This window comes from Paenirhodobacter sp. (assembly GCF_041916475.1).
Lineage (GTDB): Bacteria > Pseudomonadota > Alphaproteobacteria > Rhodobacterales > Rhodobacteraceae > Rhodobacter.
Genome location: NZ_JAYRZN010000009.1, coordinates 54,662 through 102,418, shown reverse-complemented (window position 1 = coordinate 102,418; position 47,757 = coordinate 54,662). Strand labels below are relative to the sequence as shown.

The window sequence follows — 47,757 nt, the reverse complement described above, 5'->3', positions numbered from 1 at the left end:
CTGCCGGTGCTGTGGTTCATCCTGCGCGCCGTGCCGCCCGCCCCGCCCGTCTTTGCCGATGCAGGCACGCTGGCGCAGGGCCTCGCGGGGCTGCTGCCCGCGGCCTGGGAGCCGGGCGCGCCGGATCTGCAAAAGCTGCCGGAGGGCCGGTTCGATACGCTGTGGCTCTCCGATGGGCTGGATCGCCCCGGGCGGGCGGATCTGCTGGCGGCATTGCAGGGGCGCGGCGCGGTGAAGGTCTGGCAGCCGGGCCTGCCGGTGGTGGCCCTGGGCACAGCCGAGATCCGCGATGGCGCCGTGCGGGTGCCGCTGCACACATCCGTCCCGGTCAGCGCGGAGTATGATGTGACGGCCCTTGGCCCGGACCCGACCGGGGCGGAGCGGGAGCTGGCGCGGGTCACCGTGGGGCTGACCAATGCCAGCGCCGGGGAGGCGGAGTTCGAGCTGCCGCCCGAGCTGCGCAACCGGGTGAACCGGTTCGAGGTGGCGGGGCTGCGCAGTGCCGGTGCCGTGGCGCTGACGGACGATTCCGTGAAGCGGCGCAAGGTCGCGCTGATTTCCGGCGCCTCCGCCCGCGAGGGGCTGGAGCTGCTGGTGCCCACCCACTATTTGCGCCAGGCGCTGGCGCCCACCGCGGACCTGATCGACGGCACGCTCGAAGATGCGCTGAGCGCCAACCCCGATGTGATCATTCTGGCGGATGTGGCCAATCCGGCGGAGCCGGAGCGCCTGCGTCAATGGCTGGATAAGGGCGGGCTTCTGGTGCGTTTCGCCGGGCCGCGGATGGCTGCGGAGACGGGGGAGGACCCGTTCCTGCCGGTGCGGCTGCGCGCGGGCGGCCGCTCGGTCGGGGGCACAATGAGCTGGGGCGAGCCGCGCAGCCTCGCGCCTTTCGCCGAGGGCTCGCCCTTTGCGGGCCTCACCGTGCCCGCCGATGTCTCGGTGCGCGAGCAGGTGATGGCCGAGCCCGGCCCGGAGCTCGCCGCGCGCACCATCGCGGGGCTGGCCGATGGCACGCCGCTCGTTACCCGCGCTGCCGAAGGCGCGGGCGAGATCGTGCTGTTCCACGTCACCGCGAATGCGGACTGGTCCACGCTGCCGCTCTCGGGGCTGTTCCCGCAGATGCTGGAGCGGCTGGCCGTTTCGGCGCGCAGCGCGGCGCCGGAAGCGGCCGATCTGGCCGGGCAGACCTGGGTTCCGGCGAAGCTGATCGACGGGTTCGGGCGCCTTGCCCCGGCCGAAGCGGCGCCCGGCGTTGCAGGCGAGGTGCTGGCCGCGGGCCCGCCGGGGCCGGATCTGCCGCCCGGGGTCTATACCGCGGCGGAGCGCTCCGTCGCGCTCAATGCGCTCGCGCGGGGGCGCGTGCTGGCTCCGGCCAGCTGGCCGCTCGATGTGCCGGTCGAGGGCGCGGCGGCGGAGCGGGCGATGCCGCTGAAGGGGATGCTGCTTGCGGCGGCGCTGGTGGTGCTGATGGCGGATGCGCTCGCCTCGTTGGCGGTCTCGGGGCGGCTGCGGGGGCCGCGGGTGGCGGCGGTGCTCCTGTGCGCGCTGATGCTGGCGCCGCGCGCCGAGGCGCAGGAGATGGCGCCCGACCGCGCCATCGCTGCGGCGTCGAATGTGGTGCTGGCCTACATCGCCTCCGGCGATCCGCAGGTGGACCGGGTGTCGATGGCGGGGCTGAAGGGGCTGAGCCAGATCCTCGCCCGGCGCACCACGGTCGAGCCCTCCGAGCCGATGCAGCTCGATCTCAAGACCGACGATCTGGCGCTGTTCACGCTGATCTACTGGCCGGTCACGGCCGAAAGCCCGATGCCCGCCCCCGATGAATATGCCCGGCTCAATCGCTATCTGCGCGGCGGTGGCATGATCCTGTTCGATACCCGCGACGCCGATCTGGCCGCGATGGGCATCACCGATGCCGGGCGCCGGCTGCAGGCGCTTGCCGCGCCGCTGGAGATCCCGCCGCTGGCGCCGATCCCGCCCGACCATGTGCTCACCCGCACCTTTTACCTGCTGCAGGGCTTCCCCGGCCGCTATGATGGCCCGGTCTGGGTGGAGGCCGCGCCCCCCGATGCCGAACAGGCCGAGGGTATGCCGTTTCGCAACCTCAACGACGGGGTGACGCCGGTGGTCATTGGCGGCAACGACTGGGCGGCGGCCTGGGCGGTGGACGATACCGGCCAGGCGATGCTGCCGGTGGGGCGCGGTTCGGGCGGCGAACGGCAGCGCGAGGTGGCGCTGCGCTTCGGGGTGAACCTGGTGATGCATGTGCTCACCGGCAATTACAAATCCGATCAGGTGCATGTGCCGGCCCTGCTGGAAAGGCTGGGGCAATGAGTGTGATCTTCGCGCCGCTGCTGCCCTGGGGGCTGATCTGGGCCGGTGCCGCGCTGGCGGTTCTGGTGCTGGGCTTTGCGCTCTGGCGCGGGCTGAAGGGCTGGGCGCTCCGGGCGCTGGCGGCGCTGGTGCTGCTTCTCGCGGTGGCGCAGCCCTCGCTGCAGCAGGAGGAGAAGCGGCCGCTGTCGGATATCGTGATCCTGCTCGATGACCGCAGCGCCTCGCAGGGCCTGTCGGATCGTGGCGCGCAGACGGATGCGGCGGTGGCGCGGCTTGCGGCCGCGGTGCAGGCGCTGCCCAATACGGAGCTGCGCCGGGTCACCGTGCACGACGCGCCGAAGGATGGCGGCACGCAGATTGGCGCGGCCCTTGCGGAGGCGCTGGCGGCGGAGCCGCGCGCGCGGGTCGCGGGCGTTCTGGTGGTGAGCGATGGGCAGGTGCACGACCCGGGGCTGGTGCCGGGCCTGCCCGCGCCGTTGCAGCTCCTGCTGACCGGGCAGCGCAGCGACTGGGACCGGCGGCTGGTGATCGAGACCGCGCCCGCCTATGGCATCATCGGCGAGGAGACCCGGATCCGGCTGAAGATCGAGGATGAGGGCGCAGTGCCTGCCGCGGCGGGCACCTCGGCGGAGCTGAGCATCGCCATCGACGGCGGTGCTGCGCAGAGCTACCGGGTGCAGGTGGGCCAGGACCTGGAGCTGCCGCTGACGCTGGAACATGGCGGGCAGAACGTGGTGCAGTTCACCGTGACCCCGGCAGCCGGAGAGCTGACAGAGCGCAACAACGCGGCCGTGGTGCAGATCAACGGCGTGCGCGACCGGCTGCGGGTGCTCCTGGTATCGGGGGAGCCGCATGCCGGTGAGCGCACTTGGCGCAACCTGCTGAAATCCGACGCAGGCGTGGACCTCGTGCATTTCACCATCCTGCGCCCGCCGGAGAAGCAGGACGGCGTGCCGGTGAGCGAGCTCTCGCTGATCGCTTTCCCGACGCAGGAGCTGTTCATCGACAAGATCGACCAGTTCGACCTTATCATCTTCGACCGCTATGGCGAGCGCGGCATCCTGCCCGCGAGCTACTTCCGCAACATCCGCGACTATGTGGAGCGCGGCGGCGCGATCCTGATCTCCGCCGGGCCGGAATTCGCCACGGTGGAAAGCCTGTGGCAGACGCCTCTGGGCGAGGTGATGCCCGCGCGGCCCACGGGCCGGGTGATCTCCGAAGCCTTCCTGCCGCGCCCCACAGAGCTTGGCCTGCGCCATCCGGTGACGGCGGGGCTGGAGGGCGCGCCGCCGCCCAGCGGCGAGCCGGAGGGCAAGCACTGGGGCCGCTGGCTGCGCCAGATCGAGCTCACCAGCCCGACCGGCGAGGTGGTGATGCAGGGCGCGAACGGGGCGCCGCTCTTGGTACTTTCGCGCGCCGGAAAGGGGCGGGTGGCGCTGCTGGCCTCCGATCACCCCTGGCTGTGGGACCGCGGCTATGAGGGCGGCGGGCCGCAGCTGGAGCTGCTGCGCCGGATCGCGCATTGGGAAATGAAGGAGCCGGAGCTGGAGGAGGAGGCGCTGCAGGCCACGGTGGAGCCCGGCAGCCTCGCGCTCAACATCACCCGGCGCACGATGAAGGACAGCGTCGGGCCGCTGAGCCTGACCCTGCCCGATGGCACCACGCAGGAGCTGGCCCTGCCGCCTGCGGGCCCGGGCCGGTTCGCGCTGCAATGGCAGGCGCCGGGCGAGGGGTTGTACCGGCTCCGGCAGGACGATCTGGAACGGGTGGTGGCGCTCGGCCCGGCCAGCCCGAAGGAATTCGAGCGCACCATCGCGAGCCCGGAGCCGCTCGATGCGGCAGTGAAGGCTTCGGGCGGCGGGGTCAGCCGGCTGTGGAACGGGGTGCCGGTACTGCGCCAGGTCGCCGCCGGGCGGATGAGCGCGGGGCCGGGCTGGATCGGCATCACCCCGCGCGAGGCGGCGGCGGTGACGGGCATCCGGGTGACGCCGGTGCTGCCGGCCTGGGGCTGGCTGCTGCTCGCGGCGGGGCTGACGGTGGCTGCCTGGCTGCTGGAGGGGCGCCGCCGCGCGGCTTAGTGTGGCGGATTTTCCAGCAGGGCGCGGCGGGCGCTGGAGGCGAATTCGCGCCGCCAGAGCATGCCGGCGGTGAACAGCGCGGCCGCCAGCAGCACCCAGGGCCCGAGCAGCCAGGCGAGCGAAGCCAGCGCGAAATAGACCGAGCGCAGCCCGCGGTTGAAGTTCTTCGCGGCGTTGATGTTCAGCCGCGCGGCCTGTTCGGCGCGGGCATAGACCTGCGGATCGCCAGGGTCGTTCGGTACGGCGGCCATGGCGATGGAGGCATAGCTGAACAGCCGGTGCGACCAGACGAATTTCAGGAAGGCATTGGCGCCGAACAGCACCGCGGTGAGGATCCGGGTTTCCCACAGCAGCCGCGGCCCGGAGGCCAGCGCGAATTCCTGCGCGAGGTTGGTCAGCTGCTCGGGGTTTCCGATCAGCGCGAGCCCGCCGCCGATGGCGATCAGCGCGGTGGAGGCGAAGAAAGTGCTCGACTGGCGCAGCCCGTCCACCATCTGGCCATCGAACAGCCGCGGGCTGCGGGTGACGAACTGGCGCATCCATTCGCGCCGGTAGCCCTCCATCAGCTTGCCCACGGAGGGGCGGTGCGCAGGCGGGTGCTCCGTCAGCCAGCCGATCCACAGCCAGGCAAGGACCAGAACGATGAGGGCGCTGAGATCGGCGGGCCCGAGCGGGCCGAGGGTCGGGACAGGGAAGGGCATGGCGGGTCCGGGGGGCGGTGAGGGGTGGCGCATGATACCGGGCGCGGCAGGCGCATTCCAGCCCTCCCGGGGGGCTTGAAAGCGGCCGGGGGCCTTCCCAGATTCCTCGGTACCGGGGCGCCATCACGGGCTCCGGCCAGACCGCCCGGCCCCCTGTGGGAGGGCATGACCGACATCGCTCAAGAGAGGATGCTACCATGCGTACCTTTGATTTTTCGCCGCTTTACCGTGCCACCGTCGGCTTCGACCGCGTTGCCGACCTGATGGACCGGGTGCTTGCCGCCGATGTGGCGCAGCCGAGCTATCCGCCCTACAACATCGAGAAGCTCGGCGATGATGCCTACCGCATCTCCATCGCCGTTGCGGGCTTCGGCTCGGATGAGCTTTCGGTCGATGTGCGCGATGGCGCGCTGATCGTCGCGGGCCGCAAGGCCGAGGAAGCGGGCGAGCGGAGCTATCTGCACCGCGGCATCGCCACCCGTGCCTTCGAGCGCCGCTTCGCGCTGGCGGACCATATGCGCGTGACCGGCGCCTCGCATGAAGACGGCATGCTGAACATCGACCTCGTGCGCGAAGTGCCCGAAGCGCTGAAGCCGCGCCGGATCGAGATTGCCGGGGGCCGCACCGTGGAGGCGACACCGGTGGCGCACGCGAACGCCTGAGGCCACCATCTGAGACACCGAGCCGCGGACATCCCGTCCGCGGCTTTTCTTTGTCAGCCCTGAGACAGATCGGCGGGGCTGACCGCGACGGATTTCAGCACCGCATGGCAGGGCACGCCGGGCGCGAGGCCGAGCGCCCTGACGGAGCGCGCGGTGATCCGGGCAAGCAGGCTCTCGCCGCCGATATCGAGCCGGACGAAGGCGCGGCCATCCGCCTCGGCGCTGATCTCCTGCACCACGCCCTGCAGGATATTGAGCGCCGAAAGCCCCTGCGGCCGCTCCCGTGCGAGGATCACGTCCGAGGCATGGATGCGCAGCCGCAGCCGCCCGCCCGGTACCTCGGGCGCCGCCACCAGCCACACCGGGCCGCCCGTGGTTTCTGCCCGCACGAGCCCGTCCGTATCTCTGCCCGAAACCCGAGCCGCGATGACCGAGCCCGCCTCCGTGCCGCCCAGCCGGGGTGCAAGCCGGGGATCGGAGAGGAGCCCGGCCACCGGACCCGCCGCCAGCACCCGGCCTTCGTCAAGCAGGACGAGGGTCGCGGCGAGGCGGGCGACCTCGGCGATGGCATGGCTGACGAGGAGAACGGGCAGGCCCGCGTCGCGCAGCCGCTCGAGGAACGGCAGGATTTCATCGCTCCTGGCGGCATCGAGGGCCGCGAGCGGCTCATCGAGCAGCAGGAACCGGGGCTTCGAGAGCAGCGCACGCCCGATGGATACCCGCGCCTTCTCGCCGCCCGAAAGCGCGCCGGGGCGGCGCTTCAGCAGCGCGCCGATGCCCAGCATCTCCACCACCGCGGCGAACTCGGGCCCCTGCGCGCCGCGCGGGGCGAAGCGCGCGCCATACAGAAGGTTCGCCCGCACCGACAGATGCGGGAACAGCCGCGGCTCCTGAAACACATAGCCGACGCGGCGCCGGGGCGGGGGCAGGGAGATACCCCGCGCGGTATCCAGCAGCACCGTATCGCCGATCGCCACGCGCCCGCGCTGTGGCGTAAACAGCCCCGCCACGGTATTGACGACCGTCGTCTTGCCCGCGCCCGAGGCGCCGAACAGCGCCGTTACGCCGGGCGGCGCGGTGAAGGCCACATCCACCGAAAACCCGCCGAAATCATGCGCGAGGGAGACATCCAGCATCACGCGCCCCCGATCCGCCGGGCCACGCGCCGCGCCACGACTTCCGAGACGACCAGCGCCCCCACCGCCACCGCGACCGAAATCGCCGCGAGCCGCGCGGCCTGCATATCCGCGCCCGGCACCTGCAGAAAGGCATAGATCGCCGAGGGCAGGGTCTGCGTCCGCCCCGGGATATTGGCGACGAAGGTGATGGTGGCGCCGAATTCGCCCATGGCTTTTGCAAAGGCGAGGATCAGCCCGGCGATGACCCCGGGCAGGATCAGCGGCAGCGTCACCGTGAGGAACACCCACAGCCGCGAGGCGCCGAGCGTGGAGGCCGCCTGCTCCAGCTTCGGATCCACCGCCTCCACCGCGAGGCGGATCGCGCGCACCATCAGCGGGAAGCTCATCACCGCCGCGGCCAGCACCGCGCCCGTCCATTGAAAGGCGAAGGTGAGGCCGAGGTAGCGCTCCAGCAGCGCGCCCACCGGCCCCTTGCGCCCGAAGGTGAGCAGCAGCGCATAGCCGGTCACCACCGGCGGCAGGATCAGCGGCAGGTGCACCAGCGCATTGAGGAGCCACAGCCCGGGCATGCGCGCGCGCGCCAGCACCACCGCCACCCAGATCCCCAACGGCAAGGAGGTCCCCACCGCGATGATGGAGACCTTCAGCGACAGCAGCAGCGCCGTCCATTCCTCGGGGCTGAGCAGCGCCGCCACCGGCCTATTTCGCCAGGATCTCGAAGCCTTGGGCCTTCAGCAGCTCCGTGGCCTTCGGGGTGGAGAGATAGTCGTAGAACTTCTGCGCGCCGGCGGCATCGGGGCCCTCGGTCAGCAGCGCGATCGGATAGGTGATCGCCGGGTAGCTGCCCTCCGGGAAGGTCGCGGCGACATGGACCTTGGGCTCGGCCACGGCATCGGTCTTGTAGACGATGCCGAAGGGCGCCTCGCCCGATGCCACCAGCGCCAGCGCCGCGCGCACGTTCTGCGCCTGGGCCACCTGCGGCTCCAGCTTGTCCCACAGGCCCAGATGGCTGAGCGCGGCCTTGCCGTATTGCCCGGCCGGAACAGAATCCAGCAGCCCCATCGCCAGATGCTCCTGCCCGAGCGCTGCGGGCAGCGATGCGATTTCCACCGCATCGGCCTTGTCGGAGATCAGCACCAGCGTATTGCCGAGGTAGTCCTTGCGCGAACCCGCCAGGACATGGCCGCCCTGATCGACCTTGTCCATCCAGTCGGTCGCGGCGGAAATGAACATGTCGGCTGGGGCATCGGCCAGGATCTGTTTGGCGAGCGCGCCGGAGCCATCATAGGAAATCAGCGGCTTGACCCCGGTCTCGGCAGTGAAATCGGTGGCGATCTGATCGAGCGCGGTTTTCAGCGAGGCTGCGGCAAACACCACCGGATCGGCGAGGGCCGGGGCGGCGGCGGCCAGCATCAGGCCGAAGGACAGGGAAAGCATGCGCATGGGAAACTCCGGGCCGGTATGTCCGCGCGAACATAACCAGCACGGCCAGAGGGCGGCAAGTGTTATTTCCTGCCGGATATATCGGCGGCAATGCGGGCATTTATCGCGCCGATTTCGGCCGCCCCGTCCCGCTGCAGCCGCGCCACCAGCGCGCGGTAATCGGCCAGCACCGCCGTGCCCGCCGCGGTCAGATGCGCGCCGCCGCCATGCGCGCCGCCCCGCGCCCGTGCCACCAGCGGCTCGGTGAAGGCGGCGTTCATCTCCTCCACCAGGCTCCAGGCGCGCTTGTAGCTCATGCCCATGCGCCGCCCGGCGGCGGAGATGGACCCCTCCTCGGAGATTGCCTGCAGCAGGTCGGCCTTACCCGGCCCGAAGACCAGATCGCCGAAATAAAGCCGCAGCGTCATGCGTGTCAGGGCCATGGGCACCTCCTGTCGGGCCATCCTGCCCCGCGGCGCGGGGGCAGGCAAGGTGGCCCTTGCGCCGCCTCCCCCGAACGGGCAGCTTGGCCGGGCCTGGAGGAGGAGCCATGCGCCTGACAATCATATTTCTGCTGGCGGCCTATGTGCTGAGCCAGTTCTACCGCGTTTTCCTCGCGGTGCTCACGCCTGTGCTGAGCGCGGATCTGGGCATGACGGCCGAACAGCTCGCGCTTGCATTGGGGCTGTGGTTTGCGGCCTTCGCGGGGATGCAGATCCCGGTCGGCAACGCGCTCGACCGCTACGGGCCGCGCTGGACGACGGCGCTCCTGCTTGGGCTCGGTGGCGCGGGGGGCGCTGCGGCCTTCGCGCTGGCGCAGACGCCGGGCCATGTCTATCTCGCGATGGGGCTTTTGGGCTTCGGCTGCTCGCCGGTGCTGATGGCGGGCTATTACGTCGTGGCCCATGCCTTCCGGCCGCAGATGTTTTCGATCCTCGCGGCGGCGCTGCTGGGCGGCGGCAGCCTGGGCAACATTCTGGGCGCCGCGCCCATGGCCGCCGCGGTGGAGGCCTGGGGCTGGCGCGCGGCGATGTGGGCGCTGGCGGGGCTGACGGTCGTGATCGCGGCGGGCCTCTGGGCCTTCGCCCGCGATCCGGTGCGCGCGCCCGCGCCCGCCAGTGCGGCGAAGGGCTCCGTTCTCGATGTGCTGCGCAACCCGGGCTTCCTGCTGATCCTGCCGATCGCCTTTACCGGCCAGGCCGCTGCCGCCGGGATCCGGGGCGCATGGGCGGGGCTCTGGGCGGATCAGGTGCATGGCGCAAACAGCCTGCTGATCGGCCATGTGACGCTGGCGATGAGCCTTGCGATGGTGGTGGGCACCTTCGCCTATGGCCCGGCGGACCGGGTGCTGGGCAGCCACAAGCGGGTGGTGCTCTGGGGCAATATCTGCTTGTGCCTGGCGCTGGCGGCGCTGGTGGCCTGGCCCGGGCTGTCGCTGATGTGGGGGGCGGTGGCGCTGGCGGCCATCGGCGCCTTCGGCAGCTCCTATCCGGTGATCATGGCGCATGGGCGCGCCTATTTCGCGCCGCATATGGTCGGGCGCGGGATGACGGTGCTGAACCTGATGTCGATCGGCGGGGTGGCGGTGGCGCAGTTCGGCTCGGCGCCGCTGTTTCGCGCGGTCTCCGCAGGGGGCGATACGCTGTTCACCTACCGGATGCTGTTTCTGTTCTTCCTGCTGCCGGTCGTGGTCTCGCTGATCTTTTATCTGTTCTCCGCAGACAAGCCGGTCGCGGAAGGGTAGACAGTCCGCATGGACCAGATCGACGTCATCGCCCCGAACCTGAAGCGCCGCCTGTCGGGCGTCACTGCCACCATCGTGCGGCTGGTGCCGGTGCAGGCGCGGATGATCGGCATCGTCACCACGGGGCCGGGCCTGCCGGCCAGCCTGCCGCATGTGGGGCTGTGGCGGCTGCGCTTCCTGCCGCGACGGCTCCGGGTGTGGCATGCGCGGCGCAATACGGAAATGCTGCTGGGCCTCGTCTTGCGCGCGACCGGCATGCCGCTGAAGCTGCTGTTCACCTCCGCGAGCCAGCGCCGGCACACGGGCTATACCAAATGGCTGATCTCGCAGATGGACGATGTGGTCTCCACCTCGGCCAAAACTGCGGGCTATCTGGAGCGGCCCTCGCATGTGATCCACCACGGCATCGATACGGAGGGCTTCAGCCCGCCTGCGGACCGTGCGGCGCTGCGCGCGCGGCTGGGGCTGCCGGAGGGGGTGCTGGTTGGCTGCTATGGCCGGATCCGGGCGCAAAAGGGCACAGATGCCTTTGTCGAGGCGATGATCGCGCTCCTGCCTGCGCGCCCCGGTGTCACCGCGCTGGTGATGGGGCGGGCGACGGAGGGGCAGGGCGAGTTCCTCGCCGGGCTGAAGGCGAAGGTGGCGGCGGCGGGGCTCGCGGAGCGGATCCTGTTCCCGCCCGAGGTCACAGTGGATGCGATGGCGGACTGGTACCGGGTGCTGGATCTGTACGTCGCGCCGCAGCGGTGGGAGGGCTTCGGGCTCACGCCGCTGGAGGCGATGGCCTGCGCCGTGCCGGTGGTGGCCACGCGCGTCGGCGCCTTTGAGGAGATTGTGACGCCCGAAACCGGCGCGCTGGTGGCGCCGGGCGATATTCCGGCGCTGGCTGCGGCCTGCGCGCCCTTCCTCGACGATGCAGGGCGGCGCGCGGCCGCCGCGGCCGCCGCCCGGGCGCGGGTGGAGGCACAGTTCCGCATCGAGGACGAGGCCGCCGCTCTGGTGCGGATCTACCGGGCCCTGCTGGCATGAGCCGGCTCGGGTTCTATCTGGCGCGGACGCTGCGGCAGGAGGCGCCATTGGCCGCGCTCTCGGTGCCGCAGGCGGATCTGCTGGCGGCGCTGGCGGGGCGGCGGGTGGCGCTGGTGGGCAATGCCCGCGCGCTGAGCGAAAGCACCCATGGGGCCGCGATCGACGCGCATGACCTGGTGGTGCGGATCAACCGCGCGCCGATGCCTGCCCCCGCGAGCCACGGCACCCGCACGGACTGGCTCGGGCTGGCGGTGCGGCTGCCAGCGGCGGACCGCGCGCGCCTGCGCCCCGCGCGCCTGCTGTGGATGAGCCACAAGCGCAAGCGGCTGGATTGGGAGACCGCCACCAGCCCCGGCTTCTACCTGCATCCCCAGGCGGATTACGCCCGGCTGATGGCCGAGGTCGGCGCCCAGCCGACCACCGGCGCGATGCTGATCGAGCTGATCGCGCGCTCCGCCATGGCCGGGCTGACGCTCTATGGCTTCGATTTCTTCGCCTCGCTGTCGCTTTCGGGCAGCCGCACGGCGGCGCAGGTGCCGCATGACTTCGCAGGCGAGGCCGCCTGGGTGGGCGCGCTGATGGCGCGCGATCCGCGCATTTCGCGCGTTATCTGACGGGAATCCCTTTCCAAACCGCCCGGTTTCCGATATGGCCTGCCTGCTTTTGAGCATGGAGGTCCCTGATGGGCTATAAAGTCGTCGTCGCGGGCGCCACGGGCAATGTGGGCCGCGAAATGCTGAATATTCTCGCCGAGCGCGAGTTTCCTGCCGATGAGGTTGTTGCTCTGGCTTCGCGCCGGAGCCTTGGCACTGAGGTCAGCTACGGCGATAAAACCCTGAAGACTAAAGACATCGAGGGCTTCGACTTCACCGGCTACGACATCGCGCTGTTCGCGATCGGCTCGGAGCCGACGAAGAAATATGCGCCGATCGCCGCCGCGCAGGGCTGCGTGGTGATCGATAACTCGTCGCTCTACCGCTACGATCCGCAGATCCCGCTGGTGGTGCCGGAAGTGAACCCGGAGGCGGTCGAGGGCTACAAGGCGAAGAACATCATCGCCAACCCGAACTGCTCCACCGCGCAGCTGGTGGTGGCGCTGAAGCCGCTGCACGACCGCGCGAAGATCAAGAGGGTGGTGGTCTCGACCTACCAGTCTGTGTCCGGCGCGGGCAAAGACGGCATGGACGAGCTCTGGGAACAGACCAAATCCGTGTACAACCCGACTTCCGAGGTGCCGCCGAAGAAGTTCTCCAAGGAGATCGCCTTCAACGTGATCCCGCATATCGACGTTTTCCTGGACGATGGCTCGACCAAGGAAGAATGGAAGATGACCGCGGAGACGAAGAAGATCCTCGACAAGAACATCAAGCTGACCGCGACCTGCGTGCGCGTGCCGGTTTTCGTCGGGCATTCCGAGGCGGTGAACATCGAGTTCGAGGAATTCCTCGACGAGGACGAAGCGCGCGACATCCTGCGCGAGGCGCCGGGCATCATGGTGGTGGATAAGCGCGAACCGGGCGGCTACATCACGCCGAAGGAATGCGTGGGCGATTATGCCACCTTCATCAGCCGGATCCGTCAGGACAGCACCATCGAGAACGGGCTGAACCTGTGGTGCGTGTCGGATAACCTGCGCAAGGGCGCCGCCCTGAACGCGGTGCAGATTGCCGAAACGCTCGGGAACCGCTGTCTGAAGAAGGGCTGATCCCGCCTGTCTCTGCGAAGCCCCGGCCCCCGCGGCCGGGGCTTTTGCTTGCGCCCCGCGTGGCCTGCCCGCCGGGCTCTCGTCTGCCTGACCGGAACGTGACGCGCGCGTGAGCGCCCCGGCCCTTGCCTTTGCGCCCCATCCCGGCGACCCTTCGGCGAAACCCGGAGGAGTGCCATGCGCCTTGTTCTTGCTTCCCTGATGCTCTCTGCGGCGCCGCTTGCGGTGCTGGCCGCGCCTGCGGAAATCCCCGCGACAGTGAGCGCGGTGACGCTGTTCCCGACGGGCGCGCAGGTGACCCGCGTGCTGGAGGTGCCGGGCGGCGAGGTTCTGGTGCCGAACCTTCCCGACGGCACCGATATCACCGGGCTGCGGGTCACGGGCGAGGGCGTGCAGATCGGCGCGACGACGCTGATCGGGGCGCGTGCGCCCGCCTCCGACATGGCGCCCACACCCGCGGTGACGGAAGCGCGCGCGCGGGTGGAGGCGCTGGAACAGGCGCTGGCCGCGAAGCGCGACGCCATCGCCCAGAGCCGCGCCGCCGCGGTGGCTGCGCGCGCGCAGGCGGATGTGCTGCGCCATGCCTCCACGCAGAACACCGCGATCGAGGATCTGCCGCGGCTCGCGCAGGCGGTGGGCACGGGCGTGCTGGAGGCCACCCGGGAGGCGCTGAGGGTCGAGGCGGAGGTGCGCCAGGCCGAGGCCGGGCTGAAGCCCGACCGCGAGGCGCTGGAGCGCGCGCGGCGGGAGCTAGCGGCGCTGGAGCATCCCGATGCCGGGGCGGATGCGCTGCTGATCTCTACCGAGGGCGCGGGCAGGGTGACCATCACCACCTTCGTGCCCGATGCGGGCTGGGCGCCGGCCTATGATCTCGCGCTCGACAGTGCGGCGGGGCGGCTGGATATCGCGCGCTTCGTCTCCATTCACCAAGCCTCGGGCGAGGACTGGCGCGGGGTGGCGCTCACGCTGTCCACGGCGCGGCCCGCGGGGCAAGCGGATCCGTCCGAGCTCTGGCCGGAGCTGGTGCGCGCGGGCCCGCCCGGTCAGCCGCGCCCGATGGCCTCCGAAGCGATGCGCAAGGCCGATGTGGTCATGGCCGCGGCCCCGGAGCCGGGCTACGTTCTGCCCGAAATGCTGGGCCAGACGCTGACCTACCGCTATCCGGCTGCGGTGGATATCCGCGACGGGGTGGAGGGCCTGCGGCTGAAGCTCGATGCGCTGGAGCAGCCGGTGCAGGAGATCGCCGAGGCGGTGCCGCTGCTGGACGAGACCGCCTACCGGGTCGTGGAGGGCACGAATGGGGCCGAGCCGCTGCTGCCGGGGCCTGCGGCGCTCTATGTGGACGGGGCGATGGTGGGCGCGGTCACGCTGCCCTTCATTGCGGGCGGCGACAAGCTGCGCCTCGGCATGGGGCCGATCGACGGGCTCAGGCTGAAACGGGTGGTGCCGGAGGCCTCCTCGGGCGGGCGCGGCGTGATCCTGACCTCGAATGCGCGCCAGGAACGGGCGGAGATCACGGTGGAGAACCTGTCCGGCCGGGACTGGCCGGTGCGGCTGATCGACCGGGTGCCCTATTCGGAGCAGGATGAGTTGAAAGTGAGCTTCAAGGCCGAGCCGCAGCCCGCCGCGACCGACTGGAACGACATGCGCGGGCTGCTCGCCTGGGAATTCAGCCTGCCCCAAGGCAAGAGCCAGAAGATCACGCTGGAAACCAGCCTCTCCTGGCCCTCGGGGCAGGTGCTGCAGTAATCAGACCTGATCGAAGGCGCCGGTGGCGGGGTCGAACTGCTCGAGCCCGCCGCTGCCGATATCGTGCCACAGGCCGTGGAGCGTCATGTCTCCGGCCTCGACTGCGGCCTTCACGAAGGGGAAGGTCATCAGGTTCTCGAGGCTGATCAGAACGGCCTCCTTTTCCAGCGCGCGGACCTGACCCTCTTCGGACTGCTCCTTGATCCGCTCGAAGCCCGGGCGCAGCAGGTTGAGCCAGGTGCCGACGAAGGAGGTCTTCTCCTCCAACTCCGGCGCATGGCCCGTGCACATCGCATGGCAGCCGGCGACGCCGCCGCATTGCGAATGGCCGAGCACGATCAGATGCGCGACCTTGAGCGACTTCACCGCATATTCCACCGCCGCCGAGGTACCGTGGTGATCGCCGTCCGGATTGAACGGGGGCACCAGGTTGGCGATGTTGCGGTGGCTGAAGAATTCGCCCGAATCCGCGCCGAAGATCGAGGTCACATGGACCCGCGAGTCGCAGCAGGAGATGATCATCGCACGCGGGCGCTGGCCTTCATCGGCGAGGCGGCGATACCAGCTCTTGTTTTCGGAATAGGTGGTGGCTTTCCAGCCGTGATACCTGTTCACCAGATACGATGGCAGAGGCCGAACGTGATCCGTCATCCTGTCCCCCTTGGCTTTTGCAACGTGATAGGCTGACTTCGCGCGGAGTGCGAGAGTTTTTTGCATCTGCGGAATATGTTGGCGCAAGCAGCGGGGGTTGCGGGTGCCGCCGGGCGCGCTAGGCTGCGGCACAGCTCCCGAACAGCCGGAGACAGAGATGACCGAGCTTCCTCCCGATACACCTTCCCTGCGTTTCGCGCCCGGCCCCGGACGGCCGCTTTATCCGGTGGAGGCGGGCGCGGGCCTGCCTGCGGCGCTGAGCCCGGCGCAGCGGGCCTTTGCGGCGGCGCAGGGGTTCACCGGCGCGCTGGGCAGCCTGTGCCTGCTGCCGGGGGAGGCGGGGATTGCGGGGGCGCTTATCGGCCTCGGCACGGAGGCGAAGCGGCGGCGCGGCCGGTTCCATCTGGCGGCTGCGGCGGCGCAGCTGCCCGAGGGCGCCTGGGAAATCATGGGGGAATGCCCGGAGCCGGAGGCTTTGGGCTGGCTGCTGGAGGGCTACCGTTACGGCCGCTATGCTGCGGCGGCGGTGCCGGGGGCGCGGCTGGTCTGCCCGGCGGGGCTCGATGCGGCGCGGATCGAGGCCATGGCCGCGGCCGAGGCGCTGACCCGCGACCTGATCAACACGCCGCCCAACGACATGGGGCCTGAGGAGCTGGAGGCCGCCACCCGCGCGCTGGCCGCCCGGCATGGCGCGACGGTAACAGCGGTGGTGGGCGACGCGCTTCTGGCGCAGGGCTATCCGCTGATCCATGCCGTCGGGCGCGCGAGCCCGCGGGCGCCGCGGCTGCTCGATCTGCGCTGGGGCGCGGAGGGGCCGGAGGTGACGCTGGTCGGCAAGGGGGTCTGTTTCGATACCGGCGGGCTGGACCTGAAGCCCGCGGCCTCCATGGGCCTGATGAAGAAAGACATGGGCGGCGCCGCGACGGTGCTGGGGATCGCGCATATGGTGATGGCGCTGCGGCTGCCGCTGCGGCTGCGGGTGCTGATCCCGGCGGTGGAGAATGCCGTTGCGGGCGATGCCTTCCGCCCGCAAGACATCTATACCGCGCGCAAGGGCCTGACGGTGGAGATCAACAACACCGATGCCGAGGGGCGGCTGGTGCTGGCCGATGCGCTGGCCGCGGCCGATGAGGAGGCCCCCGACCTGATCCTGTGCATGGCGACGCTCACCGGCGCCGCGCGGGTGGCGCTCGGGCCGGATCTGCCGCCGTTCTATACCGATGACGATGCGCTGGCCGATGCCCTGCTGCGCGGCGGCGCGGATCTTGCCGATCCGCTCTGGCGGATGCCGTTCTGGGAGCCCTATGAGGCGCTGATCGAGCCGGGCATCGCCGATCTGGACAATGCGCCCTCGGGGGGGATGGCCGGGTCGATCACCGCGGCCCTGTTCCTGCGCCGCTTCGTGACGGAAACCGCGAGTTTCGCGCATTTCGACATCTACGGCTGGCAGCCCGCCGCGAAGCCCGGGCGGCCGAAAGGGGGCGCCGGGCAGGGCGCGCGGGCGGTGCTGCGCGCGCTGGAGGAGCTTTGCGATGTCTGACCGGCGGCTGACCCCATTCTCGGGCCGGGTCGCGCTCGAAAGCCTGCGCGGGGCGGTTGCGGCCGAATTCACGGCAGGCACGCCCGCGCGGCTGATCCGGCCGGTGGCCGATCTGTGCCCGGAGCCGGGCGCCCCGCGCGACCGGCAGCTGCTCTTTGGCGCGGAGCTCATCGTGGTGGAGCTGCGCGGCGATCATGCCTTCGTGCAGGCCCGCGCCGATGGCTATTGCGGCTGGGTCGCGGCGGCGGCGCTCGGGGTGCCGGGGGCGGCTTCGCATGTTGTAAGCGCGCCGGCGACGCATGTGTACCGCGAGGCCTCGATCAAGCGCGGCGAGGTGATGCGGCTCAGCCTTGGGGCGCGGGTTTCGGTCATCGGGGCGGAGGGGATCTTCGCCATCACCCCCGAAGGCCATATCCCCGCGGGCCACTTGCGCCCGCTGGCGCAGCCGGAGGCGGATCCGGTCACCGTGGCCGAGCGGCTTCTGGGCACGCCCTATCTCTGGGGCGGGAATTCGCGCGACGGGATCGATTGTTCGGGGCTGGTGCAGCTGGCGCATGCGCTCTGCGGGCGGTCCTGCGCCGCCGACAGCGACCTGCAGCGCGCGGAGTTCGGGGATTTCCTGCCCGAAGGCACGGCGCCGCAGCGGGGCGATCTGTTCTTCTGGAAGGGACACGTCGCCATGGCCTGCGATGCGGAGCGGATGATCCATGCCAATGGCCATACGATGAGCGTGGCCTATGAACCCATTGCCGCGGCGCTGGCGCGGATCGCGGCGGCGGGCGAGGGCGCGTATTTCGGCATGAAGCGGCCCTGAGCGGCGGGCCTTTGTGGGCCGGGCCCCTGCGCGGATGCAGGCTGTGCGAAAGCTGATTTGCACGCAAGCAAGGCCTGTGAGGGCCGCCCGTTCAATCGACCGGGCGGATCAGCTTGCGCTCCAGCACCCGCAGCACCGTGGGCAGGTCCTGCCCGCGCTTCAGCACCTGGCCATCCATGCCGATCACGGCATACATGCCCTGGCGGTTGCGCAGGGCCGGGCGTTTCTCGATCCGGTAAAGCGGGTTCTCCGCCGCGCGGCGGAACACCGAGAACACCGCCACCTCGCGCAGGAAGCTCATCGCATAGTCGCGCCATTCGCCCGCGGCGACCATCCGCCCATAGAGTGTAAGGATCACCCCGAGCTCATGACGGTCGAAGGCCACCTGATCGGGGCTCGAGGGGCCGGAGACGGGCGTGGGCGACTGGATCGTCATGACGGAATGGTGACATTCCGCCGCCCGCAAATCAACCCCGCAGGCTGGCCGTCACTTGAAGTTCCGGCTTTCCTTGATCTGGTCCCAGGCCCAGACGACCTCCTGCAGCATCTCCTCCTGCGAGCGGTCGCCGCCGTTCATATCGGGGTGCAGCACCTTGATCAGCGCCTTGTACTGGGCGCGGATCTCGGTCTTGGTCATGGAATCGCGCGCGTCCAGAATATCGAGCGCGCGGCGCTCGGTGGGCGGCAGCTTGCGCCCGAGCGACTTGCCGGGGTTCTGCGTCGCGTTCTGGCCAAGCATCTCGTGCGGGTCGGCGATACCATGCCGGGCCCAGCCCATCTCTTCCTTGGTCTTGCCGAAGGGCTTCGTCGGGCGCTCCCAGACGGTGGCATTGTCCAGGAAGCGCTGGAACTCTTCCTCGGACTGGCCCTGGAAATAATTCCAGTTCAGGTTGTATTCGCGCACATGGTCCTTGCAGAACCAGAAGTAGTCGTCCAGCACCTTCGGGCTTTTCGGCGCCCGGTACTGGCCCGGCTCCTGGCAGCCGGCATGGTCGCATTTCCGCGTCGATGTCTCGAAAGCGCCCGACATGCCGCGCTTGCCTTTCGTGCGCCGCTTCTTGTCAGCTGCGGCCGAGAGGTTGAAGCCGAAGGGATCACCCGTGGTCATTGCTGCCTCGTGTTCTGTCGTCGTTTCTGTCCGGTTGCGTGTCCGAACAATGCGTTCGGAGCGCTGCCCCGACTCGGGCAAGGCAGTCTAGAGGAATTGGCGCGACATGGAAGGGGGGCAGCGCGCGGCGCCGCCCCGTCGCTCAGGCGTGGCTCTCTTCGGCCGGGCCGAGGCGCGGCGCCTTGCCTTCGGGCGCAAATACCGACAGCCCGCGCGCGCGGCCCTCGGTCTGCAGCTCGTGCACCGTGGCCGGAACGGTTCCGGCCGCCAGCGGGCGGCGGAACACCAGAAGGTTGTGGAACACCGTGGTCTTGGAGGTGAGCCCGGTGCGTTCCTCGGCGGGCAGGGTTTCCGCGCGCCAGTATTCCCAGCCCTCGCGGGCCATTTCGTTCATCAGGGTGCTCAGCGCGAAGGCGAACCGCTCGACCCCGGTTTTCAATCCGCGTTCCTTTTCGCCGCGTGCCGGCGCCGGAACCACCTTGTATTCATACGACTGCATCGCATACCCCATTTTTCGCGCGCTTATGAGCGTATCGGCGGCAGCGGTCAAGAAACGATCCGGTGAACCCTGCCTTGCTGCCTGTGCAGGGGCGAAGCCCGGTTGACGCATGGCGCGGCGCGCCGCATAACGGCGCTGTGCGGGTGTGGCGAAATGGTAGACGCAGCGGCTTTAGGTGCCGCCGCCGCAAGGCGTGGGGGTTCGAGTCCCTTCACCCGCACCAGTCCTCCCGCTCTCAATGCTTCGCGATGCGCCGGGGTCATTCCATTCCGGAATGACCTGGTGGCAAAACCGAACTGGCTTTCGCCACGGCGGCGCGGCAGGGTGGCGCCGCGAGGCAGGCTTTGGGGGCTGGGATGCGGGATCATTATGACGTGGTGATCGTGGGGGGCGCGGTGATGGGCTCCTGCACGGCCTATTGGCTCGCGGCGAACCCGGATTTCTGCGGGACGGTGCTGCTCGTGGAGCGCGATCCGAGCTATGCCACCGCCTCCACCGCGCTGTCGGCCTCCGGCATCCGGGTGCAGTTCTCGAACCGGGCCAATGTGGAAATCGGCCTCTTCGGCAATGAATTCATTCGTGATTTTCCGGATCTGATGGAGGTGGAGGGCGACCGGCCGAGCCTCGGCTTCCATCCCGGCGGCTACCTGTTCCTGGCTAATACCGAGGAGCAGGTGCGGATCCTGCGCGAGAACCACGCCGTGCAGCGCGCGGCCGGCGCCGAGGTGGAGCTTTGGGAGGCAGACCGGCTGCGCGAGGCCTTCCCGCATCTGCGCACCGAGGACATCCTCCTCGCCTCCTATGGCCTGAAGGGCGAGGGCTGGTTCGACAACACCGGGATCATGGCGGGCGCCCGGCGCAAGGCGCGCGCGCTCGGCGTGGATGTGGTGGCGGATGAGGTTGTCGCGATCTCGCGCGCGGGCGGCCGGGTCACCGGGGTCACGCTGAAATCGGGCGCCGTGGTGGGGGCGGGCACGGTGGTGAACGCGGCCGGGCCGCGTGGCGGGCAGGTGGCGGCGCTGGCAGGGCTCGCGCTGCCGGTGGAGCCGCGCAAGCGCACGCTGTTCGTCTTCGATGCCGCCGATACGCCGGAGGGCAGCGCGCGCGTGAATGGCGGGCGGCTGCCGCTGATGATCGACCCCTCGGGGGTGTGGTGCCGGCCGGAGGGGCGGTTCTTCATCGCGGGCGGGGTGCCCGAGGACGACGCACCGCCGCCCTACGATGATTTCGCCCCCGATCACCCGGAATGGGAGGGCCAGATCTGGCCCGCGCTGGCCGAGCGCGCGCCGCAGTTCGAGGCGCTGAAGCTGGTGCGCTACTGGGCCGGGCATTACGATTACAACACCTTCGATCAGAACGGCATCGTCGGGCGCCATCCGGAGGTGACGAATTTCATCTTCCAGAACGGGTTCTCGGGGCATGGGCTGCAGCAGGGCCCGGCGGTCGGGCGCGCGGTGATGGAGCTGATCACCTATGGCGGCTACCGCAGCATAGACCTGACCGACATGCGCTACGAACGCATCGCGGAGAACCGGCCTTTCCTGGAGCAGGCGATCGTCTGACCGGCGCTGCACAGGACCTGGTGTGCGCGTGGGGCGGGGGGCGGTGCCGCTATGTGGTCTGGTGGCGCGGCGCAATCTCCGGGCTGTTGCACGGCGAATTTCCCCGCGTCGGCGCGGAGGGAGCCCCCGCCGTTGGCCGGGTAGAGCACGGAGGGGGCCATGGCTTCGGCCGGGAAACGCCAGGAAGGGGGCGCGCGGGGCCGTGCTCCTCAGGCGGGCGGATCGCGGCGGGCCTCGAAGGCGCGGGCCTCGGCCAGAAGCCAGTCGCGAAACAGCGCAAGCGGCGGATAGTCGCGCTGCTCGCGCGGCCAGCACAGGTGATAGCTCTCCTCCGAGCGCATCGGCGCCTCCCAGGCGCGCACCAGGCGGCCGCTCGCGATCTCCTCCTCGATCAGGAAGGTCGGCAGCAGCGCCACACCAAGCCCCACCGCCGCGGCCTGCGCGGCCGTGGCGAACTGATCGAACAGCATGCCGTGCACGTTCTCGTCATCGACGCCATGCCTGCGGAAATAGCGCTCCCAGGCATCGGGGCGCGAGGTCAGGTGCAGAAGCGGCGCCCGGCGCAGATCGGCCACGCTGGCAATGCCGATCTCGGCGCGCAGGGACGGCGCGCAGGCCGGAACGACGTCTTCGCCCATCAGCTGCAGGCATTCGGCGCCGGGCCAGTCGGCATGGCCGAAATGGATCGCGGCATCGGCAGCCTCCGCAGCGAAATCGAACTGGGCGAGCTTCGTCACCAGGTTCAGCGTGATGCCGGGATGGGCGGAGAGGAAGGCGGGCAGGCGCGGCGCCAGCCAGCGGGTGCCAAAGGTGGGCAGGATCGCGAGCGAGAGCGTGCCCCCGCGCGGATTGGCGCGCAGGTTCAGCGAGGCCTGCGAGATCTTGCGCAGCGCGTCGCGCACCTCGCGCGCGTAGGCCGCGCCGCCCAGGGTGAGCCGGATCGTCTGCTTCTCGCGCAGGAACAGGGGCGTGCCCAGCTGCTCCTCCAGCGCGCGGATCTGCCGCGAGACCGCGCTCTGGGTCAGCGACAGCTCCTGCGCGGCGGCGGTGATGGATTCGTGCCGCGCCGCCGCCTCGAAGGCCTGCAGCAGCGACAGGGAGGGCAGGAAACGGCGTGGCGTCTGCATCAGGGGCTCCGGGGCTGCCGCGCCGATGTTGGGCAGCCCGGCGCCGGACGCAAGCGGTTTCGCCTCAGCCGCGCCCGCGATAAGGCGGCACGCCCTGATCGGGGGTCCAGACGCCCGCAGGCTGCGCCCCCGTCTGCCAGAACACGTCGATCGGGATGCCGCCGCGCGGGTACCAGTAGCCGCCGATCCGCAGCCAGCGCGGCGCCAGCTCCGCCACCAGACGCCGGGCGATGGTGATCGTGCAGTCCTCGTGGAAGGCGCCGTGGTTGCGGAACGCGCCCAGGAACAGCTTCAGCGATTTCGATTCCACCAGCCAGTCTCCGGGCACATAGTCGATGACGATATGGGCGAAATCGGGCTGCCCCGTCATCGGGCAAAGCGAGGTGAATTCGGGCGCGGTGAAGCGCACGGTGTAGTCCACATCGGCCTGCGGGTTGCGCACCCGCTCCAGCATTGCCTCTTCGGGGCTTGCGGGCAGCGCGGTCTGGCCGCCCAGTTGCGTGAGATTGCTGTAGATGCTCTCGGTCATGATGGTCCTTTCGGGCGGTCAGACGCCGCGCATGTTGCCCCAGATATAGACGTGGAGTTGCGGCAGCAGCCGTGGCCGCAGCCAGCCCCGCCCCACCGTCACCGCGACGAGCCAGCGCATCCGCTCGGCCATGGCGGCGAGGTCCACCGGCGTGGACGGGTCGGTCTCGGGGTTGCCGGGCTGGAGCACGAGCTCCAGCGCCGGATAGCGGGCCGCGGCCGCGCGCGCCCAGTCGAGGTCGGCCTCGTCGAAGATCACGATCTTCAGCATCCGCGGGGCGCTGCCCGCCGCGGCGAGGCAGGCGTCGAAGGCCGCCCAGTCCACCCGCTCGCCGCTGGAGGGGGGCTTTGGCGAAAGCACCAGCAGGTCCAGATCGGCGAACCAGCTGCGCGCCACCGAGCCCTGCGTTTCGCAGGCGAAGCGATACCCGGCCGCCCGCCCGCGCGCGATCAGCGGGCCGAAATCCTGGATCGCCGGATTGCCGCCCGAGAGCGAGACCATCATTGGCATGCCGCCCGACAGGGCCTCCAGCCGCGCCATCACCATTTCCGGCGTCATCTCCTGCCAGCTGTGGCGGAACCGGCTGTCCACGGCATGAGGGCTGTCGCACCAGCTGCAGCGGTAATCGCAGCCGCCCGCGCGCACGAAGAGGGAGGGCACGCCGATCAGGCTGCCCTCGCCCTGGATCGTCGGGCCGAAGATTTCCGCGATGCGCAGGGTCATGGCCGGTACTCCGCCCAGGTTTTCGGCGTCTCCGAGACCCGCACCGCCGAGACCTCGGGCCAGCGCGCCCGCGCCCAGTCGTGGAAATACCGCGCGAGGTTTTCCGCGGTGGGCATCGCCAGCACGTCGTTCAGGTGCCGGTGGTCGAACTCCGCGTCGATATGGGCCTTCAGCGCGGCAAGGTCGTGATAGTCGCGCACGAAGCCATCGGGGCTCAGCGCCGCCGCCGCCAGCTCCACCACGACGATATAATTGTGGCCATGGAGACGCGCGCATTGGTGCTCCGCGGGCAGATGATCGAGCCGGTGCGAGGCCGAAAAGGCGAATTCCTTGGAAATGCGATACATCACTGCGCCCCCCGCCCGGCCACGGCCAGGCGCCAGAAATCCGGATCGGCATAGGGGGTCGGGTCGGGCACGCCCGCGAGGTGGAACGCCTCGCGCCGCTCCACGCAGGTGCCGCAGCGCCCGCAATGGATCTCGCCGCCCTTGTAGCAAGACCAGGTCTGGGCGAAGGGCGTGCCCGCGCGGGCGCCTTCGGCGACGATATCGGCCTTGGTGCGGCGCACGAAGGGCACATGCAGCTCCACCCGGGCATAGCCCTCCATCGCCGCGTGCTGCATGGCGGCAAAGGCTTCGGTGAAGCCCGGGCGGCAATCGGGGTAGATGAAATGATCGCCGCCATGGACGGCGGCCGCAACCCGGTCGCAGCCGCTGGCCGCCGCGAGGCCGAAGGCGATGCTGAGCATGATCGCATTGCGGTTCGGCACCACGGTGATGCGCATGGTCTCCTCGGCGTAATGGCCATCGGGGACGGGGACATCATCGGTGAGCGCCGAGCCGGTGAGCACCGCGCCCACCGGGCGCATGTCGATCAGGTCGAACGGCACGTTGAAGCGGCAGGCGGCGGCGCGGGCGAATTCGAGCTCCTTGCGGTGGCGCTGGCCGTAATCGAAGGAGACGATGCGGGTAAGGCTTCCCTCCGCGGCCAGGATATGGGCCAGCGAAACGGAATCGAGTCCGCCGGAGCAGACGAGAACGGTTTTCATGTGTTGAACCCTTGTTTTGATGACCGGGTAGGCTGCGACCGGTATGGATTGGCCATAGCGCTCCGCCGTGCGAAACGCAATGGTTGCTCAGACGGAGCGCATCAGCCCGCCATCCACGCGCAGGTTCTGGCCGGTGATGTAGCCCGCGCCCTCGGAGAGCAGGAAGGCCACTGTGGCGGCGATTTCCTCGGCGCGGCCATAGCGGCCCATAGGCACGCTTTCGCGGCGTGCATCGGTGGCGGGCAGGCTGTCGATCCAGCCGGGCAGGACATTGTTGATCCGGATGTTCTTCGGCGCGTATTCATCGGCGAAGATCTTGGTGAAGCTCGCCAATCCGGCGCGGAACACGGCGGATGTCGGGAACATCGCAGCGGGCTCGGAGGCCCAGGCGGTGGAGATATTGACGATCGCGCCCGCGCGCTGCGCTTCCATCGCCGGCGCGACCAGCCGGATCGGGCGCACCGCGCTCAGGAAATAGACCTCCATGCCCTGGTGCCAGTCCGCATCGCCGATTTCGAGGATCGGGCCGCGCGGGCCATGGCCCGCGGAATTCACCAGCGCATCCACGCGCCCCCATTTCTGCAGCGTCAGATCCACTAGCCGCTTCACGTCGGCCTCGACCAGATTCGACCCTGTGACGCCGATGCCGCCCAGCTCCTGCGCCAGCGCTTCGCCCTTTCCCGAAGAGGACAGGATCGCGACCCGGTAGCCATCCTGCGCGAGCTTGCGGGCGCAGGCGGCGCCCATGCCCGAGCCCCCCGCGGTGATGATTGCGACCTTCTGTGCGGCCATGCTGCCCTCCTGGATTCGATGCCCGGCCACCATGGCAAATTTCGCGGCGCCTGGGCTAGAGGCGCGTGACCATCACCCGCGCGGTGCCGTGGTTGTTGTTGTAGAACACCCAGGGCAACCAGCGGACGTCATTGACGAAGAACAGCAGCGGGCCGTTCACTGGCGCGGTGAATTCCGCGGTGAAATCACCCTCCGGCGTGGTCGTCCCGGAGGCAAGCGGGATCATCGGGCCGCCACGGCCGATCTGGACCACGGCAGACATCAGCGGCGCCTCCACCCGGCGGAAGGGGGCCGAGGTGCGCATGATCCAGCTCTGCCGGCTGACGCCCGCCAGTGTGGCCGGGTATGTGTCATCGCGGAAGGGTGTCAGGGTCCGGGCGCTCAGGCGATAGCGGACGCCGGCCTCGACGGTAATCCCGAGCGGCTGGCAAGGAGAGCGGGCGTCAATTTCTGTCGCCGGTGTGCCGCCCTGAGTGAGCGTCGGCGCCGCCTGTGCGACCACAATGCAATGCGCCGAAGCATGGAGCCATCCGGGGCAGACCCATGTGATGAGTGCAATGCCTCCCAAGATGAGATAGGCGCACAATGTCAGCAGCAGCCCAGCCGCGAAGAACCGCTCCACCGGCTTGTCGCCCATGCGCGGATCTTTCTCCTCCGGCGCCTGGATGAAGCCATCCTGCTTCTGTGCGGCCCAGGCGAGGGCCGCGCGGTCGCGCAGCCGGTCCGCCATGCCGGAGGCCCGTGAGAACAGCACCGCAGCCACGATCACGAGTACGCCCAGGGCCAGAAGTGGCAGGGCCGCGCCCGCGCTCCGCCAGGCCCAGATCAGCGCCAGCCCGATTACCCCGGGCAGCAGGATCAGCAGCCGGTTCAGCAGGCGGCGGGTGCGGATCTCGGCGCCGATCCCGGCCATATCCGCGGAGGCCAGAGACGGGATCGGTGCGCCGCCCACCACATTGATGCCATTGCGGATGGCGAAGGGGGCATAGACATCCGCGCTGTCTTCGATCTTTTTGGCGACGCTGGGGGCGGCGGTCTGGCCGCGGTCCACGAAGCGCGGCTCGTAGCGGTAGAAGGCGGCCATGCCGTCGCGGGAATTGTGGATCGGGGCGCGCGGGAAGGCATTGTCCGCGAGGGCATCGAGCGCACCGGCCCGGAACCGCAGCCCGCTTTCCCCCGCCATCCACTGCAGCGGCTCGACCGAGGCGTGATCGTCGGGATAACCGCCGCCGATATCCGAATGCACCCCGGCGAACCAGCGCTCGGTCACGCTCTGCCAGCTGCGTGCGGTGGCATCGAACCGCATGTGCCGGAAGCTGAGGCGCTCCTCATCTATGGCGAGCGCATGGCGTGCCTCCCGCACCGAGGCGGAGCAGACATTGTTGGAGAAGGTCAGCGGAATGACCCAGCGGCTCAGGAAGGTGCGGATTTCCTCCACCGGTACGCCGAAGGCCTCCACCGTCTCGAACACACCGAGGAAATCCACCATCACCCCCGGCCCCGGAGGCGTGTTGACCGGCGGATCGGGCAGGTCGTTGCGGCGCACCGGGCCGCGTTCGGTGAAGCGGATCTCGTCTTCCAGAACACTGTGCAGATCGTGGCCGCGAAACCTGCGCCAGCCCGATACGACCCTGTCGCGCAGGCCGCGCATGGCGACGACCGTCCAGCCGAGGCCATCCTTGCGGGTGAAGGTCGCGGCGCGATAGGCGCGCCAGGCCCCCATGGTGTTGCGCTTCATCTCCTCGGTGGAGACCTGAGCGCCCTTGCGTTCGCGCGGCATCAGGCCCTGCCGGGTGATGAGCCCGGCCAGGGTACGCACGGTGAAGGAGCCGCGGCTGAAGCCGATCAGCACGATCCGGTCCCCGGGGGACCAGTTCCAGCACAGGAAGCGGTAGAACTTGCGCACGTTCTGCGGCGCGCCGAAGCCGGTGGCCGCATCGAACATGCGCAGCAGGGTGTTCGACTGCGTGCCGACGCCGGGCATGTAGCGCGCGATCTGCGCCGGGTTCGAGGATTTGTCCAGCGCGCAATACATCCGCCAGACGTTCGTCTGCTGCCGGGTGAAGGCATTGCCGGTGCCATCGGCGAAGATCACGATGGTGCGGCTCTCCGGCGTGCCCTCCGCTGGCTTCGACGGGCCGGAGATGGGGGCGGTGGTGCTCATGGCGGTCCTTCTCGCGGCTCAGCGCCCGATATTGCGCGCCTCGTGGTGATCCTTCAGGCGCTCCTTCGCGATCTTGTCGCCAAAATACCGGGCCAGGAGCCCGATCCCCAGAGCCGCGACCGAGCCGCCAAGGCCCGGGATCGTGCTGGCGGCAACCGCGGCCGCACCCTGCGCTACCAGCTGCAGCACGGAGCCATCTGCGAACATGGTGGGCAGCATGTCGAACATGGTGCGCGGGTCACCCTTCACCACCGGGGCGATCGCGGTGAACAGCGACAGGATCCGCTCCATCTCCGGATTGCGGGCCAGTATATCCGGGGGCAGGGCCTGGCGCAGCTCGGTCGCGAGGCGCACAAGATCCGGCGAGGCACCCGATTGCAGCCCGCGCAGCGCCGTCCGCGCGGTCTCGAGCAGCGACTGGAGGCGCTCGGTATTCTGTACCGCCTGCGGATCGGCCAGCACCGCGGTGATCTGGCCCAGGACCGCCTCCACCGCCTGCGGCTGCGCCGGGGCCGCCGCGCTATCGGCGCCCGCGACGATGGCGCTGCTGCCGATCCCGAGCCCGCCAAGCGTGGTGGTGATGAGGCCGAGCAGCCGGGTGCGGCGGGCTTCGGTCATGGTCACCGAGCCCTTGGCGACGAGGTCCTTCTCCGTCGCGGCCATGCGCTCGTACGAGATCGGGCGCTGGGGCGCGAGGTTCAGCTGCTGCACGGTGGCGGCATCGGCGGTGCCGGTGGGGGCGAGGCCGTTGTCGGCCTGAAAGCCGAGCAGGGCCGAGCGCGTGAGCGTACCGAACACCCCGTCCACCGCGCCGAGGCTGTAGCCCGCATCCTTCAGCGCCTGCTGCAGCGCCTTTACATTGGCGCCGCTGTCGCCCAGGCCCAGGGGCGCGGGCACCATGGCCACCCCGGTGATGGCCACCCCGCTGCGCGGATCCATCGGCACCACCGGCACCTCCACATCATAGGAGCGCAGGTCACAGCGGTCGATCAGCTCCACCAGCTTCGCGCCATACCGCGGGTCGGTCGCATAGACGCCGGTGAGCGCATGGGCGAAGGCCACCGGATCGTGCCGCAGCGCCATCGCCTTCGCATAATAGCGCGAGGTCGCGAGCAGGCGGGCGTGATGCGAGAACGCCTCGTCGAAGCTGTTGAACTTGCGAAACCGCGCCTGGATCCGGATCTCGCGCCCGTTCACCACTTCCTTGGTGAGGGCGAGGACATAGGGCTCGCCCTCGCGCGCCTTGATCCCGAACGGGTTGTTCGAAAGCGGCGGCATGCTCTTGCCGTTGCCGCTTTCGAGGATGAACTGCGCCAGCGTCACGCAGGTGGGCACCCCCCAGAGCAGCTGCGAGGCCTGCGCGGCCTGGATTATCGCGGCAGTGAGGCCGCGCTCGGGCTGCTCGCGCAGGGCAGAAGAGGTAGGTGCGGAGGAGAGGGCGAAGATTTCCTCGGGCTCTGCCTCGGGCTCCGGGCCGGTCTCTTCGAGCGGCGGGCGGTCGCTCGGGACTTTCGGCGCGGGCGGGGCGCCGGGGCCTGCCCATTGCGCAATGGCGGCCTGCAGGGTCTCGGCCCAGTCGCTGTCGCCGCCGGGGGGGTAGTCTCCGGCGCGCAGGCGCTCGATCGTCGTGCCGATCAGCTGCAGATGCGGGCGCTCCCAGCTCAGCGGCTCCAGCCCGTGCTTGCGGCCGATTTCGTGCAGCTGGTCCCAGGCCCTGGCCAGCACGCCATTGGCGCTCCAGCTCCATTTTCCGTCGATGAACAGCACGAAATCCGCAGCCAGCCCATATTGGTGATAGGAGGTCCAGGGGCGTGCATTGGTCACGATGTCGCCCGGGGCGGTGCGCCCCTGTGCGAACAGCATCGCCTGGCGTTCGGGGCTGCGATAGCTTTCAAACAGGCGGAAGGGGAGGTTCGCGGCGCGGACATCTTCCAGTACGCCCACCACGGCGGCCCGGACGACGGGATGCAAACCTTCCAGGTCCGCGCGGCGAGCGGCGGCTGCGGGCATAATATGCCTCCTGTATCAACAAACAGATAAACTGAAGTTATTTCGGCAACTATAGCGCAGAAATGAGCGATTCGACGTAATATTGTTTTTCAATGATTGCGCCGAGGTAGCGGGCGGCGGCCCGACGGCGCCGCCATTCGGCTGCGGCGATGATGACGGGCGCCGGAAGCACCCGATAGCAGCGCTGCCGCATGCCGGGCGCAACCTTCTGCCGCGGCGATGCCCGGCACTCTCGCTGGCGGGGCCACAGGCGCGCAGGCCGGGCGGCGCGCCGGGGATGCGGCTTCGGCTAGGCGCGGGCTGGTGTCTTGGCGGCCGGGCGGCGAGTCGGCGCCGCGGGACGGGGGATGAAACTTCTGCGCAGGCGATGTGGCGGGAGTTCGGTTCCCTGTCCGCGCCCGAATAAAAAACGACCTGTTTTATAGATTTTTATTTGGCCGGGCGCTCATATCGGCGCAGTTCCTGCAAGGAGAGCCCGATGACCCGCCAGATCCGTTTCAATGCGTTCGAGATGAACTGCGTGGCCCATCAGTCGCCGGGGCTGTGGACATGGCCCGGCGACCGCTCCTGGCAGTACAAGGACGTGGAATACTGGACCGATCTGGCCCGGATCCTGGAGGGCGGCCGCTTTGACGGTGTCTTCATCGCCGATGTGATCGGCTATTACGACGTCTATCGCGGCGGCAACCGCGACGCGATCCGCGAGGCCGCGCAGATCCCGGTGAACGATCCGCTGCAGCTGGCGGTGCCGATCTCCATGGCGTCGGAGCATCTGGGCATCGGCATCACCGCCTCCACCAGCTTCGAGCACCCCTATACCTTCGCGCGCCGGCTGAGCACGGCGGACCATCTGACGAAGGGCCGGGTCGGGTGGAACATTGTCACCTCCTATCTGGAGAGCGGGGCGAAGAACGTGGGCGAGGCGGGCCTGCGCCGCCACGACAACCGCTATGAAGTGGCGGCCGAATATCTGGAGGTCATCTACAAGCTGCTGGAAGGCAGCTGGGAGGATGGCGCGGTTCTGCGCGATCGGGCGCGGGGGATCTTTGCCGACCCTGCGAAGGTGCATGAAATCGGCCATCGCGGGAAATATTTCGATGTGCCGGGCTATCACCTCTCCGAGCCCTCGCCGCAGCGCACGCCGGTGCTGTATCAGGCCGGGGCGAGCAAGGCAGGGCTGGAATTTTCCGCGCGCAACGCCGAATGCGTGTTTGTCTCGGCGCCGACGAAGGCAGTGCTGCGCCGCTATGTGCAGGCGCTCAGGGCCGAGGGCGTGGCGGCGGGGCGGGGCCCGCGCGACCATCTGATCTACAACCTCACCACGGTGATCGTCGACGAGACCGATGCCAAGGCGCAAGCGCTCTATCAGCGCTACCTGGACCATGTCTCGCAAGACGGCGCGCTGACCTTCATCTCCGGCTGGAGCGGGGTGGATTTCGCCCGCTATGCCCCGAGCGACCCGGTGCGGAAGGTGGAGACCAACGCCGTCCTGTCGCTGCTCGAGCATTTCACCGAAGACCGCGAATGGAGCGTGGCGGAGCTGGCGAAATGGGGCGGTATCGGCGGCCTTGGCCCGGTGATCGTGGGCGGGCCCGAAACCGTGGCCGACAAGCTGCAGGAATGGCAGGAGGAAACCGACGTGGACGGCTTCAACCTGGCCTATGCCGTGGCGCATGAGACCTTCGCCGCGGTCGCGGGGCTCCTGGTGCCCGAACTGCAGCGCCGCGGCGTCTATCAGCGCGAGTACCGCCCTGGAACCCTGCGCGAGAAGCTGTTTGGCCAGGGCACCCGGCTTTCCGCGCCGCATCCCGGCGCCCAATGGCGCGACCTCGGCGCGCGGCTGCGTGCCGCGACCGCCGCCGAATGACCCCTTTCCCCCGTTTCCGGAGTATCCCATGAAATCCGCTCTTCTCCTTTCTGCCGCCCTCGCGCTCGTTGCCGGTGCCGCCAGCGCCGATGCGGAAAAGCCGCTCGCGGGCAAGACCATCGGCATCACCACCATCCGCGCCGACAACCAGGCGGACCGGCTGTTCTATCAAAGCGCGGTGGCCGAAGTGGAGGCGCTCGGCGGCAAGGTGATCGGCCTCGACGCCCAGTCCAACGACCAGACCCAGATCGCCCATATCCAGACCCTGATCGCGCAGAAGCCCGATGCGGTGATCGAGATCCGTTCCTGTCCACGCTGGCGCTGCTGTTCATCGGGCAATCGGCGCAGCGGCTGCTCACCGGGGGCGGCAAGCCGATCAATCTCGGCAAGCGGGCCTATGCCGATGTGCTGGGCGCCATCGGGCGCTCAAGCTTCCTCGGTATCCCGACGCCGGTCTGGGTCTTCCTCGCCGTCGTGGCGCTGGCCTGGGTGGTGATCCATCGCGGTCGGCTCGGGCGCGAGGTCTCGGCCATCGGCGCGGCCCCCGAAGCCGCGCTCTATTCCGGCATCAGTACGCGCGTGGCGCTGGCGAAGGTCTGGCTGACGGCTGCGCTGCTGAGCGCCATCGCCGGGATCCTGCTCACCGCGACCGTGCGCTCCTATATCCCGCTCTCGGGCAACGGCTATCTGCTGGACGCGATCGGCGCGGCCTTCATCGGTACGACGCTGCGCCAGGACGGGCGGCCCTCGATCCACGGCACGGTGACGGGCGTTCTGCTGCTGGGCATGGTGCGCAACGGGCTGCTGCTGGTGGGCTGGAACTTCTACTGGCAGCAGGTCGGGATCGGGGTGCTGGTCTTTGCGGTGCTGGCGCTGAGCTACGGGCTGCGGCGCCGCGGCTGAAGGCCTCCCGCCCGGCCAGGGGCGGGAGGCGTCGGCTCAGATCAGGTGGCGCGGGATCGCCTCGGACCAATCGCGGCGCGCCACTTCCTCGGCCCCCTCATAGGCGGTCAGCTGCCCGCTCAGGTGGAAATGCGTGGCATCCGAGGTCATCTCGGTCACGGTTTCCACCCGGGTGCGCCAGCCCTCGCGGCCCATCTCGTAGCTCTGCGTCAGCACATAGCGCGCCGAAAGCGGGTCCTCCGGACGGATCGTGAGCTCGCGGCGCAGGTTGTGGGCCAGCTCGGTGCCGATCTCGTCGAACCGCACCACGCCTTCGCCGAACAGCCCGCCCCGCCCTTCGGTGACATAGCTCGCAACCCCCGTCAGATGGTCGAAGGAGGATTGCCGCAGCATCATGCCCGGGTCCGTCTGCGTCATCGGCGTGCGTGGGCCATGGGCGGGGGGGGCGAAGAGCACCTCCGCCTGCGGCAGGCTCAGGTCGCGGACCGGCAGCGACAGCACCGAGCCCGCCGGGCGCAGCGTGACCGTGGCCGCGGTGGGCGCGGGCCAGATCGCGGGCCAGTAGGCCGTGCCCACCGAGACCCGGATCCGGTGCCCCGGCAGGAACCGGTGCCCGCAGGCCGAGAGCGTGACCTTCACCCGGTAGCTCTGGCCGGGCTCCAGCGGCGCGGGGGTCTCGTGGCTGTCGCGGTGGGTCAGGTTCAGCACCTGATAGGAGACGCGCAGCACCTCGCGCGTGGGCAGCACATCGCACAGCCGCACGCCCAGCTGCGCCACCGGCGCATCGGCGCTCAGCTCCAGCTCCAGCTCCGGTGCGCCGAGGATCTCGATCGCCTCCTGCAGGGGGGGGGTGGTGAAATTCAGCGATCCGCCGTCGTCCAGCCGCTGATCCGTCGGCATTTCGCCCTCGCAGCCGGTGCCCATCCATTCGCCCGCCGCGCGGCCATGGTCCTGCGGCGAACAGATCGGCAGCAGCGCCCCGCCTGCCTCCGGCTCGGCGGCCAGCGCCCCGTCGGCATGCAGATGCAGCAGCTGCGCCCCGATCGCCGGGCTCGGCCATTCGGCCTCGCCGACCCAGCGGCCGGGCTGCGCGGTGCGGGTGCCGGTGGGCAGGACCGGATCGTTGATATAGGCGCGCAGCTTCGGCTCCGCCATCACGCCGGTATCCTCGCCCTTCAGCCACTGGTCCCACCAGCGCACGGCCTCCTGCAGGAAGCCGATCGCGGGGCCGGGCACGCCGTCATGCGGATAGATATGGCCCCAGGGCCCGATGATGCCGCGCGCGGGCACCTGCAGCTTTTCAAGGAGGCGCGGCACAGTGTTGGTATAGCTGTCGGCCCAGCCGCCCACCACCATCACCGGGCACTGGATGGCGGACCAGTCCTCCTGCACCGAGCCGTGCTTCCAGTAGGCGTCGTAGGTCTGGTGTTCGGTCCAGAGCGCCGGGAAGAACGGCAGCGTCGCGATCCGGTCCAGCCAGCGCGCGCGCCAGCCTTCGCCCGCGAGCGCAGGGTCCAGCGGCCGGGTCTGATAGGCCAGCATGATCGAGCCCCACCAGAGGTTGTCGTTCAGCAGGCAGCCGCCCATGAAGTGGATGTCGTCGCGGAAGCGGTCGTCGGTGGAATAGCAGGTCAGGATCGCCTTCAGCGCCGCCGGGCGCCGCATCGCGACCTGCAGGCAGTTGAACCCCGACCAGCTCTTGCCCATCATCCCCACATTGCCAGAGCACCAGCCCTGCGCGGTGATCCAGTCGATCACCTCGAGCGCATCGTCCTGCTCCAGCTTCAGGTATTCATCGGCCATATGGCCTTCGGAATCGCCGGTGCCGCGGATATCGACGCGCACGGCCGCATAGCCGTTCTGGGCGAAGAACCCGTGCATCGGCTCGTCGCGGCCGCGGGTGCCGTCGCGCTTGCGGTAGGGGATATATTCCAGAACCGCCGGGACGGGCTTCGCGCGCGCCCCTTCGGGAAGCCAGATCCGGGCCGCGAGGCGGGTGCCGTCGCGCAGCGTGATCCATGTGTTTTCAATAACTTCTATGTTGTTTTGCGGGTTCATTCTGCCCTCCGAAGGCATGTCAGCAGGCGGAGGGCGCAGCGCGCCCCCTGCGGGATTTCGTGGGGTGAAGGGGGCTCAGCGCGCGGCCATGACCTCGTCGAGCCAATCGGTGCGCAGCTGCGGCACGGCCTCCAGAAGCCGGCGCGTGTACGGGTCTTGGGGATAGGCAAACAGCGGCGCGGTTTCGCCGGTTTCCACCACGCGGCCCTTCTGCATCACCATCACCCGGTCCGCGAGGCGCTGCACCACCGACAGATCGTGGGTGATGAACAGATAGGTCATCCCGAGCTCGTCCTGCAGCTTGCGCAGGAGCCGCAGGATTTCCTCCGCGACCAGCGGATCGAGCGCGGAGGTGACCTCGTCGCAGATCATCAGCTCGGGCTCCGCCGCCAGCGCCCGCGCAATACAGACGCGCTGCTTCTGCCCGCCCGACAATGCCGCGGGCAGGCGGGAGGCGAAATCGGCGGGTAGGCCGATCTGATCCAGAAGCCGCGCGGTCTCCTCTGCAAGCGCCCGCCCGCGCAGGCCGCGAAACAGCGCGAGCGGCCGCCCGATCGCCTCGCCCACCGTCTGGCGCGGGTTCAGCGCCACATCGGGCAGCTGATAGACCAGCTGGATCCGGCGCAGCTGATCGGGGGTGCGGGCGCGGAAGCGAGGGGGCAGGGGGCTGCCATCGAAGCGCACGGCGCCGCTTGCGGGCGGCAGCAGGCCCGAGACCAGCCGCGCCAGCGTGGATTTGCCAGAGCCGGATTCGCCCACCACCGCCAGCGTCTCGCCGCGCTTCAGCTCCAGCGAGACATCGTGCAGCACCTGCGTCTGGCCATAGAAGGCGTTTACGCGCTCCACCTGCAAGAGCGCCTTGCCGGTGCGGTGATGCGCCCCGGAGACGGCGCCGAGGCTCTCGCGCCGCTCGGAGACGAGCTGCCGGGTGTACTCCTGCTGCGGCGCCTCCAGCAGCCGGGCGGTGGGCCCGGTCTCCACGTCGCGGCCATGGCGCAGCACCATCAGCCGGTCGGCGATCTGGGCGATCACCGCGAGGTCGTGGGTGATGTAGAGCGCCGCGGTGCCATAGCGCCGGATCACCTCGCGCAGGAGCGCCAGCACCTCGATCTGCGTCGTCACATCGAGCGCGGTGGTGGGCTCGTCCAGCACCAGGATGTCGGGCTTGCCCGCCATCGCCATGGCGATCATCGCGCGCTGCAGCTGCCCGCCCGAGACCTGGTGCGGATAACGCGCGCCGAAATGCTCCGGGTCGGGCAGTTGCAGCGCCCGGAACAGCTCCAGCATCCAGGCGCGGGCCTCGGCCTCGGGCATCAGCCCGTGCAGGAGCGGCACTTCCAGGATCTGCGTATCGAGGCGCATCGCCGGGTTGAAGGCGGCGGCGGCGCTTTGCGCCACATAGGCGATGCGGGTGCCGCGCAGGGCCTCGCGGGTAGGCCGCGTGGCGGTGCGCATCTCCGTGCCCACCAGGCGGATCTCGCCGCCGGTGATGCGGCAGCCGCCACGGCCATAGCCCATGGAAGCAAGGCCGATGGTGGATTTGCCGGCGCCGGATTCCCCGATCAGGCCAAGCACCTCGCCCGGGTTCAGATCGAGCGACACGCCATGCAGCAGCACCGCGCCATTCGGGGCCTCGACCCGCAGGTCACGGATCTCAAGGACATGGCTCATCGGTTTTCCCCCTGTACGGTGGTGCGTCCGGCCAGGGCCCAGTCGACGACGAGATTGACCCCGATGGTGACGCGCGCGATCGCGCCGGCCGGGAACAGCGGCGCATAGAGGCCGTAGAGAATGCCCTGCTGGTTGTCGCGCACCATGCCGCCCCAATCCGCGAAGGGAGGCTGCACGCCGAGGCCGAGATAGGACAGCCCGGCCACGAACAGGAAGGTGAAGCAGAAGCGCATGCCGAATTCGGCCATCAGCGGCGGCAGGGCATTGGGCAGGATCTCGCGGCGCAGCATCCACCACAGGCCCTCGCCGCGTAGGCGGGCGACCTCGGCATATTCCATCACCACGATCCCCTGCGCGACCACGCGCGACAGGCGGAACACGCGGGTGCTGTCCAGCAGCGCGATGGTGCCGATCAGCACCGGCAGGCTGGAGCCGAGCGCCTGCAGCACCACCAGCGCGGAAATGAGGACCGGGATCGACATGATCACATCGACGAAGCGCGCGCCGATGAGATCGGGCCAGCCACCGGTGAGTGCGGCCAGAAACCCGAGCGGGATCCCGATGCAGAAGGAGATGAGCACCGCCGCGAGCGACACGCCCACCGACATCTGCGCGCCGTACAGCAGCCGCGAAAGCATGTCGCGCCCATTCTGATCGAGCCCGAGCAGGTGCGCGGCGGAGGGGTCGGCGAAGGGCGTGCCCAGCACCTCCTCCTGTCCGAAGGGCGCGAGCATGGGCCCGAACACGAACAGCACCACCGTGGCCGCCACGATCAGCAGGCCGAGCGCGGCCGAAAGCGGCAGCCGCCCGAAAACCGGAAGGGTCATCTCATGCCTCCTTCGCGCGCGGATGGCGCAGGCGCGGGTTCAGCGCGATGGCCGCCACATCGGCCACCATGTTCAGCACGACATAGACCGCGGCAAAGACCATCGCCGCCGCCTGCACCATCGGCAGGTCGCGTTTGGATACGGCATCGACCATGAACCGGCCGAGCCCGTTGTAATTGAAGATCGCCTCGACCAGCACGACGCCCGCGATCAGATAGGTCAGGTTGAAGGCCACCACGTTGACGATCGGCGCCAGCGCGTTGGGGGCGGCATGGCGCAGCACCACGCGGCCGTTCTTCATGCCCTTCAGGAAGGCGGTTTCGATATAGGGCTGGTCCATCACCGCAAGAACGGTGGTGCGGGTCATGCGCATGATCTGCGCCACGGTGACGAGCACCAGCACCAGCATCGGCAGGGTGGTGGCTTCCAGCCAGGCGGCGAGGCCCATGCCAGACCAGGTATCCGCGAGGCTCGGCAGCAGCCCGTATTGCACCGAGACGAACAGGATCAGCAGCAGGCCGAGGAAATATTCGGGCAGCGAGACCGTGGCCAGCGCCACCACATTCGCCACCCGGTCGAAGAGCGAGCCGCGGAACGCGGCCGAGGCGATGCCGAGGCCCACCGCCAGCGGCACCGCGATCACCGCGGCATAGCCCGCCAGCGCCATCGTGTTCCAGAACCGCGGCCAGAGCAGGTCTCCCACCGGCTGGCGGTTCGCGAGGGACTGGCCGAGATCGCCCTGCACGATGCCCGCGGCCCAGCCGAGGTAGCGCGCGACCGGCCCGGCGTTCAGCCCGAGCTGCTCGCGCAGCGCGGCGAGCGATTCCGGCGTGGCATTCTGCCCGAGGATCGCCGCGGCGACATCGCCGGGCAGGAGCTCCGTGCCGGCAAATACCAGCACGGAGACCAGGGCGAGGGTCACGACCCCCAGCCCCAGACGTTGCACAATGAGCCGCCCCATCAGCCCAGCCAGACCTTTTCGGCGAGACGCGCGCCCATCAGGTTGAACATCGGATGCGGGGTCACGCCCTTCACCTTCTTCGACACGCCATCGAGATAATCGCCGAACATCGGGATCATCGCGCCGCCCTCGTCATGGATCATGCGCTGCAGCTCCCAGTAGATCTCGCGGCGCTTTTGCTCGTCCAACAGCGCGCGGGCCTCGGTGAGCAGCCGGTCGAAATCGGCATTGGCCCAATGGGTGTCGTTCTGTGCCGAGGCCGAGGAATAGGCGATGGTCAGCATCTGATCCGCCGTCGGCCGCCCGCCCCAGTAGGACATGCAGAACGGCGCCTTCATCCAGACATTGTCCCAGTAGCCATCGGCGGGCTCGCGCTGGATCGTCACGTCGATGCCCGCGGGGGCCGCCGCCGTGCGGTAGATCGCCGCCGCATCGACCGCGCCCGGGAAGGCCGCGTCCGAGCTTTGCAGCGTGAGCTTCAGCCCGTCCATACCGGCCTGCTTCAGGTAGAACTTCGCCTTTTCCGGGTCATAGGCGCGCTGCGCCAGATCCTTGTTGAAGAAGCGGTCGGTGACCGGGATCGGGTGATCGTTGCCCAGCGTGCCATAGCCCAGCAGCGCGGTTTTCAGCAGCTGCTCGCGGTTCACCGCATGTTTCACCGCCTGGCGCACGTTCAGGTCGGTGAAGGGCGCCTGGGTGCAATCCATCAGGAAGGTGTAGTGCTGCCCGCCCTTGGAGCGCACGATCTCCAGGTTCTTGTTGCGCGCGAGCAGATCCACGGTCTTGAAATCCAGGCTGTTGATCGCATGCACCTGGCCCGACATCAGCGCATTGGTCCGCGCCGCGATGTCGTTGATCACGATCACCTCGACCGCATCCACATTGGCGCAGCCGGGCTTCCAGTAGTTCGGGTTGCGGGTGAAGCGGGCGCGCACGCCGGGCTCGATGCTTTCCGGAATGAACGGGCCGGTGCCGATGGGCTTCGCCCAGTCGGTGAAGCCATCGGGCACCACCAGGAAGTGGTAATCCGACAGCACATAGGGCAGGTCGGCGTTGCCCGAGGCCAGCGTGATCTTCACCGCATGATCGGAGAGCTTCTGCACATCGGCGAAGGCCGCCGCGACCGAGCGTGCAGCCGAGGAGCTGTCGCCGCGGTGCAGGTTCAGCGAATAGATCACGTCATCGGCGCTCAGCGTCTTGCCGTTGTGGAAGGTCACGCCCTGACGGACCTGGAACACCCATTCCACTGCGCCCTCACCGGTCTCCCAGCTCTCGAACAGCTCGGGCCGGGCGATGTTGTCGGCGTCGATCTCGACGAGCCCGTTCATCACCATATAGGCCTGGTTCACCGGCACCCAGTCGTTGAGCTTGCGCAGGTCGAAATCGTCGGTGGTGGAGCCGCCGCCAATGCCCATGCGCAGCAGACCGCCGCGCTTGGGCGCCTCTTCGGCCCGCAGCCGCCCGGGCAAGAGCGAGAGCGCCGAAAGCCCCGCCGCACCGGCCAGAAGGCCGCGTCGGCCGATCCGCAAGGAAGTTCCGTCTGTCATCATGTCACGCGCGCCGCGGTGACGGCGCCTCCCTGTGTTCTGGGCCCTGGACAGGCCGCTTGGATAGCGCAAAGCCTAGGGAGCACGGCCCGGGAGGCAAATGACTTTCTGTCATACCCCTGTGACAATCGGGCAGGTGTCAGCCCGCGACGCCATGCCGGTTGCTGGCGATGAGCCAGTCCGAGAGGCGCTTTGCCGCCGTCCGCTGGTGGCGCTGCGTGGAGCGCATGAGGTAATAGCGCCCCTGGCCCCGGAGCCGGTGCGGATGCGCCTCCACCAGCCGCCCTGCGTCGATCAGATCCTGCACCAGCCAGGCCCAGCCCATGGCCACGCCGATCCCCTGCATTGCCGCCTCGATCGCGAGGCGATAGCTGCCCATCTTCCAGCGCATCGTCGTATCAGGCAGGGCCACATCGGCGGCGAAGAGCCAGTTGCCCCAGTCCGTCCATTCCTTGAACGTCTCCTCCATCGTCAGGAGCAGCGGCGCCTCCATCTCCGTCAGCGGCGGCAGGCCCGGGGCCATCACCGGAACCAGCTCCTCGGGGCCGAGCGGCTCCATCACGAAATCCGCCATCCTCACCGGGCGGTGATAGATGGCAAGGTCGTATTCGTCGGGCCGCAACTGCGATATGTTCTCATCCACCCGCAGCTTCAGCTCCAGCCAGGGCAGCTCGGCGCGCAGCGCCGCGAGCCGCGGCAGCACCCACAGATCCGCCACCCCCTGGGAGCAGGCCAGCACCACCCGGCGGCTGTCGCGCATGCCCTGCATGCCTTCGCCCAGCACCGAGAGCGCATCCATCGCCTGGCCGACCTGCAGCGCATATTCCTGCCCGAGCGCATTCAGCGCCACGCCCGCGGCGGTGCGCTCGAACAGCACCGCGCCGACATGGTCCTCCAGCCGCGCGATCTGCCGGCTGACGCCGCTCTGGGTCAGGCCAAGCATTTGCGCGGCCGCGGAAATGGAGCCGCAGCGGGCCACCGTCTGGAAGGCGATCAGGGCATTGAGGGGCGGGATGCGCAGGCCGGTCATGGCGGTCTCGGGGGCTGGTCCTGGGGCTCGGGGAGGGGCGGGGGAAGCCCCCGCGCGGCGCCATGAAATTTCATCATGGCCCCATACGCAAGCCATCCCTTGCGGTTTTTTTCGCCTCGGCTACGCAGGCGCCGTCGCGCGGGCCGTCCTGGCGCCGCGCGGGGCGGAAATTTCGGCCGGGTCCGCACCGGTGTTGTCGGAGTGACGGGCGTGAGCTTGCCTGATCTGGTCGGTCTTGTCGGGGCCGTGTTTTATCTTGGTGCCTATGGTCTGCTGCAACTGGGCATGCTGTCGCTGCGCGACTGGCGCTATGCGGGGCTGAACGTTCTGGGCGCGGTGGCGCTGATCGGCTCGCTGATCTGGAACTGGAACCTGGGCGCGATGGTCTCGCAAAGCGCCTGGCTGCTGTTCACGGTGGTGGGCTTCCTGCGCAACATGCCGCAGCGGCGCACCGCCTGAGCGTGGGCGCCGGGCGCCTGCCTGCGGCCCGGACGCTGCATCGTTTTCCCCGGCCCCGGCCAAACGCCGGGGCCGGTTTCCGTTTGGCGATTCCCCTCTGGCCCGCGCCGCGAAACGATGCGCGCTGCACCGTGGCGGCCCGATGCGCAGCCCGTGCCCGTCCAGTGGCAGAACGTCGCGCCACGATGTTGATCCGGAGTCTTTTTCGCGTCATTCTGTGTCGGAAATGCTCGACGGTTCCGGCCTGCTGGCCGTTAATGTCTCAGGCCAGATCGGGGCGTTGACCCCGGCCTAGATGAGCCGCGACGGCGCCCCCCGTCGCATGTGTCCAGAACCGCCTCCATGAGTAGGCAAGAGGTGCCAGATGCTGAGCCAAAGCGACATCCATGCAAAGCTTGCGGCGCGCCGCCCGAATTATTCCCTCGAACGGGACCTGTATTGCGACGAGGGGGTCTTCAAGGCCGATCTCGAGCAGATCTGGTACAAGGAGTGGCTGTTCGCGATCCCGGCCGCGCAGCTGACCAAGACCGGCGCCTATGCCACGCTGCAGATCGGGGCCTATCCGATCGTCGTGGTGCGCGGGGCCGATGGCGCCATCCGCGCCTTCCACAACGTCTGCCGCCACCGTGGCCAGAAGCTCTGCGCCAAGGACACCGGCTCGGCGCCGAAGATCGTCTGTCCGTATCACCAGTGGACCTATGAGCTCGATGGCCGTCTGCTCTACGCAAAGGACATGCAGCAGGGCTTCGACCCGGCCGCGCATGGGCTGAAGCCCGTCGCCTGCAAGAACATCGGCGGCATGGTCTTCGTCTGCCTCGCCGGGGATCCGCCGGATACCGCGCTGCTGGAAGAGAAGCTCACCACCTATCTCGCGCCCTCGGGCATCACCGAAGCGAAGGTCGCCCATACCTCGACCATCATCGAGAACGGCAACTGGAAGCTGGTGTTCGAGAACAACCGCGAATGCTACCACTGCGGCGGCTCGCACCCCTCGCTGTGCCGCACCTATTCGGACAGCCCGACGATGACCGCGATGGACGGCCCCGACAGCGCCGCGCCGGAAATTCTCGATCACTGGAAACGCTGCGAGGCCGCGGGCATCCCGTCGCGCTTCACCAACCACCCGACGATGCAATGGCGCCTGGCGCGGATCCCGCTGCTGAACAACGCCGAGAGCTACACCATGAGCACCAAGCGTGCGGTGAACAAGCTGATGGGCCAGATGCCCTTCCATGACGCGGGCTCGCTGCTGTTCTATCTCTATCCGAACACCTGGAACCACTTCCTGGCGGATCATGCGATCGTGTTCCGCGTGCTGCCGATCAGCCCGACGGAGACCCAGGTCACCACGACCTGGCTGGTGCCGAAGGATGCGGTCGAAGGGCAGGACTACAACCTGAAGGAGCTGATCGAGGTCTGGGAAGCGACCAACGACGAAGATCGCCGTGTGGTCGAGGAAAACCAGAAGGGGATCCTTTCGCCCGCCTATGAGCCCGGCCCCTATTCGACCGTGGTCGAGGAAGGCGTGATCCAGTTCGTGGACTGGTATGCGAACCTGATGCAAGACCGGCTGGCGCCGCGCCCTGCACTGGCCGCAGAATAATCCGTAGCTCGATCGGAGACGAGAATGGCGAAATCGCGCCTCAACTGGACCGCCGCGCCCTGGGATGACTCGGAGCAGCTCGAATGTGCCATGGTGGTGCCTGAGACGCCCGATACCGCCACCTTCACCTTCCGCGCGCCTTCGGGCGCGTGGTTCGACTACCAGCCGGGGCAGTTCGTCACGCTGGACTTGCCGGTACCGGGCGGCAACGTGCAGCGGACCTATACGATCTCGTCCTCGCCCTCGCGGCCGCTGTCCATCTCGGTCACGGTGAAGGCACAGCGTGACAGTATCGGCACCCGCTGGATGCTGGACCATCTGAAGCCCGGGATGCGGATCAAGGCCTATGGGCCTTCGGGGATCTTCTCCTCGCACCGGCACCCGGCGAAGAAATACCTGTTCATCTCGGCCGGGTCGGGCGTGACGCCGATGGTGTCGATGACGACCTGGATGTGGGATTCGGGCGAGATGCCCGATATCGTTTTCGTCCACGGCGCCCGCAGTCCCTCGGAAATCATCTTCCGCGAGCGGCTGGAGCAGATGGCAAACCGCGTGCCCGGGCTGCAGCTGCGTTTCACCGTGGAGCATACCGATCCATTCCGGGCCTGGCATGGCTATCTCGGGCGGCTCAATCAGATCATGCTGGGGCTTATGGCGCCCGATTACCTGGAGCGGGAAGTGTTCTGCTGCGGGCCGGAGCCGTTCATGCAATCGGTGCGCGATATGCTGATCGCGCTCGGCTACGACATGGAGCACTATCATCAGGAGAGCTTTGGCGCGCCGGTACGGACCGAAGCCGAGGAACCGGTGATTGTCGATGTGGTTCCGGAGGAAGGGGTCAAGGCCGAGGTCGTGTTCACCGACAGCGGGATCACCACGCCCTGCTCGGAGACCGATACGATCCTCGCTGTGGCGAAGCGCTCGGGGCTGAATATTTCCTCGGGCTGTACCTTCGGCCTGTGCGGCACCTGTAAGATCAAGAAGGTCTCGGGCGAGGTGCACATGGTGCACAACGGCGGAATTTCGGACGAGGATATCGAGGAGGGCTACATCCTGGCCTGTTGCTCGAATCCGATGGGCCGGGTTGAAGTCGAAGTCTGATTTTCCAGGTAGACCAAACGGAAACGCCCGGCCTTTCGGCCGGGCGTTGACCTATGAGCGACCACCTGTCGCCGCATGCGGCGGCAGGTGTCCGCGGGATCCGCCGGAAACGGCGGATCATGCTGCGGCGGATTGACCGGGCGTGTAGTTCAGGATCGGCGCAAGCCAGCGTTCGGCTTCTTCCATCGGAATTCCCTTCCGGCGGGCGTAATCCTCAACCTGATCGCGTTCGACCTTGGCCACGCCGAAATAATACGCGTCCGGATGGCCGATATAGAGCCCCGAAACCGAGGATCCCGGCCACATCGCCATGCTTTCCGTCAGGGTGACACCGGTGGTCGACTCGGCGTCCAACAGATGGAACAGGGTTACCTTCTCGGTGTGATCCGGCTGTGCGGGGTAGCCCGGGGCCGGGCGGATGCCGCGGTAGGGCTCGCCGATCAGGTCTTCAGGCGCGAAGGTCTCTTCGGCCGCGTAGCCCCAGTAGTCCTTGCGGACGCGCTCGTGCAGCAGCTCCGCCATCGCTTCCGCGACCCGATCCGCCAGCGCCTTCACCATGATCGCGCCATAATCGTCGTTTGCCCGTTCGTAGCGGGCGGCGATCTCGTTTTCCTCCGGCCCTGCCGTCACCACGAAGCCGCCGACCCAGTCGCGCACCGTCCCCATCGGCGCCACGAAATCGGCCAGCGCCACGTTCGGGCGGCCATCGCGCTTCGATGTCTGCTGGCGCAGGGTGTGCAGCGTGGCCAGTGGATGCGCGCGGGTTTCGTCGGCAAACAGCACGATATCGTCGCCCACCGTATTGGCCGGCCAGAAGCCCACCACCGCCCGCGGCCGGAACCAGTTGCCCTCCACGATCTGCGCGAGCATCGCCTGCGCATCGGCATAGAGCTGCCGCGCCGCCTCGCCCTGCTTCTCGTCCTCCAAGATCCGGGGGTATACGCCTTTTAGCTCCCAGGTCTGGAAGAACGGCGTCCAGTCGATATAGCGCGCGATTTCGGCCAGATCCCAGTCATCGATCACGCGAAGGCCCGTGAAGCCGGGCTCGGCCACGCTGTAGGAGGCCCAGTCCACCTTCAGCGCATTGCGCCGCGCCTCGGCCAGCGGCAGGCGCCGTTTCGCGGCTTCGGCGCGCTCGTGGCGCTCGGCCACGTCCTGGTATTCGTTCCGGATCTGCGCGATGTAGCCCGCCTTCTGCTCCGGGCTCAGCAGCGCCGAGACCACGCCCACCGCGCGCGACGCATCCGTCACATAGACCGCCTGGCTATGCGTATAGCGCGGCGCGATCTTGACCGCGGTATGGACCTTCGAGGTGGTCGCCCCGCCGATCAGCAGCGGAATGCTGAAGCCTTCGCGCTCCATCTCGGCCGCCATATGCACCATCTCGTCGAGCGAGGGTGTAATCAGCCCCGACAGCCCGATCGCATCCACCTTCTCGGCCCGGGCGACCTCCAGGATCTTCTGCGGCGGCACCATCACGCCGAGGTCGATGATCTCGTAATTGTTGCACGCCAGCACGACGCCGACGATGTTCTTGCCGATGTCGTGCACATCGCCCTTCACGGTCGCCATCAGGATCTTGCCCGCAGCCTCGCGCGCGCCGTCCTTCTCGGCCTCCATGTAGGGCAGCAGCACCGCCACCGCCTGCTTCATCACCCGGGCGGACTTCACCACCTGCGGCAAGAACATCTTGCCCGCGCCGAACAGGTCTCCGACCACGTTCATCCCGGCCATCAGCGGGCCTTCGATCACATGCAGCGGGCGCTCGGCCGCGAGCCGGGCCTCCTCGGTGTCTGCCTCGATGAATTCGGTGATGCCGTTCACCAGCGCATGCTCGATCCGCTTCGCCACCGGCCATTCGCGCCAGCCGAGGTCGCGCGCCTTCTCCTCCCGCGCGCCGCCCTTGAAGCGCTCGGCCACCTCCAGCATGCGGTCGGTCGCATCGGGGCGGCGGTTCAGCACCACATCCTCGCAGGCCTCGCGCAGCTCGGGCTCGATCTGGTCATAGACCGCGAGCTGGCCCGCATTGACGATGCCCATGTCCATGCCCGCCTGAATGGCGTGATAGAGGAACACCGCATGCATCGCCTCGCGCACCGGCTCGTTGCCGCGGAAGGAGAAGCTCAGGTTCGACACCCCGCCCGAGACATGCGCATAGGGCAGGTTCGCGCGGATCCAGCGCGTGGCCTCGATGAAATCGACGCCGTAATTGTTGTGCTCCTCGATCCCCGTCGCCACGGCGAAGATGTTCGGGTCGAAGATGATGTCTTCGGGCGGGAAGCCCACCTGATCCACCAGCACCCGGTAGGCCCGGGCGCAGATCGTGGTCTTGCGTTCGAAGGTATCGGCCTGGCCGGTCTCATCGAAGGCCATGACCACCACCGCCGCGCCATAGGCGAGGCAGAGCGTCGCGTGGTGGATAAACGCCTCCTCACCCTCCTTCAGGCTGATCGAATTGACGATCGGCTTGCCTTGCACGCATTTCAGCCCGGCCTCGATCACCTCCCATTTGGAGCTGTCGATCATCACCGGCACGCGGGCGATATCGGGCTCGGCGGCGAGCAGGTTCAGATAATCGACCATCGCCGCCTTGGAGTCGATCAGGCCCTCGTCCATGTTGATGTCGATCACCTGCGCGCCGTTTTCTACCTGCTGGCGCGCCACTTCCAGCGCGGCGGCATAGTCGCGGTTGGTGATCAGCTTGCGGAATTTGGCGGAGCCGGTGACGTTGGTGCGCTCACCCACGTTCACGAAGGGGATGTCCGGGGTAAGGACGAAGGGTTCGAGGCCGGAGAGGCGCAGGTAACGGGTCATCGGGGGCCTCAGAACTGGCGGGGCGGAAGGGAGGCGACGGCGTCGGCAATCGCGCGGATATGCTCGGGCGTGGTGCCGCAGCAGCCGCCGACCACGTTCACCAGCCCGTCGCGGGCGAAATCGGCGACCTGGCGGGCGGTCTCGGCGGGGCCTTCGTCATACTGGCCGAAGGCATTGGGCAGGCCCGCATTCGGATAGGCGCAGATCCGGGTATCGGCGACCGCGGCAATCTCCGCCAGGTGCGGGCGCATGGCGGCCGCGCCGAGCGCGCAGTTGAAGCCCACGGTGAACGGGTTGGCATGCTTCACCGAATGCCAGAAGGCGGTGGGCGTCTGGCCGCTCAGCGTGCGCCCGGAGGCATCGGTGATCGTGCCCGAGATCATCAGCGGCAGCTGCTGGCCATGCTCGGCGAAGGCCTCGAGGCAGGCGAAGATCGCGGCCTTGGCGTTCAGCGTATCGAAGATCGTCTCGATCAGGATGATGTCGGCGCCGCCCGCAATGAGGCCGCGCACCTGCTGGCCATAGGCCAGGCGCAGGTCATCAAAGCTGACCGCGCGGTAGCCGGGGTCGTTCACATCGGGGCTGATCGAGGCGGTGCGGTTGGTGGGGCCGACGGCTCCGGCGACGAAGCGGGGCCGGCCGTCCTCGGCCGTCGCGCGGTCGAGCGCGCGGCGCACGATCCGCGCGCCCTCGCGGTTGAGCGCGAAGACCTGCTCCTCCATCGCATAATCCGCCTGGGCGATGGTGGTGGAGGAAAACGTATTCGTTTCAACGATATCCGCCCCGGCCTTCGCGTAGCGGTAGTGAATATCCTCGATCGCTTGCGGCTGCGTCAGGATCAGCAGGTCGTTGTTGCCCTTCTGCGGGTGGTCCGAATGGATATGGCAGGCGCAGCCCGTGCCCACATAATCCTCTTCGCTCAGCCCGAGGTTCTGGATCTGCGTGCCCATGGCGCCATCGAGGATCAGGATCCTGTCGCGGGCGGCGCTGTCAAGCGCGGCAAAGGATTTGGAGCGGGGCAGGCGGAAACTGAGCATGGCGGCCTCTTTTCTGAGGCCTGCAACCTAACGGTTCCGCCAGAGCGGTTCAAATTCATAATTCTGTACAAGATCATGAGGCGGAGCGCAGGTTAGAGCCGGTTGTCGGCCCCGATCCGGCCCATGGCGCGCCATCCCGCCACCCATTCGGAAATGGCCGCGAGGCAGGCCGCGCCCACCGCTTCGCCCACGGCCGTATGCAGGCCCGCATGGGGCAGGGCCGGGGCGGCCAGGGGCGCGGCCAGCGCGATGCAATCGGTGCCGGTGCCGGTCGCGGGGGCGCCATCGATGCACAGCCCGGTGGCCATTACGGCGGCGGTACGGGCTTCGGCCACGATGCTCAGCGCCTCGATCAGGGCGGTCTCGCTCAGCCCGCAATCCACCTGCACGGCGATGTTGATCGTGCCCCAGTCGCGCGCGACCCGAGCCCAGTCCCTCCGCTGCCCGACGCTTTCGGCATTGGAAAGCCCGGCCGTCACCAGTGCCTCGGCGGTGATGCCCTCCGCGCTGGCCGTGGCGTGGTGGTGCGCGCGCACGTCGCGCGAGGTGAGCAGGCCCACCGCTTCGGCGGCGCCGCGCCCGGCCATTTCTGCGGCAAACCAGGGCGTCACGTCGAAGCCCTCGGGCAGGTCCGCGCCGCGCACCTCGCGCCATACGATCCGCTCTGCGGTGACGATGCCGCCCCGGTGCAGCGCCCAGCTGATCACCCGGTGCGGCGCGCCCAGATCGGCGCAGAGCCAGGGCCG

At 68.8% G+C, this 47,757-nt stretch carries 42 protein-coding genes and 1 tRNA gene (1 of these 43 running past the window's edge); 17 read left to right on the top strand and 26 right to left on the bottom strand.

From position 1 onward, the window contains the following. A partial coding sequence (locus ACOMG5_RS05780) for a DUF4159 domain-containing protein (RefSeq protein WP_420342838.1) occupies positions 1 to 2,337 on the top strand: 2,337 nt, incomplete at its 5' end. After that, entirely contained in the window at positions 2,334 to 4,415 is a 2,082-nt protein-coding gene (locus ACOMG5_RS05775) for a hypothetical protein (protein WP_420342837.1), read from the top strand. The genes ACOMG5_RS05780 and ACOMG5_RS05775, both read left to right, overlap by 4 nt. Here ACOMG5_RS05775 and ACOMG5_RS05770 read toward each other — a convergent pair. After that, a complete protein-coding gene (locus tag ACOMG5_RS05770; RefSeq protein ID WP_420342836.1) occupies positions 4,412 to 5,116 on the bottom strand; it encodes a DUF599 domain-containing protein in 705 nt (234 codons plus the stop codon). The genes ACOMG5_RS05775 and ACOMG5_RS05770 overlap by 4 nt on opposite strands. 197 nt (positions 5,117 to 5,313) lie before the next feature. Here ACOMG5_RS05770 and ACOMG5_RS05765 point away from each other — a divergent pair, with 197 nt between their 5' ends. Further along, complete coding sequence (locus ACOMG5_RS05765; RefSeq protein WP_420342835.1) at positions 5,314 to 5,778, top strand: Hsp20 family protein; 465 nt, start codon at positions 5,314 to 5,316, stop codon at positions 5,776 to 5,778. A gap of 53 nt (positions 5,779 to 5,831) precedes the next feature. Here the strand turns inward: ACOMG5_RS05765 and modC are convergent, their stop codons facing one another. From modC to ACOMG5_RS05745, 4 genes are all read right to left on the bottom strand, one after another. Beyond that, positions 5,832 to 6,917, bottom strand: coding sequence for a molybdenum ABC transporter ATP-binding protein (modC, locus tag ACOMG5_RS05760; protein WP_420342834.1), 1,086 nt, complete (start codon positions 6,915 to 6,917; stop codon positions 5,832 to 5,834). Then, the gene (gene modB / locus ACOMG5_RS05755; protein WP_420342833.1) at positions 6,914 to 7,612 is read right to left on the bottom strand and encodes a molybdate ABC transporter permease subunit; all 699 of its coding nucleotides are present in this window, start codon (positions 7,610 to 7,612) and stop codon (positions 6,914 to 6,916) included. Before modB ends, modC begins: the two co-directional genes overlap by 4 nt. Before the next feature lie 4 nt (positions 7,613 to 7,616). Then, positions 7,617 to 8,360 carry a molybdate ABC transporter substrate-binding protein gene (gene modA / locus ACOMG5_RS05750; RefSeq protein WP_420342832.1) on the bottom strand — a complete coding sequence of 248 codons (744 nt, stop codon included), beginning with the start codon at positions 8,358 to 8,360 and terminating at the stop codon, positions 7,617 to 7,619. Between the two features lie 62 nt (positions 8,361 to 8,422). Further along, positions 8,423 to 8,782, bottom strand: a complete 360-nt coding sequence (locus ACOMG5_RS05745) for a winged helix-turn-helix domain-containing protein (protein WP_420342831.1) — start codon at positions 8,780 to 8,782, stop codon at positions 8,423 to 8,425. Between the two features lie 107 nt (positions 8,783 to 8,889). On the opposite strand from ACOMG5_RS05745, the gene ACOMG5_RS05740 reads away from it, so the two are divergent. The 5 genes from ACOMG5_RS05740 (at position 8,890) to ACOMG5_RS05720 (ending at position 14,566) form a co-directional block, all read left to right on the top strand. Beyond that, the gene (locus tag ACOMG5_RS05740) at positions 8,890 to 10,083 is read left to right on the top strand and encodes an MFS transporter (protein WP_420342830.1); all 1,194 of its coding nucleotides are present in this window, start codon (positions 8,890 to 8,892) and stop codon (positions 10,081 to 10,083) included. 9 nt (positions 10,084 to 10,092) lie between these two features. After that, the gene (locus ACOMG5_RS05735) at positions 10,093 to 11,112 is read left to right on the top strand and encodes a glycosyltransferase family 4 protein (protein ID WP_420342829.1); all 1,020 of its coding nucleotides are present in this window, start codon (positions 10,093 to 10,095) and stop codon (positions 11,110 to 11,112) included. Then, positions 11,109 to 11,726 carry a glycosyltransferase family 29 protein gene (locus tag ACOMG5_RS05730; protein ID WP_420342828.1) on the top strand — a complete coding sequence of 206 codons (618 nt, stop codon included), beginning with the start codon at positions 11,109 to 11,111 and terminating at the stop codon, positions 11,724 to 11,726. Before ACOMG5_RS05735 ends, ACOMG5_RS05730 begins: the two co-directional genes overlap by 4 nt. 68 nt (positions 11,727 to 11,794) lie before the next feature. Next, positions 11,795 to 12,817: an aspartate-semialdehyde dehydrogenase gene (locus tag ACOMG5_RS05725; RefSeq protein WP_420342827.1), complete on the top strand. Its 1,023-nt coding sequence runs from the start codon at positions 11,795 to 11,797 to the stop codon at positions 12,815 to 12,817. A gap of 177 nt (positions 12,818 to 12,994) precedes the next feature. After that, on the top strand, positions 12,995 to 14,566 hold the full coding sequence (locus ACOMG5_RS05720; RefSeq protein WP_420342826.1) for a DUF4139 domain-containing protein: 1,572 nt from the start codon (positions 12,995 to 12,997) through the stop codon (positions 14,564 to 14,566). On the opposite strand, the gene ACOMG5_RS05715 is transcribed toward ACOMG5_RS05720, so the two are convergent. Then, positions 14,567 to 15,217: a carbonic anhydrase gene (locus ACOMG5_RS05715; RefSeq protein ID WP_420342825.1), complete on the bottom strand. Its 651-nt coding sequence runs from the start codon at positions 15,215 to 15,217 to the stop codon at positions 14,567 to 14,569. Between the two features lie 157 nt (positions 15,218 to 15,374). On the opposite strand from ACOMG5_RS05715, the gene ACOMG5_RS05710 reads away from it, so the two are divergent. Then, complete coding sequence (locus tag ACOMG5_RS05710) at positions 15,375 to 16,757, top strand: leucyl aminopeptidase family protein (RefSeq protein WP_420342824.1); 1,383 nt, start codon at positions 15,375 to 15,377, stop codon at positions 16,755 to 16,757. Then, positions 16,750 to 17,571, top strand: a complete 822-nt coding sequence (locus ACOMG5_RS05705; RefSeq protein ID WP_420342823.1) for a C40 family peptidase — start codon at positions 16,750 to 16,752, stop codon at positions 17,569 to 17,571. Before ACOMG5_RS05710 ends, ACOMG5_RS05705 begins: the two co-directional genes overlap by 8 nt. 91 nt (positions 17,572 to 17,662) lie before the next feature. Here the strand turns inward: ACOMG5_RS05705 and ACOMG5_RS05700 are convergent, their stop codons facing one another. The 3 genes from ACOMG5_RS05700 to ACOMG5_RS05690 all read right to left on the bottom strand — a co-directional run bounded on the left by ACOMG5_RS05700 (position 17,663) and on the right by ACOMG5_RS05690 (position 19,118). Beyond that, positions 17,663 to 18,007, bottom strand: coding sequence for a DUF2794 domain-containing protein (locus ACOMG5_RS05700; RefSeq protein WP_420342822.1), 345 nt, complete (start codon positions 18,005 to 18,007; stop codon positions 17,663 to 17,665). Between the two features lie 51 nt (positions 18,008 to 18,058). After that, on the bottom strand, positions 18,059 to 18,679 hold the full coding sequence (locus tag ACOMG5_RS05695) for a J domain-containing protein (RefSeq protein ID WP_420342821.1): 621 nt from the start codon (positions 18,677 to 18,679) through the stop codon (positions 18,059 to 18,061). Positions 18,680 to 18,821: 142 nt separating this feature from the next. Beyond that, positions 18,822 to 19,118 carry a DUF4177 domain-containing protein gene (locus tag ACOMG5_RS05690; protein ID WP_420342820.1) on the bottom strand — a complete coding sequence of 99 codons (297 nt, stop codon included), beginning with the start codon at positions 19,116 to 19,118 and terminating at the stop codon, positions 18,822 to 18,824. Positions 19,119 to 19,317: 199 nt separating this feature from the next. On the opposite strand from ACOMG5_RS05690, the gene ACOMG5_RS05685 reads away from it, so the two are divergent. After that, positions 19,318 to 19,401 (top strand) — tRNA-Leu (locus tag ACOMG5_RS05685). A gap of 133 nt (positions 19,402 to 19,534) precedes the next feature. Further along, on the top strand, positions 19,535 to 20,740 hold the full coding sequence (locus ACOMG5_RS05680; RefSeq protein ID WP_420342819.1) for an NAD(P)/FAD-dependent oxidoreductase: 1,206 nt from the start codon (positions 19,535 to 19,537) through the stop codon (positions 20,738 to 20,740). A gap of 209 nt (positions 20,741 to 20,949) precedes the next feature. On the opposite strand, the gene ACOMG5_RS05675 is transcribed toward ACOMG5_RS05680, so the two are convergent. The 8 genes from ACOMG5_RS05675 to ACOMG5_RS05640 all read right to left on the bottom strand — a co-directional run bounded on the left by ACOMG5_RS05675 (position 20,950) and on the right by ACOMG5_RS05640 (position 29,133). Then, complete coding sequence (locus ACOMG5_RS05675) at positions 20,950 to 21,867, bottom strand: LysR substrate-binding domain-containing protein (RefSeq protein WP_420342818.1); 918 nt, start codon at positions 21,865 to 21,867, stop codon at positions 20,950 to 20,952. A 64-nt stretch (positions 21,868 to 21,931) separates the two neighbouring features. Further along, positions 21,932 to 22,396, bottom strand: coding sequence for a preQ(1) synthase (gene queF / locus ACOMG5_RS05670; RefSeq protein WP_420342817.1), 465 nt, complete (start codon positions 22,394 to 22,396; stop codon positions 21,932 to 21,934). Positions 22,397 to 22,414: 18 nt separating this feature from the next. Beyond that, positions 22,415 to 23,119: a 7-carboxy-7-deazaguanine synthase QueE gene (gene queE / locus ACOMG5_RS05665; RefSeq protein WP_420342816.1), complete on the bottom strand. Its 705-nt coding sequence runs from the start codon at positions 23,117 to 23,119 to the stop codon at positions 22,415 to 22,417. Continuing rightward, complete coding sequence (gene queD, locus ACOMG5_RS05660) at positions 23,116 to 23,466, bottom strand: 6-carboxytetrahydropterin synthase QueD (protein WP_420342815.1); 351 nt, start codon at positions 23,464 to 23,466, stop codon at positions 23,116 to 23,118. The genes queE and queD overlap by 4 nt, the downstream gene beginning before the upstream one ends. Then, positions 23,466 to 24,167, bottom strand: a complete 702-nt coding sequence (gene queC / locus ACOMG5_RS05655; RefSeq protein ID WP_420342814.1) for a 7-cyano-7-deazaguanine synthase QueC — start codon at positions 24,165 to 24,167, stop codon at positions 23,466 to 23,468. The genes queD and queC overlap by 1 nt, the downstream gene beginning before the upstream one ends. An 87-nt stretch (positions 24,168 to 24,254) precedes the next feature. Then, positions 24,255 to 24,959: an SDR family oxidoreductase gene (locus tag ACOMG5_RS05650; RefSeq protein WP_420342813.1), complete on the bottom strand. Its 705-nt coding sequence runs from the start codon at positions 24,957 to 24,959 to the stop codon at positions 24,255 to 24,257. Between the two features lie 55 nt (positions 24,960 to 25,014). Further along, a complete protein-coding gene (locus tag ACOMG5_RS05645; RefSeq protein WP_420342812.1) occupies positions 25,015 to 27,123 on the bottom strand; it encodes a DUF2235 domain-containing protein in 2,109 nt (702 codons plus the stop codon). An 18-nt stretch (positions 27,124 to 27,141) separates the two neighbouring features. Further along, entirely contained in the window at positions 27,142 to 29,133 is a 1,992-nt protein-coding gene (locus ACOMG5_RS05640; RefSeq protein ID WP_420342811.1) for a glucosaminidase domain-containing protein, read from the bottom strand. A gap of 478 nt (positions 29,134 to 29,611) precedes the next feature. Here ACOMG5_RS05640 and ACOMG5_RS05635 point away from each other — a divergent pair, with 478 nt between their 5' ends. Both ACOMG5_RS05635 and ACOMG5_RS05630 read left to right on the top strand, forming a co-directional pair. Further along, positions 29,612 to 31,000 carry an LLM class flavin-dependent oxidoreductase gene (locus ACOMG5_RS05635; protein ID WP_420342810.1) on the top strand — a complete coding sequence of 463 codons (1,389 nt, stop codon included), beginning with the start codon at positions 29,612 to 29,614 and terminating at the stop codon, positions 30,998 to 31,000. 33 nt (positions 31,001 to 31,033) lie between these two features. Then, complete coding sequence (locus tag ACOMG5_RS05630; protein WP_420342844.1) at positions 31,034 to 31,903, top strand: ABC transporter permease; 870 nt, start codon at positions 31,034 to 31,036, stop codon at positions 31,901 to 31,903. A gap of 36 nt (positions 31,904 to 31,939) precedes the next feature. On the opposite strand, the gene ACOMG5_RS05625 is transcribed toward ACOMG5_RS05630, so the two are convergent. The 6 genes from ACOMG5_RS05625 to ACOMG5_RS05600 all read right to left on the bottom strand — a co-directional run bounded on the left by ACOMG5_RS05625 (position 31,940) and on the right by ACOMG5_RS05600 (position 39,997). Continuing rightward, the gene (locus ACOMG5_RS05625; RefSeq protein WP_420342809.1) at positions 31,940 to 33,961 is read right to left on the bottom strand and encodes a CocE/NonD family hydrolase; all 2,022 of its coding nucleotides are present in this window, start codon (positions 33,959 to 33,961) and stop codon (positions 31,940 to 31,942) included. A gap of 75 nt (positions 33,962 to 34,036) precedes the next feature. After that, positions 34,037 to 35,632 (bottom strand): ABC transporter ATP-binding protein, encoded by a 1,596-nt coding sequence (locus ACOMG5_RS05620; protein WP_420342808.1) that lies wholly within the window; start codon positions 35,630 to 35,632, stop codon positions 34,037 to 34,039. Further along, positions 35,629 to 36,459, bottom strand: a complete 831-nt coding sequence (locus tag ACOMG5_RS05615; protein WP_420342807.1) for an ABC transporter permease — start codon at positions 36,457 to 36,459, stop codon at positions 35,629 to 35,631. Before ACOMG5_RS05615 ends, ACOMG5_RS05620 begins: the two co-directional genes overlap by 4 nt. Before the next feature lies 1 nt (position 36,460). Then, entirely contained in the window at positions 36,461 to 37,420 is a 960-nt protein-coding gene (locus ACOMG5_RS05610; RefSeq protein ID WP_420342806.1) for an ABC transporter permease, read from the bottom strand. Further along, positions 37,420 to 38,970, bottom strand: coding sequence for an ABC transporter substrate-binding protein (locus ACOMG5_RS05605; protein WP_420342805.1), 1,551 nt, complete (start codon positions 38,968 to 38,970; stop codon positions 37,420 to 37,422). Before ACOMG5_RS05605 ends, ACOMG5_RS05610 begins: the two co-directional genes overlap by 1 nt. 136 nt (positions 38,971 to 39,106) lie before the next feature. Continuing rightward, a complete protein-coding gene (locus ACOMG5_RS05600) occupies positions 39,107 to 39,997 on the bottom strand; it encodes a LysR family transcriptional regulator (RefSeq protein ID WP_420342804.1) in 891 nt (296 codons plus the stop codon). Between the two features lie 201 nt (positions 39,998 to 40,198). Here ACOMG5_RS05600 and ACOMG5_RS05595 point away from each other — a divergent pair, with 201 nt between their 5' ends. The 3 genes from ACOMG5_RS05595 to ACOMG5_RS05585 all read left to right on the top strand — a co-directional run bounded on the left by ACOMG5_RS05595 (position 40,199) and on the right by ACOMG5_RS05585 (position 43,160). Further along, positions 40,199 to 40,456, top strand: coding sequence for a CBU_0592 family membrane protein (locus ACOMG5_RS05595; RefSeq protein WP_420342803.1), 258 nt, complete (start codon positions 40,199 to 40,201; stop codon positions 40,454 to 40,456). A 364-nt stretch (positions 40,457 to 40,820) separates the two neighbouring features. Then, on the top strand, positions 40,821 to 42,059 hold the full coding sequence (locus ACOMG5_RS05590; RefSeq protein WP_420342802.1) for an aromatic ring-hydroxylating oxygenase subunit alpha: 1,239 nt from the start codon (positions 40,821 to 40,823) through the stop codon (positions 42,057 to 42,059). Between the two features lie 24 nt (positions 42,060 to 42,083). Then, complete coding sequence (locus ACOMG5_RS05585; RefSeq protein ID WP_420342801.1) at positions 42,084 to 43,160, top strand: 2Fe-2S iron-sulfur cluster-binding protein; 1,077 nt, start codon at positions 42,084 to 42,086, stop codon at positions 43,158 to 43,160. 117 nt (positions 43,161 to 43,277) lie between these two features. On the opposite strand, the gene metH is transcribed toward ACOMG5_RS05585, so the two are convergent. The 3 genes from metH to ACOMG5_RS05570 form a co-directional block, all read right to left on the bottom strand. Continuing rightward, positions 43,278 to 45,974: a methionine synthase gene (metH, locus tag ACOMG5_RS05580; RefSeq protein WP_420342800.1), complete on the bottom strand. Its 2,697-nt coding sequence runs from the start codon at positions 45,972 to 45,974 to the stop codon at positions 43,278 to 43,280. Positions 45,975 to 45,982: 8 nt separating this feature from the next. Next, positions 45,983 to 47,011 carry a homocysteine S-methyltransferase family protein gene (locus ACOMG5_RS05575; RefSeq protein ID WP_420342799.1) on the bottom strand — a complete coding sequence of 343 codons (1,029 nt, stop codon included), beginning with the start codon at positions 47,009 to 47,011 and terminating at the stop codon, positions 45,983 to 45,985. Between the two features lie 92 nt (positions 47,012 to 47,103). After that, positions 47,104 to 47,757, bottom strand: partial view of an adenosylcobinamide amidohydrolase gene (locus ACOMG5_RS05570; protein ID WP_420342798.1) — the 3' portion only. Its footprint extends 18 nt past the window's final position; 654 of the gene's 672 nt are visible here — the last part of the coding sequence; the start codon falls outside the window, past its right edge; the stop codon is at positions 47,104 to 47,106.

Bases quoted from the DNA above. Each gene is read 5' to 3' on its own strand.
- ACOMG5_RS05775 (WP_420342837.1), top strand. From the start codon at position 2,334: ATGAGTGTGATCTTCGCGCCGCTGCTGCCCTGGGGGCTGATCTGGGCC.
- ACOMG5_RS05770 (WP_420342836.1), bottom strand. From the start codon at position 5,116: ATGCCCTTCCCTGTCCCGACCCTCGGCCCGCTCGGGCCCGCCGATCTC.
- ACOMG5_RS05765 (WP_420342835.1), top strand. From the start codon at position 5,314: ATGCGTACCTTTGATTTTTCGCCGCTTTACCGTGCCACCGTCGGCTTC.
- modA (WP_420342832.1), bottom strand. From the start codon at position 8,360: ATGCGCATGCTTTCCCTGTCCTTCGGCCTGATGCTGGCCGCCGCCGCC.
- ACOMG5_RS05745 (WP_420342831.1), bottom strand. From the start codon at position 8,782: ATGGCCCTGACACGCATGACGCTGCGGCTTTATTTCGGCGATCTGGTC.
- ACOMG5_RS05740 (WP_420342830.1), top strand. From the start codon at position 8,890: ATGCGCCTGACAATCATATTTCTGCTGGCGGCCTATGTGCTGAGCCAG.
- ACOMG5_RS05735 (WP_420342829.1), top strand. From the start codon at position 10,093: ATGGACCAGATCGACGTCATCGCCCCGAACCTGAAGCGCCGCCTGTCG.
- ACOMG5_RS05730 (WP_420342828.1), top strand. From the start codon at position 11,109: ATGAGCCGGCTCGGGTTCTATCTGGCGCGGACGCTGCGGCAGGAGGCG.
- ACOMG5_RS05725 (WP_420342827.1), top strand. From the start codon at position 11,795: ATGGGCTATAAAGTCGTCGTCGCGGGCGCCACGGGCAATGTGGGCCGC.
- ACOMG5_RS05720 (WP_420342826.1), top strand. From the start codon at position 12,995: ATGCGCCTTGTTCTTGCTTCCCTGATGCTCTCTGCGGCGCCGCTTGCG.
- ACOMG5_RS05715 (WP_420342825.1), bottom strand. From the start codon at position 15,217: ATGACGGATCACGTTCGGCCTCTGCCATCGTATCTGGTGAACAGGTAT.
- ACOMG5_RS05710 (WP_420342824.1), top strand. From the start codon at position 15,375: ATGACCGAGCTTCCTCCCGATACACCTTCCCTGCGTTTCGCGCCCGGC.
- ACOMG5_RS05705 (WP_420342823.1), top strand. From the start codon at position 16,750: ATGTCTGACCGGCGGCTGACCCCATTCTCGGGCCGGGTCGCGCTCGAA.
- ACOMG5_RS05700 (WP_420342822.1), bottom strand. From the start codon at position 18,007: ATGACGATCCAGTCGCCCACGCCCGTCTCCGGCCCCTCGAGCCCCGAT.
- ACOMG5_RS05695 (WP_420342821.1), bottom strand. From the start codon at position 18,679: ATGACCACGGGTGATCCCTTCGGCTTCAACCTCTCGGCCGCAGCTGAC.
- ACOMG5_RS05680 (WP_420342819.1), top strand. From the start codon at position 19,535: ATGCGGGATCATTATGACGTGGTGATCGTGGGGGGCGCGGTGATGGGC.
- ACOMG5_RS05675 (WP_420342818.1), bottom strand. From the start codon at position 21,867: ATGCAGACGCCACGCCGTTTCCTGCCCTCCCTGTCGCTGCTGCAGGCC.
- queF (WP_420342817.1), bottom strand. From the start codon at position 22,396: ATGACCGAGAGCATCTACAGCAATCTCACGCAACTGGGCGGCCAGACC.
- queE (WP_420342816.1), bottom strand. From the start codon at position 23,119: ATGACCCTGCGCATCGCGGAAATCTTCGGCCCGACGATCCAGGGCGAG.
- queD (WP_420342815.1), bottom strand. From the start codon at position 23,466: ATGTATCGCATTTCCAAGGAATTCGCCTTTTCGGCCTCGCACCGGCTC.
- queC (WP_420342814.1), bottom strand. From the start codon at position 24,167: ATGAAAACCGTTCTCGTCTGCTCCGGCGGACTCGATTCCGTTTCGCTG.
- ACOMG5_RS05650 (WP_420342813.1), bottom strand. From the start codon at position 24,959: ATGGCCGCACAGAAGGTCGCAATCATCACCGCGGGGGGCTCGGGCATG.
- ACOMG5_RS05645 (WP_420342812.1), bottom strand. From the start codon at position 27,123: ATGAGCACCACCGCCCCCATCTCCGGCCCGTCGAAGCCAGCGGAGGGC.
- ACOMG5_RS05640 (WP_420342811.1), bottom strand. From the start codon at position 29,133: ATGCCCGCAGCCGCCGCTCGCCGCGCGGACCTGGAAGGTTTGCATCCC.
- ACOMG5_RS05635 (WP_420342810.1), top strand. From the start codon at position 29,612: ATGACCCGCCAGATCCGTTTCAATGCGTTCGAGATGAACTGCGTGGCC.
- ACOMG5_RS05625 (WP_420342809.1), bottom strand. From the start codon at position 33,961: ATGAACCCGCAAAACAACATAGAAGTTATTGAAAACACATGGATCACG.
- ACOMG5_RS05620 (WP_420342808.1), bottom strand. From the start codon at position 35,632: ATGAGCCATGTCCTTGAGATCCGTGACCTGCGGGTCGAGGCCCCGAAT.
- ACOMG5_RS05615 (WP_420342807.1), bottom strand. From the start codon at position 36,459: ATGACCCTTCCGGTTTTCGGGCGGCTGCCGCTTTCGGCCGCGCTCGGC.
- ACOMG5_RS05610 (WP_420342806.1), bottom strand. From the start codon at position 37,420: ATGGGGCGGCTCATTGTGCAACGTCTGGGGCTGGGGGTCGTGACCCTC.
- ACOMG5_RS05605 (WP_420342805.1), bottom strand. From the start codon at position 38,970: ATGATGACAGACGGAACTTCCTTGCGGATCGGCCGACGCGGCCTTCTG.
- ACOMG5_RS05600 (WP_420342804.1), bottom strand. From the start codon at position 39,997: ATGACCGGCCTGCGCATCCCGCCCCTCAATGCCCTGATCGCCTTCCAG.
- ACOMG5_RS05590 (WP_420342802.1), top strand. From the start codon at position 40,821: ATGCTGAGCCAAAGCGACATCCATGCAAAGCTTGCGGCGCGCCGCCCG.
- ACOMG5_RS05585 (WP_420342801.1), top strand. From the start codon at position 42,084: ATGGCGAAATCGCGCCTCAACTGGACCGCCGCGCCCTGGGATGACTCG.
- metH (WP_420342800.1), bottom strand. From the start codon at position 45,974: ATGACCCGTTACCTGCGCCTCTCCGGCCTCGAACCCTTCGTCCTTACC.
- ACOMG5_RS05575 (WP_420342799.1), bottom strand. From the start codon at position 47,011: ATGCTCAGTTTCCGCCTGCCCCGCTCCAAATCCTTTGCCGCGCTTGAC.